Source organism: Streptomyces sp. NPDC015346 (assembly GCF_043078785.1).
Classification (GTDB): Bacteria; Actinomycetota; Actinomycetes; order Streptomycetales; family Streptomycetaceae; genus Streptomyces.
This window is the reverse complement of sequence record NZ_JBIBTW010000004.1, coordinates 1-56,123: the sequence shown is the minus strand read 5'-3', so window position 1 is coordinate 56,123 and position 56,123 is coordinate 1. Positions and strand designations below refer to the sequence as shown.

The following is a 56,123-nucleotide window of genomic DNA, read 5'->3' as shown; positions in this document are numbered from 1 at the left end:
CGGCCCGACTTCACCACGTCCGCGAATTCGGCCGATTTCCGCTCCAGCGAGGCCGCCAGATGGTCGAGGGCGGGGATCAGGTCGTGGAGGACGGCGGCGGTGGCGGCGATGTGGATGGAGGACGGGAAGACGTCGTTGGACGACTGCGAGGCGTTCACATGGTCGTTGGGGTGGACCTCCCGGCCGCCGGGGAGCCGCTCGGTGGCGAGGGTGGCGAGGACCTCGTTCATGTTCATGTTGGACGAGGTGCCGGAGCCGGTCTGGAAGACGTCGACCGGGAAGTGCTCGTCCCAGCGGCCGTCGGCGACCTCGGCGGCGGCGGCCACGACGGCGTCCGCGAGGTCCTGGTCGATGACGCCGAGGGAGGCGTTGACCTTGGCGGCTGCGGCCTTGATCCGGGCGAGGGCCTCGATGTGGCTGCGCTCCAGGCGCTGTCCGGACACGGGGAAGTTCAGCACCGCCCGCTGGGTCTGGGCGCGCCACTTGGCGTGGGCGGGGACCCGCACCTCTCCCATGGAGTCGTGCTCGATCCGGTAGCCGTGGTCGCCGTGGTCGCCGTGGTCGTCATTGGTGTCGCTCATGTCGCTCATGTCCCTCATCCTCGTCAACCTCCCGCAAAAGTTGAGCACTTGTCTTGTTCCGTGTATTCCCAAGGCGCGTACCGGCCAGTAAAAACCGTGGGTAACCCCACCTCCAGGAGGCGCAATGAGGCGCACCAGGCGCAGATTCCGCTGGACGATCGCGGCCACGGCCGCAGCCGCCGCGGCCTTGGGAACCATGACAGCCGCGGCACCCGCCGGTGCGGCTGACACCGCGACCGGCCCCCGTACGGCCGCATCCGTACCGCTCTCGCCCGAGCTGGAGGCCATCCGCGCCGCCGAGGCCACCAAGATCTACGGCGACCCGGCCGAGCGGCCGCTCGCCGAGCGAAAGACCGGCCTCATCTCGCTCGGCGACAGCGAGATCTCGGGCGAGGGCGTCGGCACCTACGAGCCGCCCACCAACGGTCCCACCAACTGGTGCCACCGCTCGCCCGAAGCCGCCATCCACCGCACCGGGATCCCCGCGGACCTCACGTTCAACGTGTCCTGTTCCGGCGCCTACAGCGGCAACATCAGGATCGGCGGCTCGAAGCAGTACGCCGATGAGCTCGTCCAGAGCGACAACCTCGCCATCAAGGCCCGCAACACCCGCATCAAGATGGTGCTGCTCGTCGCCGGAGCCAACGACGACCTGCAGTTCGGTCCCGTCATGACCGACTGCGTCACCCGTTACCTCACCCTCCAGGGCCCCTGCGAGCCGAAGTACGCCCCCGGCTGGCAGGCCCGCGTCGACGCGCTCGTCCCCAAGGTCGAGCAGACCGTGCGCGACCTGAAGACCGTGATGCGCGACGCCGGTTACGCCGACGGCGACTACAAGCTGGTCCTGATGGGCTACCCGAGCCCGATCGGCCCGGACTTCCACGACAACCCGAACTTCCCCGGCAAGCTCTCCTGCGGCGGACTCGGGTACGACTCCGACACCGTGTGGGGCCGTAACACCGCCGTCCCGGCCTTCGAACGCGGCATGCGCAAGGCCGCCGCCGGCACCGGCGCCGTGTACCTCGACAACTCGCGGCTCTTCCACGGCCACGAGGTCTGCATGGAGGACCCCTGGGCCCGCGGTCTCTACATCGACCTCTCCAAGCCCGGCACCCCGGACGAGAACTCCGTCCGGCAGTCCTTCCACCCCAACGCGCGCGGCCACGCCGCCTTCGCCTCCTGCCTCACCCAGATCTACGGCTCCGGCCTGCGGGAGGCCAGTTGCGCGGACGTCGACTCCTCCGGGAAGCCGACCCTCTTCCCGTACGCCTGGGACGACGTCTACAAGCCGCTGAAGAACGGCGCGACCGGCAACTGCGCGGACGTCGAGGCGTCCTCCTCGAAGAACGGCACCGGCGTGGTCGGCTGGGACTGCCACGGCGGGCGCAACCAGGGCTGGTGGTACGACTCCACGCGCCGGACCTTCCACACGGAGCTCACCCAGGACCGCTGCCTGGACGTCCCGGGCGCCCGCTACCAGGCGGGTACGGCGGTGATCGTCTGGAACTGCTCGGGCGCGGCGAACCAGCGGTTCGTCCGTGACGGGGCCACGATCCGGCCGGCGGCCGCGACGGGGCTCTGTCTGACGCAGGCGGCGGCGAAGGAGCCGCTGCGGCTCCAGAGCTGCGACGGCTCGGCGAACCAGCGGTTCGTCTAGCCGCACAGGCGTCGACCGTGGCCCCCGCCCGGTGCGGGGCGGGGGCCACGGTCGGCTCGGTTCGGCTGAGCTCTGTTCTGCTCGCCCCGGCTCAGAGCGCCTTGACGCTGTCGCGGGCCAGTTCGTACGCCGGGAGCATCTCCCGGTGCTCCTGCGTGTCGAGCCCGCCGAGGTGGACGATCACGGTCCCCTTCGGGGTGGAGACGGCGAACGCCCGCTCCTCCTTGGACTCCTCCATGATCTCGTTGTAGACCGTGTACGTCACCTCGGTGGCGGGGAGCGCCCCCGCCTTCGTGTCTTTGTAGACGACCTTCGAGGTGTCCTTCTCGGCCTTCACGAACCCTTCGAGCGCCGTACGGGCCGCGCCCTCACCCGCGCTCCAGACCCGCAGATAGCCGATGTTCCCGGCCGGCTTCGCGTCGATCTCGCAGACCATCGTCGCCGGGCCCTGCTTGCCGAGCGCGGCGAAGACCTCGTCGTCGGTGGCCCGGACGGCCTTCGGCTTCCACTGCGCGGCGAGGTCGAAGGAGACCGGCAGCACGCAGGCGGTCCCGGGTCCGCCGAGGGAGGCCTTCGGAGCCGCGGTCGGCCTCGGGGCGGAGTCCTCGGCCACCCGCAGCGGCTCCGGATCGGCGGCGCAGCCGACCAGCGGCACGGCCGCCGCGAGCGCGGCGAGGGCCGGCGCGAGGGTCCGTACCCGTATGTGATGTCTCATGCGCGTCAGCGTATCCAGGGCCACCTGGCTCCCCCTCCGGTGCGTCGCCCGAAGGGACCGGTCGTCGAGCGGGGCGCGGGCGGCCGTCGGACAATGAAGAAGCTCCGGAGGGGTTACCGAGGGGGGGAGTTCCACGCCATTCCCACGTCAGTCCCACGCCCAGGAGGCAGGACATGCCCCGCAGTCTCAGGAGAACCGGCGCGCTCGGCGCCTGTGTGGCCGCAGCCGTCGCTCTCAGCGGCCCCTTTCCCGCTTCGGCCGCCCCCGCGGCACCGGCGGCCCCCGCCGCTCCCGCCGCGGAGACCGTCTTCACCCTCTTCGCCAAAGAGGTTCCGTCCGGCGAGAGCGGTCAGACCGACCAGCCACCCGAGGTCGGGGACGACTTCAGCTTCGCCGGCGACCTCTACCGCGCCAAGGGCGGGGAGAAGGCCGGCCGCGACGGTGTGACCTGCACGGTCGTGCGCGCCGGGACGGCGGGCGGTGACCTGCTCTGCGTGGGCACCTTCGTCCTGACCGGCGAGCCCGCCGGACAGCTGACGGGCCAGGCGCTGATGGCGTTCACCCCGACGGGCCAGCAGCCGGCCGCGTTCGACATCGCCATCACCGGCGGGACGGGCGACTTCAAGGACGCGCGCGGCTTCATCCGCTCGACCCCCGACGGGGACCACGAGCGCCTGGAGTTCCGCATCACCAACTGAACGCGGGTCGGAGGGGCCCCGGACCGGGGCCCCTCCGATGTGCGCGCGGTGTCGTCGTGCGCGCGGAACGGGGTCAGCCGAGGGGGGTCAGCCGAGGCCGGGACCGCGGACCGGGATGTGGGTGAAGGTGGGCTCGGGGGCCGGGTTCTGGAAGAAGTCGTTGCCCTTGTCGTCCACGACGATGAACGCCGGGAAGTCCTCGACCTCGATCTTCCAGACCGCCTCCATGCCGAGCTCCTCGTACTCGACGACCTCGACCTTCTTGATGCAGTCCTGCGCCAGACGCGCCGCCGGGCCGCCGATGGAGCCCAGGTAGAAGCCGCCGTGGCTGCCGCAGGCGTCCGTGACCTGCTTGGAGCGGTTGCCCTTGGCCAGCATGACCTTGGAGCCGCCCGCGGCCTGGAACTGCTCGACGTACGAGTCCATGCGGCCGGCCGTCGTCGGACCGAAGGAACCGGAGGCGTACCCCTCGGGGGTCTTCGCCGGACCGGCGTAGTACACCGGGTGGTCCTTCAGGTACTGCGGCATCTCCTCGCCCGCGTCCAGCCGCTCCTTGATCTTGGCGTGCGCGATGTCCCGGGCCACGACCAGCGGACCGGTCAGCGAGAGACGCGTCTTGACCGGGTACTTCGTCAGCTCGGCGAGGATCTCGTCCATCGGCTGGTTCAGGTCGATCGTGACGACGTCGCCGTCCGTGGAGAGGTGCTCGTCCGTGGTCTCCGGCAGGAAGCGCGCCGGGTCGGTCTCCAGCTGCTCCAGGAAGACGCCCTCGGCGGTGATCTTCGCGACGGCCTGACGGTCCGCCGAGCAGGACACGGCGATGGCGACGGGCAGCGAGGCGCCGTGGCGGGGCAGGCGCACGACGCGGACGTCGTGGCAGAAGTACTTGCCGCCGAACTGCGCGCCGATGCCGATCTTCTGCGTCAGCTCGAAGACCTTCTCCTCCAGCTCCTTGTCCCGGAAGCCGTGGCCGAGCTCGGAGCCCTCGGCCGGCAGCTCGTCGAGGTAGTGCGCGGAGGCGTACTTCGCGGTCTTCAGCGCGAACTCGGCCGACGTGCCGCCGACGACGATCGCCAGGTGGTACGGCGGGCAGGCGGCCGTGCCGAGCGAGCGGATCTTCTCCTCCAGGAACTTCATCATGCTCGCCTCGTTGAGCACGGCCTTCGTCTCCTGGTAGAGGAAGGACTTGTTGGCCGAGCCGCCGCCCTTGGCCATGAAGAGGAACTTGTACGCGCCGCCGTCGGTCGCGTACAGCTCGATCTGCGCGGGCAGGTTCGAGCCGGTGTTCTTCTCCTCCCACATGGTCAGCGGGGCCATCTGCGAGTACCGCAGGTTCAGCTTGGTGTACGCGTCGTAGATGCCGTGCGACAGGGCCTTCTCGTCCTCACCTTCGGTGAGGACGTGCTGTCCGCGCTTGCCCATGACGATCGCGGTGCCGGTGTCCTGGCACATGGGCAGGACGCCCGCGGCGGCGATGTTCGCGTTCTTGAGCAGGTCGAGCGCGACGAACTTGTCGTTGCTCGACGCCTCGGGGTCGTCGATGATCCGGCGCAGCTGGGCCAGGTGCGCCGGGCGCAGGTAGTGCTGGATGTCGTGGATCGCCTCGGCGGCGAGCCGGCGCAGCGCCTCCGGCTCGACCTTGAGGAACGTACGGCCGTCGGCCTCGAAGGTGGAGACACCCTCTGCGGTCACCAGGCGGTAGGGCGTGGTGTCCTCTCCCAGGGGGAGCAGATCGGAGTACGCAAACTCTGGCATTTCGGCCATTCCTCACTCGGCAGACAGCGGCACGGCCTCCATTGGCAGCGCGTCCACCAGCGTAAGACGCCGCACCGGCGGGGTTCCTGTGAGGTAAGGCTCACTTGCGACCGGTTTCTGGACGATCGGGCGAGTGGTTTTCCGGGGAATCGCGCGGCCGGTCGGTTCGGTCGCGCCCCCTAGTCGCGATCTATCGCGTTTCGCTACGCTGAGGTCGTGGACCTCGAAAAGCAGCCCCAGAAGCCGGTCGCCCCCGCCGAGCCCGCTCCCGTCGCGCCCGCCGGGCCGGCCCCCGCGCCCGGCGCGCCGGGCGACTCCCTGCGGGCCTCGGACGCCGACCGGGACCGGATCGCGGACATCCTCAGGGACGCCCTGGCCGAGGGGCGGATCGACGCGGAGGAGCACTCGGAGCGGATCGACGCGGTCTACCGCGCCAAGACGGTGGGCGAGCTGGAGCCGATCGTCCGGGACCTCCCGGCCGGCACCCGGCCGCGCCAGGCGCCCGACCCGGCCTACGCGTACGGCCCCGAGGACACCTCCGGCCCGGCCGACAACCTGGTCGCCGTCTTCTCCAGCACCACCCGAAAGGGCCGCTGGCGCGTGAGCCGCAGGACCAACGCCTTCTCCCTCTTCGGCAACATCGAGATCGACCTCACCGAGGCCCTCTTCGCCCAGCGGCTCACCACCATCAACGCCACCTCGATCTTCGGCAACGTCGAGGTGCGGGTCCCGGAGAACATCAGCCTGCGCGGCAACGGCACGGGGATCTTCGGCAACTTCGAGGTCGTGGCGATGGAGGCCGCCGACCCGCAGGCTCCGCTGGTCGTGATCAACGGCTACTCCGTCTTCGGCAACGTCGAGGCCAGGCCCAAGCGCGGGAAGTGGATCACCGACCTCCAGAACCAGCTGCGCAAGCACCTCGGCCACTGACCGGTTCGACGGGGCGCGGGGGCGCTGTGAAACCCGTGTCGCGGGGGTGACCGGAATCCGCCGCTGAGGCTCCGCACTCCGGTAACTCGACGGCACGCAGTGCATAGGCGCGCGCACAGCGGGTAGGGCTGGTGCATCGTCTCTCGCTCGCGAAGCCGTCGTCAGGAGTAGACCGTGCTGCAACTGCCGCATCAGCCCCGCCAGGTCGCCGCCGTCCCTCCTCAGCGTGCCCCCGCACGGGACGACGAGGGCGGCCCCTGGCACTCGGAGGCGGTGTGCCGCCGGGACGAGGCCGGGCTGTTCTTCGCCCCCTCCAAGGAGCCGACCGCCGCCCGGCTCTCCCGTGAGGAAGCCGCGAAACGGGTCTGCGCCCGGTGCCCCGTGATGGTCGAGTGCCGGGAGCACGCGCTGCTCCAGCCGGAGCCGTACGGAGTGTGGGGCGGGCTCACCGCGGCCGAGCGCCGTGTCGTGCTCGCCCGCCGCCGGCGGCGCGAGGTGGAGCTCAAGAAGGCGTCGACCACGGACCGGATCGCCGCGGCGGGCTGAGCCCGCGGCCCGGACCGACGGCTACCCTCCACCCGTACGGGAAGGGGCGCCCCCACCGCACATGGGGGCGCCCCTCTTCGTGGACCGGTGCGGTCGTGGACCCGCTCCGTGCGGGCCCTTCGTGCGCCGGCTACTTCGCCCGGTCGAAGTCGATCTTGCTGTAGGCGCGCAGCTTCGAGAGCCGGTGCGTCGAGTCGATCTGGCGGATCGTGCCGGACTTCGAGCGCATCACCAGCGACGAGGTGGTCGCGGTCTCCGAGCGGTAGCGAACGCCGCGCAGCAGCTCGCCGTCCGTGATGCCGGTGGCGACGAAGAAGACGTTCTCCCCGCTGACCAGGTCGTTCGTGGACAGCACCCGGTCCAGATCGTGGCCCGCGTCGAGCGCCTTCTGGCGCTCCGCGTCGTCCTTCGGCCACAGCTTGCCCTGGATGACACCGCCCAGGCACTTGATGGCACAGGCCGAGATGATGCCCTCGGGCGTCCCGCCGATGCCGAGGAGCAGGTCGACGCCGGTCCCCTCGCGCACGGCCATGATCGAGCCGGCCACGTCGCCGTCCGAGATGAACTTGATCCGGGCGCCCGTCTCGCGGATCTCCTTGACGATCCCCTCGTGGCGGGGGCGGTCCAGGATGACGACCGTGACGTCCTCGGGCGACATGTTCTTGGCCTTGGCGACCCGGCGGATGTTGACCGAGACGGGGGCGTTGATGTCGACGAAGTCGGCGGCCTCGGGGCCGGTGACCAGCTTGTCCATGTAGAAGACCGCGGACGGGTCGAACATGGTGCCGCGGTCGGCGGCGGCCAGGACGGCGATCGCGTTCGGCATGCCCTTGGCGTTGAGCGTGGTGCCGTCGATCGGGTCCACGGCGATGTCCACCTCGGCGCCGGTGCCGTCGCCGATCCGCTCCCCGTTGTAGAGCATGGGGGCTTCGTCCTTCTCGCCCTCGCCGATGACGACGACGCCGTTCATCGAGACGGTGGAGACGAGGGTTCGCATGGCGTTGACCGCCGCGCCGTCCGCGCCGATCTTGTCCCCGCGGCCGACCCAGCGGCCGGCGGCCATGGCGGCGGCCTCGGTGACGCGCACCAGTTCCAGGGCGAGGTTGCGGTCGGGGGCCTCGGGGGAGACCTCGAGCTCGGACGGCAAGTGATGCTCGGTCATCGGAGCGCACCTTTCTGTACGGCGACGGCCGGAAGTGAAGAGGGTGCTGCGACTCTATCGGCACGTCGACAAATTGAGCAGAGGGGCCCACGTATGAGCACATCACCATGATGCGACCATGGTGTGCGTGGCAGGTATGCGAGGCAGGCAGACGGTACGCGGGATGTTCCAGTCCCTGGCGGCGATCATGGTCGCCGCGGGCGTGATGTATCTCTTCATCCCGCACGACGAGGACGCGGACCCGGTGAAGGTCAAGGACTACCGGATCGAGCTCCTGACGGCCCAGCGGGCGGCGCCGTACCCGGTGCTGGCCCCCGAGGGGCTCGGCGAGGGCTGGAAGGCGACGGTGGTCTCGTACAAGCGCGAGAACGCCAACGCCTGGCACCTGGGCTTCCTCTCCCCGGACACGCAGTACGTGGCGATCCACCAGTCGACGGCGGAGCCCAAGGAGTACGTCCCCGACGTCACGCAGCAGGCCGAGAACTCCGGGAAGACCCAGACGGTCGCGGGCCAGGTCTGGCAGCGCTGGGAGGGCCCGAAGTACGACGCCCTGGTGCGCACCGAGGGCGGGGCGACGACCGTGGTGACGGGGACGGCCTCGTTCGAGCGGCTGGCGGAGATGGCCGCCTCGCTGAAGGCGCGGAAGGCGACCTGACGCGACCTGATGCGACGCGCAGGGCAGTGCGGAGCGGATACGGGAAGGCCCCCGGCACCAGAGGTGCGCGGGGGTCTTGTCGCGTCGCGGCTCGGACGAGTCGCGGCTCAGACGGTGGTGACGACCTCGTCGTAGGCCAGGCGCGGGGAGCGGGGGAACCAGGCGTCCTCGCCGGGCTTGCCGATGTTGACGACCATGAGCGGGGTGTGGTCGTCGTCCAGGAACTCCTTCTGGAGGCCGGCGAAGTCGAGGCCGGTCATCGGACCGGCGGCGAGGCCGGCGGCGCGGACGCCGATGATGAAGTAGGCGGCCTGGAGGGCGGCGTTCACCAGGGCGGAGCCCTCGCGGACCGGACGCTCGGCGAAGAACATGTCCTTGGCCTGCGGGAAGTGCGGGAGCAGCGCCGGGAGCTCCTCGTGGAACTCGTTGTCGGCGGAGAGGATCGCCACCAGCGGGGCGGCGGCGGTCTTCGGCCGGTTGCCCTCGGCCATGTGCTTGACCAGGCGCTCGCGCGCCTCGGCGGAGCGGACCAGCGTGATCCGCAGCGGCGTCTGGTTGAAGGCGGTGGGGCCGAACTTCACCAGGTCGTAGATCGCCTGCACCTGCTCGTCGGTCACCGGCTCGTCGGTGAACGTGTTGGCGGTGCGGGCCTCACGGAAGAGGAGGTCCTGGGCGGCGGGGTCAAGGGCGAGGGACATGCTGTCGTACCTTCCGGACTGCACAAGGGGGTCAAGCGATGCCCTCACCGTACGGCGGCGATTGGTTAATTTTCAACTAAACTATGCGGATAGTGATCCGCTTCACAGGTCGCGAGAGGGTGCGCGCGCTACTCGCTCTCGTCCGCCGCCGACTCGGTCTCGGCCGTCGAGAGCGCGGCGTCGAGCCGGGCCCGGGCGCCTTCCAGCCAACGCCGGCACACCTTGGCCAGCTCCTCCCCGCGCTCCCAGAGCGCGAGCGACTCCTCCAGCGTCGTACCGCCCGTCTCCAGGCGTCGAACGACCTCGATCAGTTCGTCGCGTGCCTGCTCGTACCCGAGCGCCTCTTCCGTGGTGGCTGCCATGGAAACCACCCTATGCGCCGGGTCCGACAACGCGCCGCACCGTGAACTCGCCCGCCGCGACCCGGGCCCGCAGCTCCTCGTCGACCGCGACCTCGTCCGGAGAACGCACCACCGACCCGTCCGCCCGCTGCAGCACGGCGTACCCGCGCTCCATCGTCGCGGCAGGCGACAGCGCCCGCACCCGCGCCCGGGTGTGCGACAGCTCCGAGTCGGCCCGGTCGAGCAGGTGTCCCAGGGTCCGGCGGCTGCGCGCCAGGAGCGCGTCGATCTCCTCCTCGCGCAGCTCCACCATCCGCTGCGGATGCTCCATGACCGGGCGCGCGAGCGCGTGCGCGAGCCCCCGCTCCTCCCGGTCGATCAGCCCCCGCACGGTCCGCAGCGCCCGGTCCCGCAGGGCCTGCACCCGGTCCAGCTCCTCCCCGACGTCCGGTACGACCTTCTTGGCGGCGTCCGTCGGCGTGGAGGCCCGCAGGTCGGCGACCAGGTCCAGGAGGGGAGCGTCGGGTTCGTGGCCGATCGCGGAGACCACCGGCGTACGGCAGTCGGCGACCGCGCGGATCAGCTGCTCGTCCGAGAACGGCAGCAGGTCCTCCACGCTGCCGCCGCCCCGGGCCACGATGATCACGTCCACCCCGTCGTGCGCGTCCAGCTCCTTCACGGCCTGGACGACCTGCGGCACCGCCTTCACGCCCTGCACGGCGACGTTGCGCACCTCGAACCGGACGGCGGGCCAGCGGCGCCGCGCGTTCTCCAGGACGTCCCGCTCGGCGGCGGAGGCGCGGCCGACGACGAGGCCGACGAGCTGGGGCAGGAAGGGCAGCGGCTTCTTCCGGTCGAGCGCGAAGAGCCCTTCGGCGCCGAGGCTCCGCTTCAGCTGTTCCAGGCGGGCGAGCAGCTCGCCGATGCCGACCGGCTTGATCTCCACCGCGCGCAGGGACAACTGCCCGCGCGGGGCGTACCACTCGGGCTTGGCGTGCACGACGACCCGGGCGCCCTCGGAGACGATGTCGGCGACGGCGTCGAAGACCTGGCGGTAGCAGGTGACGCCGATGGAGATGTCGTACGAGGGGTCCCGCAGCGTCAGGAACACGACCCCGGCACCGGGCCGCCGCGACAACTGCGTGATCTGCCCCTCGACCCACACGGCCCCGAGCCGGTCGATCCACCCCCCGATCAGCCGGGAGACCTCACCGACGGGCAGCGGCGCTTCAGCGGACGTAGTCAGAGCCATGCGCCGAGCGTAGTGGCCCTCTCCGACAACGGAGGGCGCCCGACCCCGTCCACCAGGGCGCCCGACCCCGTCCACCAGGGCGCCCGGCCATGTCCGCCAGGGCGCCGGGCCCCCGCCAACTCCTGTCCCCGTCCCCAGCCCTACACCCGCCTGGTCGTGCCCTGCACCGCGAGGACCACCAGGCCCACGCCCAGCCACACCACGCCCACCACCTGTGCCGACGTCGCCGCCTCGACGATCACCGCCACCAGGATCGCCGCCCCCACCACCGGCAGCACCACATGGCGCAACCAGTGCGGCTGCCCCTCCATCCGCCGTACCGCGAACCACCCCACCACGCTCGCGTGCAGCATCACGAACGCCGTCAGCGCCCCGATGTCGACCACCGACACCAGGTGGTCGAGGCCGTCGTCCCGCTGCGCCGCCCATACCGCCGCCACCATCGTCAGCGCGGCCGCGAGCAGCAGCGCGAGCCGCGGAACACCCGAGTCCGTACGCGCCAGCAGACGCGGCAGCCGCCGCTCCCTGGCCATGGCGAAGAGCAGCCGGCCCGCGGCCGCCTGCCCCGCCAGCGCGGCGAAGGCCGCGCCGATCGCCTTCGACGCCGCCACCAGATCGTGCAGCCAGGTCCCCACCGACGCGTCCACCGCGTCGTAGAACGCCGAACCCTGCTTCGCGGGCTCGGCCGCGAGCTCCGCCGACGACAACGGCTCCAGGAGCGCCACCAGATACGTCTGGGCCACGAACAGCACCCCCGCGAGCGCCAGACAGAACAGCACCGCCCGCGCCACCTTCTGGGAACCCCCGGTGACCTCCTCCGCGAAGGAGGCGATCGCGTCGAAGCCGAGGTAGGAGAGCACGGCCACCGACACCGCGCCCACCACGGCCGCCGTCGAGAACGAGGCGTCACCGGTCAGCGGCGACCACCAGTCGCGCCGCGCCCCGTCGCGTACGAGAACGACCACCGCCGAGACCACGAAGACCAGCAGCACCGCGATCTCCATCGCGAGCACCGCGAAGCCGACCCGCGCAGCCGCCCGTACGCCCCACAGATTGAGCAGGGTGGTGATCACCACCGCGATCCCCGTCCACACCCACCGGTCCACCCCGGGGACCAGCGCCTCCATCGCGATGCCCGAGAAGAGGTACGCGACGGCCGGGATGAGCATGTAGTCGAGCATCGCCATCCAGCCGGCGATGAACCCGGGCCCCTCGCCGAGCCCCTTGCGGGCGTAGGTGAAGACGGAGCCCGCCAGCGGGGCGACCCGCACCATCTGCGCGTAGCTGTACGCGGTGAACGCCATGGCGACCGTGGCGACGACGTACACCAGCGCCACCGCGCCGCCCGACTTCGCGTCGAGGGTGCCGAAGACGCCGACCGGGGCCATGGGGGCGATGAAGAGCAGCCCGTACACCACAAGGTCGCGGAAGCCGAGATTCCGTCGCAGTCCGGTGTGCTGCGCCACCTGTGCTTCGTCCGCCATGCGCACCAGTCTCGGCCACGCCGTCGATCATCCGGATGACCGACGCGGCCGTGGGCCGGGCCCGCCACGGGGCGGCCTTACGATGGGACGCATGACTGCTACGCCCGCGTCGACGCCCGCGACCCACCGTCCGAAGCGTGTCCTGCTCGCCGCTCCCCGTGGCTACTGCGCGGGCGTGGACCGTGCCGTGATCGCCGTGGAGAAGGCGCTGGAGCAGTACGGCGCGCCGATCTACGTCCGCCACGAGATCGTGCACAACAAGTACGTCGTCCAGACCCTGGAGCGGAAGGGCGCCATCTTCGTCGACCAGGCGACCGAGGTGCCGCCGGGCAACATCGTGATGTTCTCCGCGCACGGCGTGGCCCCCACCGTCCACGAGGAGGCCCGGCAGGGCCGTCTCGCGACCATCGACGCGACCTGCCCGCTGGTCACCAAGGTGCACAAGGAAGCCGTCCGGTACGCCGAGGCGGACTTCGACATCCTGCTGATCGGCCACGAGGGCCACGAAGAGGTCATCGGCACCTCCGGCGAGGCCCCCGACCACATCCAGCTCGTCGACGGCCCGGAGGACGTGGCCAAGGTCGAGGTCCGCGACCCCTCCAAGGTCGTCTGGCTCTCCCAGACGACGCTCTCGGTCGACGAGACCATGGAGACGGTGGACGCGCTGCAGGAGAAGTTCCCGCAGCTCATCTCGCCGCCGTCCAGCGACATCTGTTACGCCACCCAGAACCGCCAGCTGGCCATCAAGGAGCTCGCCGGCCAGGCCGAGCTGGTGATCGTCGTCGGCTCGAAGAACTCCTCGAACTCGATCCGCATGGTCGAGGTCGCCAAGCAGGCCGGCGTGCCGGCCGCGTACCTCGTCGACTTCGCGAGCGAGATCGACGAGGCCTGGCTGGAGGGCGTCACGACCGTCGGCCTCTCCTCGGGCGCCTCGGTCCCGGACGTCCTGGTCGAAGAGGTCCTCGCCTGGCTCGCCGAGCGCGGCTACGGAGACGTGGAGATCGTGAAGACCGCCGACGAGTCGCTGACGTTCTCGCTCCCCAAGGAGCTCCGCAACAAGGACCTGCGCGCGGAGGCGGCGGCTCTCCTGGAGGAGTGATCGCGAGTGATCGCGCCGGGGCGGCGTTTCCCCCTACCGTTGGGTCCATGAACGTCTTCGGAGTGGACATCGGCGGTTCGGGGATCAAGGGCGCTCCCGTGGATCTGGAGCGAGGCGATCTGACCGAGCCGCGCCACAAAGTACTGACCCCCCAGCCCGCCACACCTGACGATGTGGCGGGCTGCGTCGCGGAGGTGGTGGAGAACTTCGGCTGGTCGGGACCTGTCGGGGTGACCTTCCCCGGTGTGGTCACCGGCTCGACGATCCGTACGGCGGCCAACGTCGACAAGGCCTGGATCGGCGTCGACGCGGGCAAGCTGCTCGGCGACCGGCTCGGCGGCCTGCCGGTGACGGTCCTGAACGACGCGGACGCGGCCGGGGTCGCCGAGATGACCTTCGGCGCGGGCCGGGGCCGTAAGGGCACGGTGATCCTGCTGACGCTGGGTACGGGCATCGGCTCGGCGCTCTTCGTCGACGGCCGGCTGGTGCCCAACACGGAGCTGGGGCATCTGGAGCTGAGGGGGCACGACGCGGAGAAGCGGGCCTCGACGAAGGCGAAGGAGGACGAGGACCTCAGCTGGGAGCACTGGGCGACGCGGCGGGTGCAGAGGTACCTGGCCCATGTCGAGATGCTGTTCTCGCCGGAGCTGTTCATCATCGGCGGGGGAGTGAGCCGCAAGGCGGACAGGTTCCTGCCGCTGATCGAGGGGATCAGGGCGGAGATCGTCCCGGCGGAGCTGCAGAACAACGCGGGCATCGTGGGCGCTGCGATGGCGGCGGCGGGACGGTAGCAGGGGTCTCGCCGGTCGGGTCAGGGGTCTCGCTGGTCGGGTCAGGGGGCGGGGCGGCGGGCCGGGTGGCCGCGGAGGGCCGCCGCCGCGGCGGCGGCCCGCTGGCGGCGCCCCATGTCCCGCACCTTGCGGACGCTGGTGATCAGACCGGCGACGAGCGTGCCGCCGTAGAGCCAGCCGGCGTGGACGGCGAGGGCGGTGACGACCGCCATCGCCTGCCCGCCGAAGCCCCCCGTACCGCCCGAGATCGGCACCACGCCCACGGCGAAGGCGATCGGGACGCTGATCGGGGCGGTGACGAGGTCGGCGGTGCGGACCCAGAGCGCGGTCAGGGCGCTGACCGGCAGGAACAGCAGGCCGTAGACGATGGGCGACCCGTCGAGGAGCAGCCAGTCCAGGAAGCCGAGCATCAGCATGGCGGCGGAGGCGAACAGTCCCGCGCCGAGGCCGGTCAGCCGCGGGTTGGGCAGCCGCCGCAGGGCGAGGACGACGGGCGGCGCGGGCCGGCCGGCGGGCACGGCCCGCTCGACCCGGCCGCGACCGGGCCGCCCGGTGCGGGCGGCGACGCGATAGACGGAGGCGCCCTCGACGAGCGCGCCGGGCGGCGTGAGAGGGGTTTGCGGCCGCCGACGGCCTTGCGGCTGACTTGTCCTGTGCTGCTCCACCCCACCAACGTAGGTCGGGAAGGGGCCGGGCAGCGGCACAGGACACGCCCTTTGGGTGACGTTGCCGCCCGGTTCGGCCGAAGACCGCCGTCCGGCGCCCGTCGTCGGCCGGTTCACGCCGCCCGTAAACTGGGGAATCGGCCCACCATCCACACCGCCTCCACACCGCTAGGGAAGTCGCCAACGTGTCGCTCACGATCGGAATCGTCGGTCTGCCGAATGTCGGCAAGTCGACCCTGTTCAACGCCCTGACCAAGAACGACGTGCTGGCGGCCAACTACCCGTTCGCCACGATCGAGCCCAACGTCGGCGTCGTCGGTGTCCCCGACGCCCGCCTGACCAAGCTGGCCGAGATCTTCAACTCGCAGCGGATCCTCCCGGCGACGGTCGACTTCGTGGACATCGCGGGCATCGTCCGCGGCGCGAGCGAGGGCGAGGGCCTGGGCAACAAGTTCCTGGCGAACATCCGCGAGTCGGATGCGATCTGCCAGGTCATCCGCGCCTTCAAGGACGAGAACGTCGTCCACGTCGACGGCAAGGTCTCGCCGAAGGACGACATCGAGACGATCAACACCGAGCTGATCCTCGCCGACCTGCAGACGATCGAGAAGGTCCTGCCGCGCCTGGCGAAGGAGGCCCGGATCAAGAAGGACGTGGGCCCGAAGGTGGCGGCGGTCGAGGCGGCCAAGGAGATCCTGGAGCGGGGCGACACCCTCTTCTCGCAGGGCTACCTCCAGGGCTCCGAGAAGGCCGAGCTCCTGCACGACCTGCACCTGCTGACGACGAAGCCGTTCCTCTACGTCTTCAACGTGGACGAGGACGAGCTGACCGACGACTCCTTCAAGGACGAGCAGCGCGCGCTGGTCGCCCCGGCCGAGGCGATCTTCCTCAACGCCAAGCTGGAGCAGGACCTGGCGGAGCTCGACGAGGAGGACGCCATGGAGCTCCTCCAGTCCGTCGGCGCCGAGGAGCCGGGCCTGGCGACCCTCGCCCGCGTCGGCTTCGACACCCTGGGCCTGCAGACCTACCTCACGGCCGGCCCCAAGGAGTCCCGCGCCTGGACGATCAAGAAGGGCGCGACGGCCCCTGAGGCGGCCGGCGTGATCCACACCGACTTCCAGAAGGGCTTCATCAAGGCGGAGGTCATCTCCTTCGCCGACCTGGTGGAAACGGGCTCCGTCGCCGAGGCCCGCGCGGCGGGCAAGGCGCGCATGGAGGGCAAGGAGTACGTGATGCAGGACGGCGATGTGGTGGAGTTCCGCTTCAACGTCTAATACGTCCGGCGAAAGGCCGTCTGACCTGCGGCGGAGCGGGTTGGGCGGCCTTTGTGGTCCGCACAGAGTCCGCAGCGTGCTGACTTCGGTCAGCGCGCGGGGGAGCGGCTACGCCGCTTCGCCGACCTGCGGCCGGGCGTCGGCGGACTGGTCCGCGTACGCCTTGTCGACGGCGGCCCGGGTCCGCTCCTCGGAGTCGGGCCACAGGTGGGTGTAGATGTTCAGCGTCATGGCCGCGTTGGTGTGGCCGAGGCGCTCGGAGACCGTCTTCACGGACTCGCCGTGCTTGATCAGCAGGCTGGCGTAGTGGTGCCGGAGGGCGTGGGGTCCGGTGCCCTTCGCTATGCCGGCCTTCGCGCAGGCGGGCCGCCAGGACCCGTCCATGAAGTGCGTGTAGACCACGGGTCCGCCTTGCGGCGCCGTGAAGATCCAGCCCTCGGGCCCATCGGCGGGGAAGTCCCGCAGGTGGGCCTTCACCGCATCCACCGCCATGCGGGGGAGCGGGACCGTGCGGTGCGAACGAGCGGTCTTGGGCGGGCAGACGTACACGCCGTGCTTGGCGGTCTGCTGGATCTGCTGCTCAACCGAGACGGTCGCGTGCAGCAGGTCAACGTGCCGGAGCTGGAGGCCGAACAACTCGCCGGGACGGAGCCCGGTGGCCGCGCCGAGCAGCACGAGGCCCTTGTAGCGGGCGGGCATCTCCTCGGACAGTGTCCGCACCTGCTCGACGGCCAGCGGCACGATCTTCTTCCGGGGCACCGAGGGCAGCTTCGCCTCGGCGCAAGGGTTGTGAGGGATCATGCGGTCACGGACGGCCGCCCGGAAGACGGCGTTGACCGTGTTGAAGACCGTCCGTGAGGTGCTGGCGGCCAGCCCGTGCGTGGTGGTCAGGCTGGTGACCCAGCTCTGTACGTCGCCGGGCTTGATCGCGCCGAGTGCCCGCTTCTCCCAAGCCGGGTAGACGTAGCAGCGCAGGTGCTGGGCCACCGCCTTGGCCGTGGAAGGCCGGTGCGGCTGGATGGCCCGCCATTCCTCCGCGTAGTCCTTGAAGGGCTTCTTCGCCGACCGCGGGTCGACGTACTGACCGGTGACCAGGCTGGCCGTGACCTCGTCGATCCACCGTTGGGCGTCGATCTTGCGGTCGAAGTGGCGGGCGTGCTCCTTGCCGTCGAGGTCGCGGTAGCGAGCACGCCATTTGCCGTTGGGGCGCTTCTGGATGTTGGCCAAGTGGCCTCTCCTTCTTGTCGCTTGTCAGTAGTGGCCGCCGTCCTCGATGTCGCTGCTGAGCGTGCGAGCGTCGCGCTCGTCGCCCATGAGACGGAGGCACTGCTCGTGGATCGCCCGCGAGCTGTCGGGATGGGCCTTGATGTGGTCGGCGATGGCGACCACGGCGTGATGGAGGCGGTCGCGCGCGTCTCGGGCCTCGTAGAACGCCTCGACGGCCTCTTGGGCGAGCCGTCGACTGTCGATGTCGAGCCCCTCCAGGGGCGGTGACATCAGCTCTTCGAGAGGAAGCTCGAAGACGCGGGAGAAGGCGAGGGCCTCGTCGAGGTTGATGCGCCGGCGGGGGGTGCCGTTCTCGATGCGCCAGACCGCTGTCTGGTTCATCTTGATGCCGGCTCTGGTCACCCGCTCCGCCAGCTCGGTCGTGCTCCACCCTCTGACCTCGCGCTCTAGGGCGACGCGTGCGGCCACGTTCCCCTCGCTGTACAGCAGTGGCACTTCGCCACCCTCGGGCTTGTCGCCTGCCATCGAACCTCCATCATCACCATCGCTATCCCAATTGAAACATGAGCTTCCCGATTTGGGTAACCGCCGGTCCTGGGGTACAGCTTTATGCAGATCGAATCGCCGCCTAGCCGAATGGGAATGCATGCGATACCTGACCACCACCGAGGTCGCCGAGCGCTACCGCACGGCCGAGAGCACCGTCCGCTACTGGCGCCACATCCAGAAGGGGCCGCGCGGCATCAAGATCGGCAAGCGGGTGCTGTACCCCGAGGCGGAGCTGCTGCGCTACGAGCGCACGCTGATCGACGGCCAGGAGGAATGGGGCTTGGCCTCGTGAGCCACCGACAGGCCCAGACACAGCAACGGCCCCCGGCGCGCCAACGCCGAGGGCCGGAGATTCCCCTGCACGTCGCCCATCCCTGAACGAACGAACCGGTGAGAGGCGGGACCTTGCCCATCCCGTCCCTCACCTGAGAGGAACGTCTATGGAGGACCCTACGTCCCCCGCCGCCCCGAACGCATCCGAGGTTGTCTGGCCCACCCCCGCGGTCCCCGGCCAGGGCATTCCCTGGCGCAACGGGGACCGAACGGAGTCACGGTCCCCAGCTTCGACGGGTGTTCCGGTCGGGGACCGAAACTCCGCCAGCGTGGAACATGCGCAGGTCAGCGCCTTGAGGACCGGTCCCATCGAACCGGAAGCCGGGGACCGGACAGAGAGTTCCGGTCCGCCGGTCCCCGAACCCGGTCCCCGCATACCGGGCGAGCACGGCGCACCCCGAGCCGATGGTGAGAGCCACGGTCCCCGCGCATCTGCGGGGACCGTTGCCCCCGACGGCGGATCGGGGACCGGGGACCGCGCCGGTACGAGCGGCGAGACGGCCAAGGAAGGAGCCGCGCTGCTGGATGACCTACGTGTGGCGATCGGCCGGTACGTGGTGCTGCCGAGCGAGGAGGCACTGACCGCGGTCACCTTGTGGGTGGCGGCCTCCCACATCCAGCCCGCCCTCCAGCACGCACCGCGCCTGGCGGTGGTGGGGCCGACCAAGGGGTGCGGCAAGTCCCGTGTCCTGGACGTGCTCCACGAGACCGTGTCCCGGCCGATGATGACCGTGAACACCTCGCCGGCGGTGGTCTTCCGGATCATCGGCGAGGACCCGCCGACACTACTGGTGGACGAGGCCGACACCATCTTCGGCCCCAAGGCCGGCGACAAGGAGGACCTCCGGGGCCTGCTGAACGCCGGACACCAGCGCAACCGCCCCGCCTGGCGGATATCCGGCCCGGAGCACAAGCCCACCGCGTTCCCCACCTTCGCCATGGCCGCGCTGGCAGGCATCGGCGACCTGCCGGACACGATCATGGACCGCGCCGTCGTGCTCCGCATGCAGAAGCGCAAGCCCGGCGAGAAGGTCGCCCCCTTCCGCTCCCGGCACTCCGTCCCGGAACTGAACGCGCTGCGCGACCGACTGGCGGCATGGCTGACCCCACTGCGCGGGACAGCGCACCGACTGGTGCCACCGATGCCGGTCGAAGACCGGGCCGCCGACACCTGGGAGCCCCTGGTCATCGTCGCCGACCTGGCCGGCGGCCACTGGCCCGCCCAGGCCCGTGCCGCCTGCCTGGCAATGACCCGGAACGAAGTGGTCCAGGACGAGCAGACGACGCTGAAGACCCGGTTGCTCCGGGATATCCGACGCGTCTTCGAGCAGCAGGGCGACCGGGAGGCGCTGCGCAGCCACGACCTGCTCGCCGCCCTCCTCCAGGACGCCGAAGCACCGTGGGCCGAGTACGGAACGAAGGGCCTGAACGCCTACCACCTGGCCAACCTGCTGCGCGACTTCGGCATCAGCCCGGCCAACCACCGCTTCGAGAACGGCAGGCAGGCCAAGGCGTACGCCCGCAACCAGTTCCTCGACGCCTGGGCCCGCTACTGCCCCGACGCTGCCCAACCGGCCCCCGCAGCACTGGAGTCCGTGCCCGCACGCCGAGTCCCGGGCAAGCCGCCCGCCCCTCCGTCCGGGGCGCTGCCCATCGGTCCGCCTGGCGGACCTGCCGGCCCCAGGCCCACTCGCTGACACCAGCTCCGTATCAGTCCGTCGCATCCGTCCCCGCGCAGGTCAGCGCGGGGACGGAGTTCCTCTCCAATACGGATCACTCCGTACCTGCGACCGTCTCCGTACCTGTCTTGACCAGCTACGGGACGGATGCAACGGACGTGACGAAGCCCCACCGCACACGACCACCGGAGCACCACCATGCCCGACACGAGCACCGACACCTCCCCCACCCGCCGCTGCAAGGGATTCTTCGGCCTGGCCCGCCGATCAGCAGCAAGCTGGAGCGAACGAGCCTCTAACGAGGCTTCGTCCGAGCTTGCCCCCGCCCCAAGGGTGGCGGAGGAGGAAGCCGAGCGCCAGGGGGCGCCCGAGCCAGAGGAGGGTGTAGCCGACTCCGTCGCCCCTCCCACTCAGCCGCCGGCCGATGTCCAACCGCCCGTCGAGCAGCCCTCCTGGCGGGATCTCGATGCCCCGGTCCTGCCCACGCTGATGAACCGCAAGCGCACCGTGGAGAAGCGCGACCAGGAGAAGACCATCCGCTTCACGCGGACTGCGGTTGGTGTGATCAGCGCCGCCGCTCACCAGCGCGGTCAGAAGTTCGCCGGATTCGTCGGGGACGCCGCCTTGGCCGTTGCCCTCGGCAAGGCGGGGCTGGTCGGCAGCCCGGAGGACGACCCGGTCCGCCCGCTGATCGAGGCCGTCGAAGCACAGACGGTCGCGCTGAACCGCATCGGCGGCAACCTCAACCAGATCACCGCAGCCATCCACCGAGGAACGGTGCCCGAGCGCGCCGAGGCGGTGCTGGACCGCGTCGAGCAAGCCGCCGAGAGCAGCTACCGGCTGATCGACCAGCTCCTGGCGGAGGGCACCGCGCATGGTTCCTGACGTCTCGACCGGCTCCGACACCCGCGGACTGATCGTCTACCTCTTCGGCCCCGGCCGCCGCGACGAACACACCGACCCTCATATCGTCGCCGCCTGGGACATGGTCGGCGCCCCCGACCCCGGCCGCGACCCGGCAGCCACCTACACCCAGCTCGCCAAGCGCCTCGACACCCACGTCGACCTGCGCACCCGCGAACTGGGCGGCAAGAAACCACCTCAGCACGTCTGGCACTGCCCGGTCCGCACCGCACCCGGCGACCGCTACCTCACCGACGCCGAGTGGGCCGAGGTCGCCCGCCGCATCGTTCACGCCACAGGCATCGCCCCCGAAGGCGACGAGAAGGCATGCCGGTGGATCGCGGTACGCCATGCCGACGACCACATCCACCTCATGGCCACCACCGTCCGCGCCGACGGCCGCCGCCCCAGCACCCACCACGACGGACAGCGCGCCCAAGCCGAATGCCGCAAGATCGAGGCCAAGTTCGGCCTGCGCCGCCTGAAGTCCGGCGACCTCACCGCACCCCGCACCCCCACCGGCGCCGAACGCGCCAAGGCCGAGCGCCAGGGCCAGACCGTCACGGCACGCCACTGGCTGCGCGAGCAGGCGTACGCGGTCGCCGCCGCCGTACACAACGAAGCCGACTACTTCACCGTCCTGCAGTCCCTCGGCATCAAGGTCAAAACCCGCCTCGGCCCCGAGACCGGCGACGTCATCGGCTACAGCCTTGCCGCCCCCGGCGACACCAATGCGGCCGGCGAACCCGTCTGGTACGGCGGCTCCAAACTCGCCCCCGACCTCTCCATTAACCGCCTACGCGAACGCCTCCCCGACCAGGACATGGCCGACCACCCCCGATATGTGGCGGACCCCGCCGACCGATGGCGCCACACCACCACCGCCATCCACGCGGCGCACACCGTCCTCGACTCCGGTGACGATGCCGCCGCCCAGGGCCACCTGGCCGCCTTCGGCGACGCCCTGTACAACATCGCCAGCGCCACGACCGGCCCACACCGGGTGGAACTACGGGCGGCGGCGATGGCGTTCAATCGCGCCCGCCGCTCCGCCACCCGCGCCGACCACCAGGGCGCCACCGCCCTACGCAAGGCCGCCAAGGAACTCGCCTACGCCTCCAACGAGCCGGGCGGGCTCGCCATCGCCCTGCTCTTCGCCACCGTGCACCTGGCCCGCGCCGCCGCCAAGTGGCACGAGCAGCGCGGCCACGCACAGCAGTCCGCTGCGGCCGAAGAAGCCTTCCGCCACCTCCAGGCGGGCTACCAGCAGGCCGCCACACCCGTCCTGGCGGACTTGGCCCGCCGAGCACCGCGAGCCGCAACCGCCCGCCGCTTCGAACAGGATCTTCGTGCAGCTCTCCCCGACTACGCCGACCGGATCCTCGCCGACCTCACTTGGACTGCCCTGACCACAACCCTCGCCCAAGCCGAGACCGCCGGCCACAACCCCCGACGCCTCCTGGCCGAGGTGGGCACCCAGCGGGAACTCGACAGCGCGGAACGCCCCGCCGAGGTCCTCAACTGGCGCATCACCGCTCAGCGGAACAGGCGGACGCAAGCGGCTCGCAGCCGAAGCACCACCAGCGGCACCTCGGCCATGTCCGCCACGCCACACCCTCCGGCCACACCAGTGGCCACGAAGCCCGAAGAACGCAGTCGACACCGCTGACGCCACGGCCCGATGTCCCCGCCACACATCATGGCGGGGACATCCGGGCGATTAAACGGCCGGCTGCTTGCCAGCCACAAAGCTGCTCACGTTGATTCCCCACGCGCTCCGGTGGACAGGTGTGTCGCTCCGGTCGGCCTCGCACTCAGGTGAGGCCGACCGGCGAATCACGCTTCAGGAGCAGTTCCACTCCTCGCTGGGCAGCGCGTGCCACAGGTCGAGCCAGGCGTGGAGCAGGAAGAGGGGGCGGGTCAGGACGACGTCACCGGCCCGCTGGGAGCGGATCGCCAGGCAGAGGTCGGCGAAGACCGGATCACCAGCGACGCTGTACGCCAGGCTGCCGGGCCGTGTTGTGCGGTGGACCAGCCAGTCCTCCACCTGGGAAGGTGCGCAGCCGGTCAGCGGGGCCGCGTCCAATCTCACCTGGGGGCCGGTGAGAGCGTCTGCGGCGACGCACCCCAGGCGGTTGTCATGGAAGAGGGCCCTGATCCCGCTCTCAGTGAAGTCGGCGTAGTTGAGCTGCTGGTCTTCGCCGTGGTGGGAGTAGGACGAGACAGCCGGTCCTTCGCCGAGGACGCGGGTGATCTCCTCCAAGGTCATCCCGAAGTGCAGGGGGCCGACTCCCACGTACGGCGTGAACGTCCACTCGGCACGCTCCTCCTCCCGGGCGATCCGCCACGGGCCGCAGTACCCCGCCTCGCTCCCCGGGGCGACCACCGGCGGCTCGGGTGCAGATTCTTGCGAGGAGGCCGATCTGGGCGTGGTCCGGTCCTCACGCCGACGGCCGAGTCGTTCCGGAGCCGCGGTGTCCTCGGGCTGCTCTTCCAGCCAGCGGATCGCCTGCTCCTGCTCCTGCTCCTGGCCGCCGAACGGGTCCTCCGCCAACTCGCCTGCCCGGCCCAGGGCCGCGCGGCGCTCATCCTCCGCAGTGACGAGGCCGATGACATCCTTCCCCCAGGCAGCCAGCCGTTCCCGGGCGATCCACCGGTAGTACGAGTCCGCGCTCACGGCAAGGACCTCGCGAACGGCGGGCGCGTACCGGGGTACGGACGAGGCGAGGGCGGGGTCGGCCAGGAGCAGGGCGGTGGCCGCGAGCGCGGCCTCCCTCACCAGTGGATCGTCGTCGTCGCAGAAATCCGCGATGCGGTCGTGGAGTATCGGCCTTGCCGCACGAGCGGCAGCCAGATCCTGCGCCGCGCCGACGCCGTCCTCGACGTCCAGGCGGGCGATGTCGGCAAACGAAGCCAGCCAGTTCAGCAGTTCGGCGCGAAGCGACCGCCGACCGGCCCTGCGCTCCCACCGGCCTTCGGCGAGGGTGCGCGGATCGTCGAGAAGACGGGCGAGGACCAAGGCCGCCGGAGCGGTCGCCGGAAACACCTGCTCCCGATTGAGGAGCAGCCGATACAGATCCCCCACCGCCCGCACCCGACGGGCCGGGTCGGTGGCGAGCACAGCGCCGAGGATGTCCGGTGTGTCAGGCACACCGTGCTGGCCAGTACAGACGTGCGGCAGCCCCTCCCAGGCGGTGCCGGCGAGCTCTGCCTGTGCTCTGGGTGGCAGAGAGCCGGCGGGAGCATCAGGAAGGTCTGGGGGCATCTCGTTGATCACGGCCGCAGTGTTCCAGCCGACTCCGACATCAGCGCCGCCGATACATGCCACAAACCGCAGGCGGCTCACGCTCGAGCAATACTCTGATGCCCTCGCTGCTCGTGGCAGCGAGGCCATCAGTCGTCAGGCGGCGCGGGCTGTGGGTAACTGCGCGACCCACCTCGTGACCTCGGTCAGGTGCTCGGGCTGTAGACCGAGGTGCGGGTCGGGCTGAATGAGGAGGGTCGCCGTTCCCTTCGCAGTGCGCTCCACCGCCCATTCGTGGTCGAGGTCGGTGAAGTCGTCGTCGATCCAGACGGCGGGGGCGTCGCCCAGCCAGGCGTCGACGTGGTCACGCTTCCACAGGTAGCCGTTGGGGTGGCTGGTGGTGATCTGGGGACGCGGCAGGTCGATGTACGGCAAGGCCGGGAGGTCGAGAAGCGGCCCGATGAGGGTGGCGGCGTCCTGCCGCCAGCTGGTGCACCAGACGGGGATAACCAGGCCGGTGCGGATCACGTCCATGAGCAGGCGGCCGTGGTCGGGGTGGAGCCAGACGGTGACCGGGTTGTCGGCGCTGCGGCCGGCGGGGACGACGTCGTGGCGGGCGTGGGTGGCCGGGGTCGAACCGTCCGCGTTGGGGAAGGGGATGAGGACGCCGTCGATGTCGAGGAGCAGGTAGGGCGGGCGCATCGGTCCTCCATGGGCGGGGTGAACGTGGCTGTCAGAGTTTGCGGGCGCGGATCAGCAGGGTGGTGGGCCAGTGACCCATGCGGGGGTCGTGGAACTCCTGGGCGGAGGTGAGCCAGAACCCGGCCTGGTTGAGGTGCTTCTCCCACCGGTCGGTGCCGAACTCCCATCGGGCGATGGGGAGCCGGGTGCGGTCGGGGAGGGTGACGAAGTCGCGGCGGGGCCGGTCGTCGCCGGAAGGGCTGCGGCCACCGCGCTGCGGGTGCGGAACGGAGAAGGCGAGCACCCGGCCGGGCGTGAGGCGCTGGGCGATGGCCGGGAGCAGGAGCTCGGGGGCGACGAGGCCGACGGCGCCGAAGACGGAGTAGATAGCGTCGAACTGCTCGTACTCGTCGGAGGCGTGCAGGTAGTGCAGGGCGTGGCCGGCGACGAAGGTGAGGTTGTTCAGCCGTCCGTAGTGGGAGCGGGCGCGGCGGACCTGGAGGCCGACCAGGTCGACACCGGTGACGTGGGCACCGTGGCGGGTGGCGAGGTGGGCGGCGTTGTGACCGGGGCCGCAGCCGAGTTCCAGGAGTCGCTTGCCGCGCAGGTCGGGGCCGAGGATCTCGGCCCCGGGCCCTTGGCCGGGTCGGGTGGTCCACTCCATCCGGGCAGGCACGGCCAGAGGTTCGGCGAGTCCGGCGGCGGTGCGCTGCAGTGCGTGGGCGTGCCACGGGGATGCCTGGGCGAGCAAGTCAGATCTCCAGGAGGTGGAGGACGTCGGTGAGGTGGCGGCGGACGGCCTTGATGTAGGCGGGGTCGGTGGCCGGGTCGTTGATCCAGCGGATGGACTGCTCCATGAACCACTCGACGGCCCACATGCGGTGCCAACCCAGGGCCCAGTTCTCCGCGGTGAGTCCGCCTCGCGGGGCGAGGGCGTCGGGGGTGCCGCCGGCGGTGACGTACTGCTCCAGGAAGACGCGCAGGCGTACGGGATGCGGGGGCTCGATGGTGCCATGCCAGCTGGCGAGATCGAGCAGGCCGGGGCCGGTGAAGGCGCGGGCGAAGTCGAGCAGCCGCCAGCCGCGCTCGCCGATGTGGAGGCTGGTGGGGTGGAACTCGGAGTGCACCCAGCCGAACGGTTCCAGAGTCGCTCCGGCCGAGCGGGCTTCGGCGGCCTTGGCGATACGGTCGAGCGCGTCCTCGACGTCGTCGGTGTCCTGCCACCGGTCGGCCTTGCGCAGCCGTTCGAGGTGCTCCAGCGCCCTGGCCGGGAGCGTCTGCAGCCGGTCCTGGTCGAGGACGGGCAAGGGCGGAGCCGTACGGGTGCCGTGCAGGACCACCGCCGCGGCGACGCCGTCGAGGTCGTCGGCCTCGCGGACGGACGGCCCGAGGTCCTCCATGAGCATGCCGAGCCAGCCGTCCAGGACGGCGGAGGCGTGGACCTGGGGGACGGGGACGCCGAGCGTGTGGGCCAGGCGGAGGGCCTGGTCCTCGCTGTCGAACGGCTTCTTGGCGTACTTGAAGATGGCCGTGGTGCCGTCGGGGAAGGTGACGCGCTCGACGCCGGACATGGACCACACGCGCACCTCCTCCCGCGCGGCGGTGGTCTGGCTGGCCATGGTGAGCAGGTTGTCGAGGAGTTCGGCGCTGGGGTTCACGGTCACGTGGGGGCTCCAGTGGGGTGAGGCGTCAGGGGCGGGCGAGAGGTGCCGGCCCGCCCCAGAGCCTGATCGGGTGGGTTACGCGGCGGGGTTCACGCGGTGGGCGTAGACCCGCTCGATCCAGCCCGCCTTGAACGCGGCGAGGTCGTCACGGAAGGCGGCCATCGAGGCACCGTAGGGCGCGACGACGCCGCCGGTCTGGTCCGGCACGGACTGGCAGCCGTGCACGAGCCGTCCGCCCAGGGCGGCGTGGGCCTTGATGGACTCGATGCGACGGTGCTCGTTGAACCAGCCGCCGTGGTAGACCTCGTCGAGCATCCCGCCCATCTCGTCGTCCAGGTCGAAGACGACGGAGGTGGCGGCGGGGAAGAACCAGCACGGGCCGACGTTGGAGATGTGCCCGTCCAGCTCGACCTTGTTGAGCGCCATGAGCGTGGCGGCCTCGCGGAGCATCCGCAGATGGCCGGCGGTGATCTGCGGGAGTCCGAGGCCGGCGAGGTGCTCGTCGCGGAAGAGGTACGCGTACACCTCGTACGCGGTGGACAGCACCCGAGCCGCGTCCGAGGTGGACTCGGCGTGGGCCTTGATGAAGTCCAGCGAGAGCTGCTCGACCGCGCTCTCGGTCGTCTCGTCCGCACCGAGGAGCTGGGCCTTGACCAGCTCCCAGTCGGCGACGAGCCACGTGTTCGACTCGAAGCGGAAGAAGTACTCGGTCGGGTCGAGGGTGATGCGCCGGCCGTCGACCTGGATGCCGGGCAGGCGGCTCCAGCGCGGGTCGAACGCCTCGGGCAGCTCGACCGTGATGGCCGTGGTGTCGATGGTGGTCATTGTGTCTCCGTCTCTGATCGGCCGGGTCCGGGCATAGGAATGCCCGAGCCCGGCGTGGGCGTACGGAACTTCGGGGTGCCGCCCGGACCAAGGGGGAGCCTGGATCACGGTCGCGCCGTTCCGGGCGGCTGCTGATAAGTGAACCGGCGGTCACGCTCAGTGGGTACGGTGGAAGGCAGTTGAAGCGGTATACGCGGTTTACAGCTCCAGGACGGAGGCGTTCGTGGCGGCGCAGAGAGAACCCAACTCCCGTCTGCGCGAAGTCATCGCGGTGGTCGGCTGCACCTTCGAGGCCCTCGCCAGAGACGTGCGGCGCATCGCCGCCGAGAACGGCGAGATCCTCCAGACCAACAAGTCGGCCATCTCGCACTGGGCGAACGGCACCCGCGCCCCGTCGGGCCGGGTAGGTCAGTACCTGGCCGAGGCGCTGTCCCGCCGAGCGGGGCGCACCATCACCCAGACCGAGATCGGCCTCCGCGCTGGCGAGGCCGAACGGCAGGCCGAATCCGACCCCGTCCTCGCGGTCACCGACCTGGGCCGGGCCGACGTCGAGCGCCGCCGCTTCCTCGCCATCGCGGCCTTCACCACCGCCGGCGTCGCCATGCCGCTCGGATACGACCACGAAGCCACTGCCCGCACGCTCCGCGCCCGCACCGGCACGTCCATGGTCGGGGCGGAGGATGTGGACGTCGTACGGCAGATCACTGCGGCCTTCAGCGCGGCCGACGAGCGCCTCGGCGGCGGGCACGGCTTGACCACCGTCACCGCGTACCTCGCCGACACCGCAGCCCCCATGCTGCGCGGACGCTTCCCCAGCGAAGGCTTACGCCGGGCCGCCTTCGGCGCCGTCGCCGAACTCGCCTACCTCGCAGGGTGGAAGCACCACGACCTCGGCGAGGAAGGAGCCGCCCAGCGCTACTACCAGGTCGGCTACAAGCTCGCCTGTGAAGCCGACCCCCACGGCCACGCAGCCTGGATGATGCGCGCCCTCGCCCACCAGGCCCTGAGCCTCAAGCAGCCCCACCACTGCGTCGACCTCGTCGAAGGCGCCCTGAAGCGCGGCCTCGGCCACGTCGACGGCCAGACCGAGGCCCTTCTCCACATCACCCACGCCCGCGCCTACGCAGCCACGAACGAGAACCCGTCGGCCGCACGCGCCCTGCTCGCCGCCGAGGACGCCCTCCTACGGGACGACGGCCCTCAGCCCAGCTACTCCCGTGTGAGCGGCCCCGCCGCGGGCACCGTGGCCAGCCACACCGCCCGCACCCTGACTGACCTCGCCGACCACATCGGCACCGAACAGCAGCACCGAGACGCCCTCACCCGCTGGGACCCGGAGAAGTACAAGCGCGTCCACGCCCTCACCCACGCAGACCTCGGCGACAGCCTCGCCGCCCAGGCACGCGCCGACGAGGCCGTTGCCGCCTGGACCCAGGCCCTGGTCCTCATGGAGGGCATGACCTCCGACCGCACCCGCAAGGCGATCACCTCGATCCGCTCCACTCTCGCGGTCTACCAGAGGCGCAAAGTGCCCGGTGCCGCTGATCTCGCTCGCCGCGCCCGCGAGGCCCTCGCCTAACATGCCCAACAACCCGCCCGACGAAGGGAACACCGTGGCCCAGCAGACCGACGACCAGCCGAAGGCCCTCAAGCCGGCGCTCGAATCGATGACCCTGCTGGTCGCCGCGGTCATCGTCCACGACAAGGCCACCAACCGCGTAGTCCTCCTCCAGCGCAGCGAGAACGCCAAGTTCGCCCAGGGAATGTGGGACCTCCCCGTCGGCAAGAGCGAGCCCGGCGAGCCCATCACCGAAACCGCGGTCCGCGAGCTCTACGAGGAGACTGGCCTCACGGTGAAGCCCGAGTCCCTCAAGGTCGCCCACATCATCCACGGCGCTTGGGGCGTCGAGGCCCCCAACGGCTTCCTCACGGTCGTCTTCGCCGCCCACGAATGGACCGGCGAACCCGAGAACCGCGAACCCCGCAAGCACTCCCAGGTCCGCTGGGTCGACGCCAACGCCATCCCCGAGGCGTTCGTGGATACCACGGCCAGCGCCCTCCACCATTACCTGAATGACGGCTCGGAGGTCTCGCTGGACGGCTGGTCGGCAGCGTGAGCATCACGCTGCTCCACCTCATACCCAAGGACCCGCACTTTTCGCCTGCGCCCGCTGCGAGCGAGGCTGCGCAAGCCCGGCTACGACAACTGGTTCCTGAGGCGTTGGGCGGTTACGACGTCTGGCACATCCCCGGCACAGCCTTCATTGATCCCGGGGAGAACTGGTGTGGTGTCCGGTGCCCCGTATGCGGCTCCGACATCGAAGACTGGTGGGGCGACGCGATGGACACGGCAACGCTTCCAGACGGCTATTTCGACGCGCTTGCCGTGACGATGTCCTGTTGCTCTGCCCAGACGGACTTGAACGCCCTCGACTACGTCGAGGCTGCGGGTTTCGCCAGGTACAGCCTCGTCACCACAGACCCAGAATGCGAGCTGCCACTACCGCCAGCCACCGTCCAGGCGCTGGAGGACCTCCTGGGCACGGACCTGCGACAGGTCATCGCCCGGTACTGACGTCAAGCGCTGGCTTCGCTAGGCGGGGCCGCTCGGAAACAGAAGCTCGTACGGCAGGTGATCGTCGTCAGGTACGCACGGCACGTAGTCCGGGGCCGTGCGTGCGGCCACAGCCAGCAGGCGAGCGGCAGCCTCCTCCTCGGAGAGGGAGGCAAGCCCGAGGGCGTGCAGAAGGCGGTCGCGCTCGGCGTCGAAGTCTGGGTGGTCGGCCCGAAGGCCCGAGCCGAGCTCGCTGATCGCGAAGCCCTTCGCCAGGTCGCGCCAGAAGGGCAGGACCACGATGAGGGCGATGGCCTCGACGAGGTCGGCGCCGATCAGTGTCGCCTGGCCCTCCGAGTCGGCGTACAGGACGGGCCTCTCCTCGGCCCCGGCTTCCCCGCACAGGAAGTAGGTGCCGCCAGCGCCGCAGCCGGCTATCGGGTGCAGGGGAAGCCCGGCGGGAAGGGCAAGGTCCTCAATGGGGTCCCGGCGCTCGATGTCGAAATCGCCAGGCCAGGCGAGCGCGGCAGCAAGGGAAGGCTCCTGCTCGATCCGAAGGAGTAGATCGTCTGGTGCGGTCATGGGCGGAACGTAACAGCTCCCTCGGACGTCTGGTGCGGCTGGCCTGCTGATCGACGCTAAGCGGTACTGTCAGTAGGGCGTGGCACAGTTCGGCCATGAGCTACGACCTGGCGGTGTGGGAAGGCAGCAAGCCCGCTGACGATGTGATCGCGGGCGAGGTCCTCACCCAGCTGTACGACCGCTACATCGACACGGAGGAAGAGTTTCCACCGTCACCGCGTATCGCGGAGTACGTTGCTGGGCTCTTGGCGCGATGGGTGGATCTCACGGAGGACGAGGAGGACACCTCCCCTTGGTCGACGGGGCCGTTGATCGGCGAGGCGGCCGGGCCGTTCATCTACTTCCCAATGCGGTACAGCATGGCCGAGGAAGCGTCGGCCTACGCTGCGGACCTCGCGGCATCGATGGGGCTTGTCTGCTTCGATCCGCAGCTTCGGCTGCTGAGGCCGTGACTGCTTCCGCCCGTATGCGTGTGTAGCGCCCCGGGAAGGCAGCCAGTAACCCGCTCACTCGTGCTGGCGGGCGGGACAGCACGGTATGGAATTCTGCCGTCCTCAATACCGTGCTAGAGGTTGCGAAGCACAGTGCGCAAAGCGGCAGGAAGGCTGTCTCGTTGGAGTCCGCTCTTCTCGTGCTGGCGTGCTCGCCGGCCTGTCTCGTGGCGCACCTCGACGCCGTAGCGCCCACGTGCGTCCTGTACCGCGCAGACCGAGACTGCCTTCGCCGTGTTGGTGGCGCCCCCTTCAAAGCATTGGTCGTGACCGTCGTGGGGTGTGACGCGGCGCCAAGGTCTGTGAGGGCGTACACATTGAGCGAGTTGGTTTGCGAGAGCTTGCGCGCTGCTGGGACGAGCAACTGGATCGAGAGAGAGTCCTCGCTCGACGACGCTGCCGAGGCCCTGGGAGACATGCGGGGCGACATCGCGCAGTTTGTCGAACTGGCCGTGGAGAATTCGCTCCCTGCGGGCGCTTCGTCCCAGGGTTATCGGCCCGTTCGGGTACTGCCCGGACAGGAGGTAGAACATGGTGGCAGCCAGCGAGTAGACGTCTGAGGCCACCGAGCATTTGCCTGTACTCAGTACCTCCGGAGCTACGGTGGCGTATGTTCCGTTCGCGGCGGTATAGCCGTCGGCATCCATCCGCGCGGCAAAACCAAGATCTCCCAGCAGGACGTTGTTGCCGGTGTCGACGAACGCGTTGCCTGGTTTGACGTCGCGATGCAGTAGGCCGGCGGCGTGGACGCGCTCAAGTCCGTGCCCGAGCTGCTGGCCCCAGCGCACCGCCTTGGCGATGTCGATGCCGAACGGTACTGAAGCTGTTTCAAGATCGCCGTCCATGACGGGCATCGTGATGTAGCGGATGTCGGTCCCGCTGGCGATGTCGGCGTTGTAGACGGGGAGGAGGTACTGGCTCTGCAGCTCCTTGAGCGCCTGGGCTTCGTCCCACGTGGCTGGCTGACCTGACTGCGGTTCGAAGAGCTTGAGCGCCACCTCTGCGCGCAGATGCTCGTCCTCGACCCGATAGACCTGGCCACCAGCCCCGCCCCCGAGGTGTTCCAGCACCTTGTAGCGATCACTGATGCGGTTCCCGACCTGGTGGTTACCGACCTGGGCGATGACCGTTCCCGACATGCCTGTCACTCTATAGTGCTGTGCATGGAGGTACTTGGGATCAGTGTGGGCTTTCCAGCGGCAGGGCGAGGCCCTGTAGTTACCTGCGTTGTCCTGGGAGGATCGCAGGACGAGCCCCAGATTCAGGAGGCTTGTGAGCTTCGAACGGCGGCGTTGGAGGTCATCGACCAGGTTGAAGACCTGGGGCGCATGCTCAGTAGCAAGCTCTCGGCCTTGAATCCCAACGCCGTGGTGATCTGCGTTGCGGACGTTAGTCCCGCCGGGAACCGCAAGGCGGCACCCCGACATCGCCTCATGATCGAGGGTGCTCTCGGATACGTGTGTCGCGATCACAAGATCCAGCAGGTTGTGTACCGCAACGGCAAGGAAGTCGGCGAGGCGCTTGGCCTGAGCAAGGCGGAGGCACTGGCACGCGGTAAGACGCTGGACTCTAAGCGATCGGTGGCCGCTGCTGCGGCCCTTACGGGTTTGCCCGCTGCATCTACTACAGACCCGAATCTGTCGTAGACAAAGAGCGGGTCGGCGGTCGTTCTCCGAGGACGTCCAATACATCTACGCCGCAGTCTGCGGCCTGCGCTGCAACCGCGGTCAGTTGATGGAGGACGACTGCGTGGATACGCCGTGCTCCGCGGCTGCGGGCGTGGCGGGCGGCCTGCGCCACCGTAGTGCCGCTGGCAAGGTTGACGTCCACGATCAGTACGTTCTGTGAGGCTGCGGCTGCCTGCGAGGACAAGCTGACCAAGTCGCTGCATGACGACAGGAGCGCGCCGACCAAGCGCTCGGCAACGGGGCTGGCGGCAAGGACCGCTTGGGCGCCGCACTGGCGAGCGACAGCGATCACTTGCTCGGTGGCGTCGCGTAGTGCACCCGGATCGGTGAGGCGCTCGATGTTGCTGTGAGCCGTGTCCACGGCGTCCAACAGATCGCTCATCGGTACACCCCCATAGGATCGCTGGCTTTCGGTATGTGCAGTCTTGATGGGCAACGGCGGCGTGCCAATACCGACGCTGATTCCGTTACCAACGACACTGCCTTCGGCTGCTGCGCGCGGCAAGCCGAACGGCTACCCATCACCCGTCCTGAGGTGTAACACGTCTCCAGGGAGAGTGGTACCGATTGCCGATCAAGCACGTGAGCGCAGCAGCATCCAGAAGACATCCAAGGGCAGCTACTCCAGGGGGTGGCACTCGTAGAAGGGCTCGGGCGCCATGAAGCTCAGGCCGTTCTCGTCGAGCGCGTTGAAGACGGTGACCCGGCCGTGTGGGAAGACGAACCCGATGGCCACCATCCCTTGCGCCGCATCGTGGCGCCAACGCAGGTCGAACCCAGGCCAACGGACGGACCCGGTGATGGTCTCGCAGGACAGGAGAGGCTCCCCTGCCGCGGTGTGCGGTGAAGGGGAGCCTCGGCGAGCTGACCGTCTACCGGATCAGACCCCGTTCTCGTCGTCCTCGTTCCATGGGCGGGGTTCGGCGGGCCGGTGCGGGCTGTGCGACGGGTCCCAGAAGTGGGGAGGCGGAGTGTCGTCCTCGCTCGTCTCCCACCGATCCTGGTCCCGGTCACCGGCGTTCGCGCTGCCCTCCGCCGTCCTCGGTGTGAACGTGCTCGCACCGGGGGCCACGTCCGGGTCGGTGAACGGCGGGCCTTCGGGGGCCGGGGAGCGGGGCGGCCAGGGGCCGGTAGTGTTCCCCTCGCTCGAAGGCTCGTCCTCCGGGCCATCGCCGGGAGCCAGGCCAAAGGCCCGCCTGATCTCGGCGGCGGCCTCGTCCAGCCCCTCCGTTTTCAAGAACCTCATTACGCGGTGCGCGAGCACCGTGTACCCGTCCATGTCCGGCTTCAGGCCCGCCTCCGTCAGCAACAGGCGCAGTCGATCCGAGACCCCTACTTCCTCCTCGCGGTCGAAAACCCCTCCTCCGTGGTCGTCCCCGTCCCACAGCGGGCCCCCGACGGTCGCTTCGCTCCGTGCGCTCACGGGTGGGACGAGCAGGTGGCGGAAGAGCTCGGGCACTTCCTCGTCGTTGGCCGCCGCCGCGACCTGTGAGAGCGGGCCGATCATGTCGACCGCCTTCTCGATTTCGTTCTCGTGGCGGGCGAGCCACCACACCACCGCGCTGCCCGCGCTCTTGAGCACGTCGTCACCGAGGTAGCGCCGCTTGTTGCGCTCGTGCTGACGCTCGTACTCCCAGATCTCCTCGTCCTTGCGAAGGTCGTTCAGCTTCTGCAGGCGTTCGCGGTCGGCGGGGGCGAGGGTCAGCGTCACATCGGCCGCCATGGCCTTCACCCGTCCGCTCAGGTCGGGGAGCAGGATGCCCAGCTGCCCCTCCAAGAGGTACCGTGCGAAGCTTGCCCGGCCGGGTTCCTCGTGACGGACGACCTCCAGGGCCCGGCTGACGACCGAGGAAACGGCGAGGGCTGAGGAGGCACTGTCTGCCTGGCCGGCGTGGTCGGGGACCGGCCTCCACCACACGGTGGCGGAGAAGAGGAAGTCGTAGCCGTTCGTCGCGCTCGACAGCGCCGCGTCGACCACCCGTGCCTCCTGGTACGGCTGCTCCGTCGGCGCCGCGGGCGGCTCGGGCTCCCCGGGCTCGTACGGGTCGGCGGACGTGTGGCCACCGCTGAGGACCGTCATCACGAGCAGCAGGGAACCGGAGGCCGTGACCATGGACATAAAGCCCCACAACCATGCCGACCAGTCCAGAAAGTGTCCGAGCACAGCCGGTGCGAGGCCGCAGAGAGCGACGAACAGCAGGCTGGGAAAACGGTGTTTCATCGTTCCTCTTCCGTGATCCGTGGTTCGGCGCCCGCACGCTCCTTACTCTCCGGGCGGGCGTACTGCGCTTGGTCGATGTGCCGCCAGAAGAGGGCGGCGACGGCCGCCCGGGACGGGTGGCGCGCAGACCGTGCCCAGCCGCAGGCGATGACGTAGAGGCGGTGGAGGGCGGCCGTGCGGCCGTGCGTCGCCCTGACCATCACGTCCAGCGCCATCTCTTGCGTGCGGTCGTCCGCCACGGCGTCCAGCCAGCTGCTCACCAGCGGGTTCCAGAGTTCCGTCGGCGGTTGCGAGAACACCGTCTTCCAGCCCAGGAACAGGTCCGGCCAGCGGGGTGGGTCCGGCGCTCGGTCGCTCCTCAACAGCTCTGCGAGCAGGTGGAGATGGGAATGTGCCCCGGGTTGTTCCTGACGTGCCCGGTCCCGCAGGCGGTCGATCAGCAGTCGGTAGAGCCGACGGTCACGGCCGGCGAGGTCGAGAAGCGCTTCCCGGGCCCCGTGCGCTGCCCCCTCCTCCGTACGGCGAGGTGGTGGAGGCGCACCACTGCTTGATCTGGGTGCGTCGCGCCGAGGCTCTGGTGACAGGCGGTTGTCAAGACACGGGCCAGGCCGTCAGACAAGGAGCCGGACCTCGTGACGCACTCGTACATCCGCCTGCGGAACCACCCCCCGAACTCCTCGTGGCGGAGACCGAGTTCGAGAGCTGTCGCGGCTCGCGGATCGCTGGACGCCCTGGCCGCGTCGTTCGCCCAGCGCACCACGAGGCCGAAGAGGTCGTCGGGCCGCCGGACGGCCAGAGACCGCTCGCCGAAGCGGACGACGACGTCCACCTGGTCGTCGGTGGTCAGGCCGTCCAGCTCGGCGGCAGAGCCGATCCAGTCCCTGAGGCCGTTGCGTACCCCGGGGAAGTTCGCCCAGAAGTACGTCCGCACCGCGTCGGCGTAGGCCAGCCGCTCGAAGCGGAGCCGTCCGTCCGGGGCCCGTTCGATCCCGAGCGCTTTCAACCGCTCCCCGAAGTCCGTCTGCGCGAACTCGGAGGTCACCTCCTCCTTGTGCCCCACTTCCTTCAATAGGCGTTGCCATGCCTCGTAAACGGTGTCTGCGCGAGATCCTTCGAACACTGCCGCCGCGAGCAGCAAGGCCCGCTCGGGCGCGGTGCGGACCGCGACCATCTGCTGACCCACCTCACCGGCACGGTCGGTCACCGCGTGCATCGCCTGGTCGAGCCATCCCGCGAAGTCGGATCCGAACCGGCCACTGTCGCGAGCGGCCTTCACCAGCCTCGCGAGCCGCGCCAGTTCCCGCATGGGGGAGCGGTCACACAGGTGCTGGAGGCCGGCGCTCCTCAGATCCGCAGGGTGGAAGGCCATCCGGTCCATGCGGAGGTGCCGGGTGACGACAGCGACGCCCCGGGGGCGCTCCAGCTTCACCCTGTGCGGTTCGAAGTCCGGCGCATGGGCGTACTCCATGACCGACGGCAGGACGACGACCATGTGGGCCCCCGCCTCCTGGACCTTCGACCGGTGCACGGCCAGACGGCGCTGGGCCCTGGTGTACTCCTCTTCGTCGGTGATCCCGGAGAGGTCGAGAAGGAAACGGTCCCCCTCGCCGGGGGTGAGTGGCTTGTCGTTCCTGTTCTCGTCCTTGGCTGTGGCGGGAAGCTCCTCGACCCGAACCCTCTCCTCGTCGGTGTTCCTGTCATCCCCGAACCCGTGCAGCAGCATGATTGCCGCGGCACGGCGGCCGCTGCCGGGCGGTCCCTCCAGCAGCACCACCGATCCTGGTTTCTCCAAGTGGTCGGCGGCGATGCGGTAGCCCCTAGGGGGAACGAACCGGTCGGCCAGGCGCACCCGGTCCTCGAGGGCGATCCGGAGGGACTCGACCCCTTTGCGGGTCATCCAGTCCGTGGCAGCGCCGTAGAAGACGTACTGATGCCCCTCGCCGTTGTTCACCGGGCCGTGCGGATCGCTGACGGTGACGCGGTCCTGCTCGGTCATCGCCCGTCGTCCCAGCGTCGGCGCTCGCGCTCGAAGCGCTGGTGGACCGTACCGCTGTTGTCGCCGGCGGTGAACTGGACCCCGGTGTTGTCGCCCTCGAAGTGAGGCGCGTTGTACTGGTGGCCCCGGCCGGTGTTCACGGGCCCCTGCGGCTCGTTGACGAAGGTGCCGGACAGGTCTCCGTTGAGGTTTCCGATGCCGCCGCGCACGCGCTGTTCGACGTCACGCGTCCGCATCCTGATGTGCCCGGTGTCCCGGGCCGACTTCTCGTGTGACTTCGCCTCCGTCCGCTCCCTTGCCGCACGGCCGTCGCGGTCCACCCTGCTCAGCTCGGGCAGCAGCCGGGCGAGGGTGTCTCCGAGCGTCGTCAGGTCCGATTCGGCGTTGCGGTGGTCGAACCGCCTGTACTGGAAGTCCGCCAGCTCCAGCAGATCGTCCGGAAGGACGGTGCGGTCGATCCGCGTGGCCTTTCCGACGAGCACGGGGATCACCAGGATCCCGCGGTCGAGCGCGGTCTGGATCTCGCGACGGGTCCAGTCCTGTTCGGCTTCGAGCGCGGGGCGGCCGTCGGTCCCCCGTACCTCCGCCCAGCGCGGGCCGATCACGGCGAGGAGCGCCTCGCACTCCTCCACCGCCCTGACCAGTTCCGCCGGGAAACGGCGTCCGGGATCAATCGAGTTGCTGGCGAAGAAGATCCGCTCGTCGCCGAACCTCCGGGTGAGCTCCCGGGCGATCATGGTCGCGGCGGATTCCTCGTCGCCTGTGCGGTAGTTGACGAAGACGTCGGGCATGAAGGTTCCCTTCGTGAGAGAAAGACGAGTGAACGGGCACAGGGCTGTGGACCGGGGTTTCGGTTCACCCGAGCCATGGGGTCCCGACCGTGTGACGGCATGGCGCGTCCACGGGAGGGCATGCGAATGGAGGGGCACCGCCTGTGCGTCACTGGCTGCGGGCAGCCCGGAGAAGCCGGGGGGCGCGATGCGACGCGTCGGGCGGGAATCAGAGAGGCCCGCGGGGATCATGGGATCCGGAGGGCCGGAGGGGGCGGTAGTGGGGCGAGCCGGGCGGCTCGAGTCCGTGTCGGTCGTGGAGCGGCTGTCAGTCGTGCGCGGGAGCGAGTACGCGCGCCAGCGCGGGTTGTAGATCACGCACGGCGCGGCTGCTCCGAAACCGGGACAGTTCCCGTGAGAGGCGTCGGACGTCGCTGTTCACCGTCGCCGAGGGCACGGCCGGCATCACTCCCAGGAGCTCCCCGGCGATCGCGCACGCGTGCTCGACCTCCCCGGAGGCGGCATGTGCCAGGGACCTGCGGAAGCCGTACCGGGCGCGGGTACGCAGCGCGTGCGGCGGGAGGCGGCGGTACTCTCGGTCGAGTACCTCGGCAGCAGTCTTGGGGCGCCCGAGGTCGTGCAGACACCAGCCGGTCGACATCGCCGCCGGATCGCTCACGTGTGAGGTGCCGATCACGGGCTCGGCGCCGTTGAGGGCGTCATCGTCGGCGAGCAGTTCCCGCGCCCTATCGAGGCTGCGGAGGCAGTCGACTTCGTTGCCGACGAGCGCGTGCCCTTGGGCCTCTCGTTGGGCCGCGAGTCCCCTGATGCGCGGTGGGAGTTCGCTGCTCTGGGCGCGGCGGGCCAGGGCTACGGTGCCAGCGGCGTCCCCGCCGTACATTGTGACCAGGGCGCGCCGCACCAGTGCGTAGGAACCGAGGTACGGGTCACCCCCGGCGCGCGCCAATTCGACGGCCTCGCCCGTCCAGCCGAGTGCCGCGTCGCTGTCCCCGGCCTCCTGGGCCATCCAGCCGGTGAACTCCGCGAACCGTGAGGCGAGCAGGAACGCAGGGGCCCGGGAGGCGGACCGGGCGTCGGAGGCGAGCCCGGCGACCATGCGGGTCTGCGTCTCCAACAGGGGGAGCAAGATCTTGGGAGCGGTGGACTGGCCGAGCTTCCGCAGCTGGTCGAATTGCATGCGGTAGGAGCCCAGGAGGGGGTCGTCGGCGTAGGACAACGCCTGACCGCCGAGTTTCAGGCCGAGGTCGATCAGCACTCCCGTGCCCGCCGAGAGGACTGCCCGACGCCCGACTAGCCAGCGGCAGGGACCGGCGGGGGAGGCGGCGGAGCCCGAGTCCGAGTCCGCTTCGGGGCGGACGACCAGGCGCTGCAGTTCGCCGTCCGCGCCGAGAAAGGCGTCACACCGCCGGGCCAGTTCGGGGGACGCGGAACGCTCTCCGCGCTCGACCTTGCTGAGGTGCCCCTTGTCGTAGTTGAGCGCCACGGAGAACTCGGTAAGAGTTAGCCCCGCTTCCACTCGTAAACGGCGAAGTTCCGGGCCAAAACGTAAAGTCGTGCTCATCATCAACCTCCCCTTGAACAGTGACCGCGAGAGCCGTCCGCCCTCACGGGAGCCGTCATCAGACGACCACCGGTCGACGCGAAACCCGATGGTGAACACTTGCTGTAACGGTGTCGTTTCGCTTCGCGTCCGAAACTGAGTCTGGCACGACCCTCGTTTGGAGAATCGGGGTTCGACGGTGTTGCCCGTTGCCTCTTTCGTTCTTCGTTGTTCCCTGCCCGTTCCTCGGGGCGACCGGGATTGACCATGATCGGAACAAAGTGTTCGAGAGCGACAGGCCCATGGGCGGGGTCCCGTCCTTCGCGAAGTCACAGCGCTCGACTACGTAGCCGCAGCTGGTCTCCGCGGGTGCCGGAACGGCATCGGTCACTTATCCGGGTACAGGTCGGTACGGTCGATCCAGGTGGGGACGACGAAGGTGTTGTCGCCGACGGGGGCTTCGGAGGCTTCCAGCAGGGACCAGGTGCGGGACTTTTCGACCAGGTGCTCCCAGGGCGCACTCCAGTCGAGTTCCCAGTCCAGGCCGGGGTCGGAGACGCCGTACGTGCGGCCGGCGTCCACCTGCCAGAACTGGGACTAGAGGATCACCTGGGCGTGGTCGGCCAGGTCGTTGATGATCTCGGTGAAGCGGGCCGAGGGCCAGACGGAGCGTTGTCCGCAGCGGTGGCTCGTAGGTGAGCAGTAAGCGGTGGGGCGACGGGGGTGCGTGCGCCGAGTTCGGTCAGGGCCCAGCGGATGCCTTCCGGCTCGCTCCAGTCCGGTGGCGTCGCCCGTTCCAGGCAGGCGCGATAGGCGCTGCGCACGGGCTCGACCGCGTCGTCGATCTTCAGGCTGGCCAGGGCCATCGCCGCCCATTCCCGGACGGTGGAGTCGTCGCTGTGCAGGAGGGCGATCAGCGCGGGGCCGCAGCGGGGGTCCGCCACCTCTTCGAAGACCTCGATGGCGGTCAGGTGACCGAAGCCGCCGAGGGAGGACAGTCCGTCGATGATGGCGGGGATGGCGGCAGAGCCGATGCCGATCAGTTCCGCGCGGGCGTCGTACGACGGGCCGGACGAGTCGTCGAGCTGCTGGAAGAGTCTCTCGATGTGAGTGGTCATGGGTGATCGCGCCGCCAGAAGGTGGGCAGCCACCAGCAGAGCACCGAGCGGTCCTCGGGCCACGGGACGCGGTCCTCGGCTGACCAGTCCTCGAAGGAGTCGCGTGTCAGGTCGATGGGGCGCCAGGCGGGGTCGAGCGGCTCGTCCTCGGCCGGTGGGCGGACGTACCGGCGGCCGTGCTCGTCGCAGGCGCCGAAGTCCTGGTAGTTGCGCTGGGCCTCGATCAGGGAGACCTTGTTTGCCCCGCCGGCCATGGTCGGCCAGCGGAACTGGACCCGTCGTCCTCCCAGAAGCAGACGGGGCAGATCTCGTACGAGCCGGGCATCGCGTCCAGCACGCGGTGCCCGCAGCAGGGACAGGGGTAGGAGTCGCTCACCTGCGCAGTCTCCTTGCAGGCCGTGCCGGTGTGCCAGGGATTTCGCTGCCTCGGAGCCCCCGCCCAGTCCGCAGCCAGTCCGCAGGACACTCGTAAACGGCTGTCGGGAGCCAACGCGCGTCAACGGCGAAACCCCAGGTCAGGGGCACATGGGAGGCTCCGCCGCAGGTCAGGATCGGCCCGCAGGCATTCCGCTTCAACGTGTGAGCGGATGACATAACACCACGTCGCTGACGTGGCAAACATGCGGTTCAGAAGGGGCCAGGCTCGTGGGAGCCCGGCCCCTTCATCGATCCCGTGCTGGATCGGTGCTGGATTTTCTGACCCGCTGTCAGGAGTGCTCAGGTGTCGTAGACGGTCGAGCGATGCCCGACGTGTACGACCCACACCACCAACTCGCCGTTGTCGATCGTGTAGGTCACGCGGTGATCGCCTACCCGCAGGCGGCGCCGGTCGGGCTGGGAGACGAGGGCCGTGGTGTTGAACCCCAGAGGGTCGCTCTCCAGCTCGGTCAGCTTGGCAAGAATGCGGAGGGCCATGTCTCGCGGGCCCTTGCGGAGTTCGGCCTGCGCCTCGGGCCGGAAGATGGTGCGGTACTCACTCACTGCGCGCCAGCGTCTCCCTCATGATGTCTTCGATCGGGATGCCGGGTGCCGGGTTGGCCATGCGCTCGTCGATGATCCGGTTGATCTCGCGCTCTTCCCATTCCTGGTACTTGCGCAGGACCTCGATGGACACCACGGCGGCGACCTGCTTGCCGCGCCGGGTGATGACGGTAGGTACGTCGTCCCGGTCAGCCCGCTCCACGACCTCGGCCAGGTGCGCCCGGACATCGCGGATGGACTCTACGGGCAGTGGCTGTGTCATGCGCCCAAGGGTACCGTGTGTCTCATGTGTACACAATGGCTCATTGTCGTTCGGGCGTACTGGATGAGCCGTGACCGTGCTGGATCTGTGCTGGATCCGATCTCCAAGAGGCACGTTTCCGCAGGGGGCAGCGTTGGGGTGGACGTTCCGCTTCAACGCTATGCCGCCGGGACCGGGCTTGCCGGTTGCAGGGGGCGGGTCGGCGGTTTCTGCGCGCGGGGGAGGACGCTTTCGAGGAGGTCGGCGATGATGCGGACGCCGTTGCGGGTGAGCAGGGACTCGGCGTGGAATTGGATCGAGGCGAAGTGCGGGCCCCTCAGGGCGTGTACCTCGCCTGTTCGTGGGTCGCGGCTGACCCGGACGGGGCCGTGTGTGGCGTGGTCGAGGCGGTCGGTGTCGCTGTGGGCGGCGAAGGAGTTGTAGAAGCCGACGCTCTCGCGGACTCCGAAGAGGTCGATGGAGCGCTGCACTCCCTGGTTCGGCACCTCCCTGCGGGTGACGGCGAGGCCCAGTTCGAGGCTGAGGACCTGGTGGCTCAGGCAGACGGCCAGGAAGGGGCGCCGTTCCGCGAGGAGGGTGCGGGCCGCCGCTCTGAGGTGGTGCAGTTTGGGGCTGTCGGTGTCGGCCGGATCCCCGGGGCCGGGGCCGAGGATGACCAGGTCGTGGCCGTCGAAGCCGTACGGCTCGTCGAAGCGCCGGACCGTCACCGTCAGGCCCATGGAGCGGAGCTGGTGTTCCAGCATCGAGGTGAAGGTGTCCTCGGCGTCGACGATCAGCACCCGGCGGCCGGCCAGCGCCGGGCCCGGTCGCGCGGCCGCGGCGTCTTCGGCCCGCCAGAAGCCGGCGATGGTCTCGTTACGCTGTTCCAGCGCGGCGCGGACCCGGGGATGCGCGCCCAGCGCCGGGGACGGGCCGTCCTCCAGGGCGGCGCGCAGGCCGGCCACCTTCGCCCAGGTCTCGGCGACCTCGGACGCCGGGTCGGAGTGGCGGACCAGGGTGGCGCCGACGCCGATCTCCAGCCGGCCCTTCCGGTCGATGTCAGCGGTACGGATGAGAATGGCCGAGTCGAGGGTGCGCCGGCGCCGGCTGTCCCGGCCGATCAGCGCGATGACACCGCTGTAGTAACCCCGCCCCCGCGACTCGTACCTGTCGATGACCCGGCAGGCGTTCTCCAGCGGGCTGCCGGTGACGGTCGGGGCGAACAGTGTCTCGCGGAGGATCTCGCGCGGATCGCGGGAACTGCGGCCCTCGATGAAATAGCCGGTGTGCGCCAGGCGGGCCATCTCCTTGAGGTACGGGCCGACGACCTTGACGTCGGAGTCGCACACCCGCGTCATCATCTTCAGCTCTTCGTCGACGACCATGTACAGCTCGTCGGTCTCCTTGCGGTCGGCGAGGAAGTCCAGCACCTCCGGCAGGTTCGGTCCGGACGCCGGATAGCGGTACGTGCCGCTGATCGGGTTCATCGTGGCGACGCCGTCACACAGGCTGACGTGCCGCTCGGGGGACGCGCCGACGAACGTACGGTCGCCGGTGTGCACGATGAACGTCCAGTACGCCCCCGATTCGCGCTCCATCAGCCGGCGGAAGAAGGACAGCGCGGCGGCCAGGCCGTAGCCGGTGATCTCCGCGGTGAACGACCGCTTGATGACGAAGTTGGCGCCCTCGCCGCGGCCGATCTCGTCGCGCACCACGCTGCGCACCATGTCCGCGTACGTCGCGTCGTCGATGTCGAACCGCTCGTCCGTCAGCGCGATGGCGACCTCGGGGATGCGGTCCAGCGCCTCGGCGACCGGCACCGTGTCCTGGCCGACGACCGTCATGGCGATCAGCGGGCAGCCGTCGTCCACGCAGGTGAAGCCGCGTTCGGCGAGCTGGCGGTACGGGATCAGCGCCAGGACGTCGTGCCGCGGCCGGCCGGAGTGCGCGGCGTGTTCGGCTTCCTCGGCTTCCTCGGCGTCCGAGGGGAGCGGGAGATCCGCGAGAGTGGCCGGGGTCGACACCTCGCCCACCAGGACTTCCAGCATCCCGAGGCCGGTCGTCTCCGGCCGGTGCAGCAGGGCGAAGGCGGGCGGTCGTGCGCCCAGCACCGAGTCGAGCGGGCCCGGGGCCATGGGAGTCTCCTTCTCTTGCCGTTTCTCTTTCCGGGCGTCGTTCACAGGGCGGTCACTTCGCGTTCGGCGGTCAGTTGGCCCAGGAGCCCTCGGGTCAGGCCGACCACCGCGCAGCGCTGCGCCGCGTACTCGATGGCCATCCGGTGGTGCTCCGGCGAGAAGTCGGCCACCCCGTCGGCCACCACGAACGTCTGGATGTCATGGGTGAACGCCTCGATGGCGGTCGCCAGGACGCCGACGTGCGCGTACACGCCGCAGAGGATCAGCTGGTCACGGCCCTCCGACCGCATCCGGCTCAGCAGGTCCGATCGGAAGAACGCGCTGTAACGCCACTTCGTGAAGAGCCAGTTGTGCGGTGCGGGGGCCAGCCGCCCGACGACGTGCCGGTCCGCCGGGTCGACCCGCATTCCCGGTCCCCAGAAGTCCTTGAGCAGGCCGCGTTGTTCGTCGGTCATTCCGCCGGGCTGCGTGGTGTAGCCGACCGGAACGCCCAGCTCCTCACAGCGTCCGCGCAGCGCCGCGATGTTGTCGACGAGCTCGTCGCGCAGCGACCTCGCGCCGGCGAGCGGGCGCAGGAAGTACTCCTGCATGTCGTGGACGAGCAGCACCGCACGGGCCGGGTCGGGGGCCCACCGCGCGGTGTTGGCGGGCAGGTCGTCCGGTGTGGGGAGGGGGTAGGGGGCGATGGCGGGGATCCCTGGCATGTGTACCTCTGTCTGGTTCGCAGGCGGCAGGCGGCAGGCGGCAGGCGGCAGGCGGCAGGTGGCGGGCGGCAGGTGGCGGGTGGTGGGCGGCAGCCGCCTAGGCGCCGAGGGTGGCTCCGCCGTCCACGGTGAGGGTGTGCATGGTGATGTGCGACGCCCGGTCGGAGAGCAGGAAGACGACGGCGTCGGCGACGTCCGACGGCGTGGCCACCTTCTCCAGCGGGATGCCCAGCCGGTAGGCGGCGAGCGAACCCTCGACCGTCTTGCGCGGGCCGCTCTCGTCGTGCCACATCGACCTGAGCATGGGGGTGTCGGTCGAACCGGGCGCCACGACGTTGCAGCGGATGCCGTACTTCGCGACCTCGACGCCCAGGCACTTGGTGAACATCGTCGCCGCCGCCTTGGACGCCGCGTAGGCGGCCATCTCCATCCGGGGCGTGCCGGCGGCGTTGGACGCCACGGTGACGACGGCGCCGCGGGAGCGGCCGGTCATCCTGCGTACCACCGCCTGGGACACGAGGAAGACGCCCGCCGTGTTGACGCCGAACGTCGTGCTCCAGTCCTCCTCGGTCAGTTCGTCCACGGCGCCCAGGCGCAGTACGCCGGCCGCGTTGACCAGGAAGTCCAGCGGGCCCAAGCGCTGCTCCACCGCGTCCACGACGGACTCGACCTCCGCGCCCGAGCTGACGTCGGCCACGAAGGGGACGACCCGCAGGCCGTCGGCGGCCTGCTTCTCCGTCGTCTCGCGCAACCGCTCGGGGTCCCGGTCCACGGCCGCGACCGTCACGCCCTGTCCGGCGAGCAGGCCGGCCACCGCGGCACCGATCCCGCCGGCCGCGCCGGTCACCAGTGCTGTCTTGCCTTCCATGAATTCCATGCGGCGGGTCTCCTCACCGTCGTCGACGCCTGGACTCTTCGCGGCCGTGGCCGGTGTCAGCCGAGCCAGGACGACACCACCGTCATCGCCTGCTCCGGGTTGAGCCGCGGGTCGCAGAAGCTGGTGTACTTCTCGGCGACGCCGCCGACGAAGGACTCGTTCGTCACGCATTCGGTGACGTGGTCGGGGGTGGTCTCCAGGTGCAGCCCGCCCGCGACACCCCCCGCCGTGCGGACGGCGGTCTGGAACTGCTGGACCTCCCGCACGATCGCTTCCACGAACCGGGTCTTGAGGCCGGCCGGGGTGGTGACCGTGTTGCCGTGCATGGGGTCGGTCAGCCAGATGACGGGATGCCCCGCGTCGCGTACCGCCGCCACCAGGGCGGGGAGCGCCTCGGCGACCACACCGGCGCCCATCCGGGCGATGAGGGTGAGCCGGCCGGGCTCCCGGCCGGGATCGATCCGTTCGCAGAGCGCGACCAGTTCACCGGGGGTCATGCGGGGGCCGACCTTGCAGGCCACCGGGTTGACGATGCCCGCGAGCAGGGCGACATGGGCGCCGTCGACCTGCCGGGTCCGTTCGCCGATCCACGGCCAGTGGGTGGAGGCGAGCAGCAGCCGGCCCGTCGCGTCCCGGCGGAGCATCGGGAGCTCGTAGTCGAGCAGCAGCGCCTCGTGGCTGGTCCAGACGTCGGGGTCCAGGCGCGCCGCCTCGGCGTCGATGTCCCGCGGGCCCGCGGCGGCGCCCGGCCAGCCGAGGTGCCGCATCGTCGCCGCGGCGGCCTGGTAGCCGTCCAGGATCCGCGTCGGATCCGGTCTTCGGACCGCCGCGTCGGGCTCGGGCCCGTTGACCATGTGCCCCCGGAAGACGGGCAGTTCGACGCCCCTCAGCGACTCGGTGGCGCTCGACCGGGGCTTGGCGTACTGGCCGGCGATGCGCCCGACCCGTACGACCGGCCGGTGCGTGACCATCTTCAGGGTCCCGGCCAGTACGTCGAGGAGTCCGGCCTTCCTGGCGACATAGCCGGGTGTGCACTCCGCCGGGTCCTCGGCGCAGTCGCCGGCCAGCACCAGGTGCGCGGTTCCCTCGGCCACCCGGGCCAGCGCCGCCCTGAGCCGGTGCACGTCGTCGGCGCGGACCAGCGGTGTCCGGTCCGCGAGCTCCGCGCGGACCGTCGCGAGGCGCGGGTCGTCGTCCCAGTCGGGCTGCTGAAGCGCCGTACGGGATCGGATGTCCAGCAGATCGTTGTCCACTGCCCTGTTCACTACCCCCTCCTCAGGAAGCCTGGTCGGCCCGGTCCGGCCGCGTACGGGCGGCGGCGGACAGGACGGCGACGGTGTGTGCGGCCGAGGCGAGGGTGACGTGGCGGTGCCACCCGCTGTACGAGCGGCCGACGTAGTCCCGGATGCCGACCTGCGAACTGACCTCGTCGAAGGACCGCTCGACCCGCTGCGAGAGGCTGCTCAACTGCGGTACGGACATTGCCCGATCCCTGGGCAGGTCGGTCAGCCACAGCTCGGGCGGGCGGCGCCGGTCCGTGTCCCCGACGCCGACAAGGAGCAGCCGGCCGCCGGTACGCGACCCGGGGACGCCCACCTGTACGGCGGTGACGAGGCTGGTGCGGAGCATCGGCCGCGGGTCGTGCTCCCGCCACTGGACGGGGCGCCGCATGTTGCGCGCCGCGCGCATGATGTCGGCCGCGGGCAGCAGGTGCGCGCCGTGGCCGGTGAGGCCGGGGTCCGTGACGGTGAGCGGCAGCTCGCCGGTGATCTTGACGAGGGAGGGGATCCCCTCGGCGCTCAGGCCGTTGATGGTGTCGAGCGGGTCGGCCTCGCCGATGTCGACCACCACCGGCCGGGACGGCAGCCCCCAGCCGGCCAGCATCTCCCGGCAGGCGTTGAGCACACAGTCGCTGAGCGTCTCGGGTTCGATCTCACAGGGGATCGACGCCTGGTTGCGGCGGAGCCCGTCCTTGATCCAGGTCTGCGGGAGGTGCAGCTGCCAGTTGAGCGGTGCGCTCACCTGGTCGGAGACCGCCCACACCCCGATCGCCCGCTGGGCGTTGAGGGCCTGGCCCTCGTCGGGGGAGAAGTACCGGCTGACGCCCACCGAGTGCTGCCCGACCTTGGGGATGGTCATCGGGCGGGCCACCCACGCCAGCGGGGGAGCGTGCCGGATCACGTACTGCGACATCGCCTGACGCACCGGCATCCAGTCCCAGGTGGAGCTGCAGATGAAGTGGTGCAGGCTCTGGCCGGTGCCGCTGCCGCCGATCAGCGCCGCCATGTTCCGTATCGACTTGCGGCCCCTGGTCGACAGCAGCCCCTGGATGTACTCCACACCCCTGCGGCGCTGGTCGCTGCGGCGCAGCGACCGGAACAGCGGGTCGCAGAGGTCGTTCAGCACCGCTTCGGGGTCACTCGAGGCCGTCGGCGGATTCCATTCGGGCCGGCGGGCGGGGGCCTTGACCCGGGCCGCGGGCGGACGCGCTGTCCTCAGTGTCGGCAAGTCAGCTGTCAACGGCTGGCTGACAGTGCTCATGTGACTCCTCCGGTCAAGTGCCCAGCGATCTTGTGCTGCCGTTCCACATTAGGAATTTCGCCTTGCCCAGTTGAATGACAATCCGATGGCAAGGTTCAGCGGTTGGGCATGAGGGTGCGCATGACTACTTCGTGCCCAAGGGCCTTTTCACGTTGACCGGGAGGTGACTCGAAGACGACAGTCGAGAGGACGGTGATCAAGGCGAAGCCGGCCCGTGGCATCGCCCCCGGGTGGGCGTCGAACCTATGCTTGGGAAGCGGAGCGAAATGGGGCTCAATAAGAAGGTGCTCCTTGCGGAGCCTCGCAGTTTTTGCGCGGGAGTCCGCCGGGCCATATCCATCATCGAGTTGGCGCTGGAGAAATACGGCGCCCCCATATATGTGCGCAAGGAGATCGTGCACAACCACTATGTGGTGCGGCTCCTGGAGCAGCGCGGCGCGATATTCGTGGACTCGGAGGAGGACGTACCCGAGTCCGCGATCTGTGTGTTCTCCGCCCACGGTGTCTCCCCGCAGGTCCGGCAGAACGCGCAACTGCGCAGCCTCGACGTGATCGACGCGACCTGCCCGCTGGTGTCCAAGGTGCACCAGGCGGCCAAGCGCTACGCCCGGGAGGACCGGACGCTGATCCTGGTCGGCCACGAGGGGCACGAGGAGGTCGAGGGCACCTACGGGCACGCGCCGGACCAGACCGTGATCGTCGAGACGGTCGAGGACGCCGAGCGGCTCGATCTGCCGTCCGACGCCCCGGTGGCGTACCTGACCCAGACGACGCTCTCGGTGGACGAGACGAAGGACATCCTCGCGGTCCTCGAGCGGCGGTTCAGCGACCTGCGCGGCCCCGGCACCGACGACATCTGCTACGCGAGCCAGAACCGGCAGGACGCCGTCAAGGCGGTCGTCCCGCGCAGCGATCTGGTGCTGGTGGTCGGCTCGCGCAATTCGAGCAACTCGATTCGGATGGTCGAGGTCGCGGAGCGTCTCGGGACGCCGTCCTACCTCGTGCCCGATGTCGGCGAATTCGACGAGAAGTGGCTCGAAGGGGTGGAGACGATCGGGGTGAGCGCGGGGGCCAGCGCGCCCGAGATTCTCGTCGAACAGCTCCTGGAGAAGTTGGCGGAGTTCGGTTACGACGACATCGAACTCGAACAGGTGGCACAGGAAAGCATCGTTTTCCATCCCCCGGTTCGGCTCGCCGATCCGGCAACGGCCGGCTGACAGAAGTCACGTGGCAAGGCCAAGCACCAAGGCCACGTAGCAAGGCCGAGCACCAAGGCCAAAACCAAGGCCAAGGACCAAGGCCAAGGACCAAGGACCACGAGAAGCGAGGGAAGGTCGAGATGGTGATTTCCACGGTCTCCACTGCACGGCGGACCCGGTCCGAAGTGATCGAGCGGGTCGAGCGGCGGCTCAGCGAGTTCCTGGACGCCGAACGCGAGCGCTGGCTCCGAGTGAACCGCCGGGGCGCCGTCCCGGTCGAAGCGGTGACCAGCCTGGTCGCCGCCGGCGGTAAACGGCTGCGGCCCGCCTTCTGCGCGGCCGGCTTCCTGGCCGCCGGCGGCGATCCGGCCGACCCGCTGCTTGTGGACGCCGCGGCCGGGGTCGAGCTGATCCACACCGGGGCGCTCATCCACGACGACGTGCTGGACGCGTCCGAACTGCGGCGCGGCACCCCGGCCGTGCACACCCTGCACGCGGCGGGCCACGCCGAGCAGGACTGGCTCGGCGAGCCGCGCCGGTACGGCGAGGGGGTGGCGATCATCTCCGGCGTACTGGCCAACGTGTACGCCGACCGCCTCACCCGCGACCTGCCGCCGGCGGCGCGGGACATCTGGAGCGAGATGCTCACGGAGATCCAGATCGGTCAGTACCTGGATGTCTCCGTGGCCGCCGAGGGGGTGGTCGACCCCGATCTGTCCCGCTGGATCGCCATCTGCAAGTCGGGCCGCTACAGCATCCACCGCCCGCTGCTGCTCGGCGCCGCGATCGCCGGCAGGCAGGACCTCGCCCCGGTCTTCGAGGAGTTCGGCGAGGCGCTGGGCGAGGCGTTCCAGCTGCGCGACGACCTCATCGGGACGTTCGGCGACAGTACGGCCGCAGGCAAGCCGGTCGGACTGGACCTGGAGCAGCACAAGATGACGCTGCTGCTCGCCGACGCGGCGGAGCGCGACGAGAGCGTCGCCAAGCTGATCTCGGCGCGGGAGTGGGACACCGCCGAGATCCTCGACCGGCTCGGCGAGGGCAAGGAGCGGATCGAGAAGCACATCTCCCTTCTCGTCGAGCGCGCCTGCGGTGCGATCGACCGGGCGGGACTGGACGAGGAGTGGCGCCGGGAGCTGACCGAGATGGCCGCCGAAGTCGCCTACCGGAACCGCTGAGGGAGACCGAGCGAATGTCACTGTTGGAGACCGTCCGAGGCCCCGACCGGCTGCGCGAACTGACCACCGCCGAACTGGAGGTGCTGGCCGGTGAGATCCGCGCGTTCCTGATCGACCGGGTGTCCGGCAGCGGCGGTCACCTCGGCCCCAACCTCGGCGTGGTGGAGCTGACGATCGCGCTGCACAGCGTGTTCCACTCGCCCGAGGACCGGCTGCTGTGGGACACCGGGCACCAGTCGTACGTCCACAAGATCCTGACCGGCCGCGCCGACGGCTTCGACCGGCTGCGCAAGGCGGGCGGGCTGTCCGGCTACCCGAATCCCGCGGAGTCCGAGCACGACCTGGTGGAGAACTCGCACGCGTCCACCGCGCTGTCGTACGCCGACGGGCTGGCCCGCGCCGACGCCCACCTGGGCACCACGGACCGGGCGGTGGTCGCGGTCATCGGCGACGGCGCCATGACCGGCGGCATGGCCTGGGAGGCGCTGAACAACATCGCCGGCGGGCCTGACCGGCCGCTGGTCATCGTGCTCAACGACAACGGGCGCTCCTACGCGCCCACCGTGGGCGGCTTCGCCGAGCACCTCGGCGACCTGCGGAAGGGCAAGCCGGGACCCGGCCTGTTCGGGGAGCTCGGGCTTGCCTACCTCGGCCCGGTCGACGGGCACGACGTGGCCGCCCTGCAGGAGGCCCTGCGCGAGGCCCGCGACCTGAACGGTCCGGTGGTCGTCCATGTGGTGACCGAGAAGGGCCGCGGTTTCGTCCACACCGAGAACAACGCGCTGGACCTCGGGCATGCGATCAAGCCCATGGACCCGGTCACCGGCCTGCCACTCGGCCAGTCGTCCGGTCCTTCGTTCACCTCGGTGTTCGGCCGGGAGATCGTCAGGATCGCCGAGGAGCGGCCCGATGTCGTCGCCGTCACCGCGGCCATGCTGGAACCGACCGGGCTCCTGCCGATGCAGCGGCGCTTTCCCGACCGGGTCATCGATGTCGGCATCGCGGAGCAGCACGCCGTCACGATGGCCGCCGGGCTCTCCCTCGGCGGGGTGCACCCCGTCGTGGCGATCTACGCGACCTTCGTCAACCGGGCCTTCGACCAGCTGCTGATGGACGTGGCCCTGCACCGCCGCGCGGTCACCTTCGTACTGGACCGCTCGGGGGTCACCGGCGACGACGGGCCGAGCCACAACGGCATGTGGGACATGTCGGTGCTGCAGGTGGTGCCGGGGCTGCGGATCGCCGCGCCCCGGGACGGCACCCGGCTGGCCGAACTCCTGGAGGAGGCCGTCGGCTGGGAGGAGGGCCCGACGCTCGTCCGGTTCCCCAAGGGGCCGACGGGCGAGGACCTGCCGACCAAGGCGACCTTCGCGGGCATCGACGTCCTGCACAGGGCCGGGCCGCTGGACGTCCTCATCGTCTCGGTCGGGGCGCTCGCGGGGATGGCCCTGCGGGTCGCCGAGGTGGTCTGGGCGCAGGGCGTCGGGGCGACCGTGGTGGATCCGCGCTGGGTGACGCCGGTCAATCCGACGCTGGCCGACATGGCCCGCCGGCACCGCCTGGTGATCACGGTCGAGGACAACAGCCGCACCTGCGGGGTGGGTTCGACCATCGCGCAGTTCCTCCGCGACTCCGGGGTGCGGACACCGCTGCGGGAGTTCGGCATCCCGCGCCGGTTCCTGGACCACGGCAGCCGTGCCGATGTGCTGTCGGGGTGCGGGCTGACCGCGCAGGACATCGCGCGGACGGTGGTGGAGGAGATCAGCGGTCCGGAGGCGCACCCGAGGCGGGAGGAGCCGATGGACGGTCTGGACGACGAGGTGGCGCGGTTGCTGGAGCAGGCGAGTCGAGGGGAGACACGGTGACGACCGTAGGACTGGGCATACCGAAGATCAGGAACGACGAGGGGCCGCCCCCGGTCGCCGAGCGGCGGAAGTCGCGGCAGATCATGGTGGGTTCGGTGCCGGTGGGCGGCGGCGCCCCGGTGTCGGTGCAGTCGATGACGACGACGGTGACGGCGGACGTCAACGCCACGCTCCAGCAGATCGCCGAGCTGACGGCCTCCGGCTGCCAGATCGTGCGGGTGGCCTGCCCGACGCAGGACGACGCCGACGCGCTCGCGGTCATCGCGAAGAAGTCGCAGATCCCGGTGATCGCGGACATCCACTTCCAACCGAAGTACGTGTTCGCGGCGATCGACGCCGGCTGCGCCGCGGTCCGGGTGAACCCGGGCAACATCAAGAAGTTCGACGACCAGGTCGGCGCGATCGCGAAGGAGGCGTCGAACGCGGGGATCCCGATCCGTATCGGTGTCAACGCCGGCTCGCTCGACGCCCGCCTGCTGAAGAAGTACGGAAGGGTCACCCCGGAGGCGCTGGTCGAGTCGGCGCTGTGGGAGTGCTCGCTGTTCGAGGAGCACGGGTTCCAGGACATCAAGATCTCGGTCAAGCACAACGACCCCGTGGTGATGATCGCGGCGTACCGGCAGCTGGCGGCCCGGTGCGACTACCCGCTGCACCTCGGTGTGACCGAGGCCGGGCCGCAGTTCCAGGGCACGATCAAGTCGGCGGTGGCCTTCGGCGCGCTGCTCGCGGAGGGCATCGGAGACACCATCCGGGTGTCGCTGTCCGCTCCGCCGGTCGAGGAGATCAAGGTCGGCAACCAGATCCTGGAATCCCTGAACCTGCGGGAGCGCGGCCTGGACATCGTCTCCTGCCCGTCCTGCGGGCGGGCCCAGGTGGATGTGCACACGCTGGCGGAGAAGGTGGCGGCGGCGCTGGAGGGCTTCCCCGTGCCGCTGCGGGTGGCCGTGATGGGGTGTGTCGTCAACGGCCCCGGCGAGGCCCGCGAGGCCGACCTCGGCGTTGCTTCCGGCAACGGGAAGGGCCAGATCTTCGTGAAGGGTGAGGTCATCAAGACCGTTCCCGAGTCGAAGATCGTGGAGACCCTCGTGGAGGAGGCGATGCGCATCGCCGAGGAGCGGGAGGTTCCCGTCGACGGTGCTCCGGGCGCCGTGGTGCTGACCCCGGACTCCGCGGGCTGAGACGCCCGCGTCGCGGGGAGTGTGTGGTGCGATGGCCCGTCCGTTCATACGGTCGGGCCATCTCCGCGTCCAGGTGACATTGTGCGGGGTTGTTTTCAGCCAGATTCTGTTTTGTCAGCGGCTTTCCTGAGAGGCTCATTTACAGGGGAGCGGACTGACGCCCGCACCGCGAAAATGGCGGATGCGACCCTCTCGGCGGTCGAGGTACCGTGGGGCCGGTACCGAGAGGGGGAGTACAAGATCAACACGAACGGGGGCCATGTCTGGGCGAGTTGTAGTCGTGTTGTCCGAATGATCCAGATATCGCTTTCGGTAAATGTGCGGTGGGGCATGTCTCGCTCAACAGCCATCGGGAGGGATCGTTCATGCAATCAATACGACAGGACAACCCTGGACTTGTGGGCCGTAGATCCGAATTCATCGAACTCCGTAATCGACTCGTCAGTCCGGAGACCAGATTCGTCACGGTCACCGGCTCCGTCGGTGTCGGAAAGAGCCGGCTGGCCGCGGCCGTGTTCGAAGAACTCGCCGGCGAGTTCACGCACGGCGGGTTCCTTGTCGACCTGAGCGCCGTCCACTCCGAGCGGGAGCTGGGGGACACGCTCGCCGCTCTCTTCGAGCTCGGTGGCACCGACGGCCCCGAGCCGACGGTCGAACGTCTGGCCGATCACTTGCGTGACCGGCATTTCCTGCTGGTGCTGGACGGCTGCGACCAACTGCGCGGTGTACTGGGGCCTTTCATCGGCCACCTCGTGAAGGAATGCGCCGGCCTCTCCGCACTGGTCACCGGGCAGGAACGGCTCGGCGTGTACGGCGAGGACCTGCTCCGGCTCGATCCGCTGCCCGTCCCGATGCCGGGGGGCCACACGGATCTGGCGGCGCTGGAGGAGGTCCCGTCGGTCCGGCTGTTCGTTCAGCGCACCCGCATGGTCAGGCCGAACTTCGTACTGACCGAGGCGAACCAGGAAGCGGTCTCCAGGCTGTGCGTCCGCACGGACGGACTGCCCATGGCCATCGAATTCGCCGCGGCACGAATGAAACTTCTGTCGCCGCACAAGCTGCTGGCCGAACTGGAAGAGGGCCTGGACAGCCTGTCCGGCGCCGACTTCGACACGCTCTCCCAGAATCGCGGAATGCGTGACGCGATCGAGCGGAGTCTGAGCGTTCTCGGCGAGGGCGAACGCGCCTTCCTCGCGCGCCTCGCGCTGTTCCACGGGGAATTCGACTTCGCGGCGGCCGACGGTGTCTCGACCACCGACTCCGCCGAAACGCAGCGACTCCTGGAAATCCTTTTGGACAAAAGCCTGCTGAGCACCAGCGAATGCCCGGACGGCGACATGCTCATCGCCATGCTCGGCCTGACCCGGCAGTACCTGCGGGAAGAACTGGGTGAAGACAGGAAAGAATACGAGAACGCCTACGCGGCCCATGCCGCCTTCTATCTCACCTTGGCGGAGCGAGCCGAACTCGAGCTGCTCGGAGCGGACCAGGGCCGGTGGCTCGAGAGGATCGACCACTGGCTGCCCGGCATCACCGGCGTCCTCCGCTTCCTGAGGGAAGCGGGGGACGGAGCCGGAGTCGTCCGTATCGTCTCCGCGCTGCGTCTGTACTGGCAGGCGCGCGGCATGGTCCGCGACGGAATCCGATGGCTGAGCGAGAGCGTCGACAGCGAGGGGCTGACGCTCGACGTCGCGGCCAAGGGAGAGCGTGCACTGGGTGAACTCCTGCTGTGCACCGGCGAATGGTCGTCGGCCGACAGCATGCTGGCGCGGGCCCGGAGCAAGTACGAGGAACTGGGCGATTCCGCGGGCATCGCCGGCTGCATGCGGCGCGCCGGCCTGGTGGCCTTCCACCGCGGCGACCTGGTGGAGGCCGAGCGTCAGCTGGAGGAGTGCGTCGCCGTCTCCTGGATCGACTGCGCCGCCGAACACGCGGAGGCGCTGCGCAATCTCGCCGAGTGCCGCCGGGTCTCCGGCGACGCGCATGGCGCCGGACGGGCCGCCGAGGACGCTCTGGAGATATTCCGGCGCAGCGGGGACACCCGCAACATCGCCCTGAGTACGTACGTGTGGGCCGACGCCACCCTCGACCTGGGCGACCAGACGGGTGCCATCGAGCTCTACCAGTCCGCCCTGGGGATGGTGAACGAGCTCGACCACGTGCTCGCGAGCGTCATCGGCCTGGAGAGGTTCGCGATCCTGCTGACCCGCTGCTGCGGCCGGTCGACCGAAGCCTGGCGACGGGCCGCGCACGCCCTGGGCGCCGCCGCCGCACTCCGGGCGGCCACCCGGTGCGTCGCTCCGGCCGCCACCAAGATGGAGGTCGACAGCGTGATGGCCGAGACGCGGGTGCGACTCGGCGACGAGGGGGCCGAGACGCTGGCCGGCGCCGGCGCGCGACTGCCGGCGAACGAGGCCGTCGCGGCGATCCTGGCGCCGATGGAGTGCACGAAGTACGCGTCCGACTGGGACGGGACCGACCATCCGCTGACCCGCCGGGAGTACGAGGTCGCCGAGCTGGTGGCCGGTGGCCTGACCAACCGGGAGATAGCCCGCCGGCTCGGCATCGCGGAGTGGACGGCCGTGAACCACCTCCGCAAGATCATGCGCAAGCTGGCCTGCTCCTCACGTGTCCAGGTCGCCAGCTGGGTGACCAAGAGGGCGGCCGACAACACCGTGACGGCCTCCGCCAACTAGGCCGGGGGACGTGGACCGAAAGAGTGGGGCGCCCCCCCCGGGGGGGGGGGGCCCCCCCGGGTCACGGCGACCAGCCCCCCGGCCCGAGCCGCACGGGAGCCCCGGGAAGGCCACCCAGCACACCCCCCTGGCGCGGACG

Annotated in this window: 55 protein-coding genes and 1 pseudogene (1 of these 56 running past the window's edge); 22 read left to right on the top strand and 34 right to left on the bottom strand. The window is 70.0% G+C overall.

Features of this window, described 5'->3' with window-relative positions; all coding sequences use genetic code 11:
• Positions 1-581, bottom strand: the start of a protein-coding gene (locus ACF06X_RS15260) for a class II fumarate hydratase (RefSeq protein ID WP_392288411.1). 847 nt of this gene lie to the left of the window's left edge; only the first 581 of its 1,428 coding nucleotides appear in the window; it begins with the start codon at positions 579-581; the stop codon falls past the left edge of the window.
• Between the two features lie 124 nt (positions 582-705).
• Between ACF06X_RS15260 and ACF06X_RS15255 the strand changes: the two genes are divergently transcribed.
• Positions 706-2,238, top strand: coding sequence for a ricin-type beta-trefoil lectin domain protein (locus ACF06X_RS15255; protein ID WP_392287757.1), 1,533 nt, complete (start codon positions 706-708; stop codon positions 2,236-2,238).
• A gap of 91 nt (positions 2,239-2,329) precedes the next feature.
• Here the strand turns inward: ACF06X_RS15255 and ACF06X_RS15250 are convergent, their stop codons facing one another.
• Positions 2,330-2,953: a lipoprotein gene (locus ACF06X_RS15250; RefSeq protein ID WP_392287756.1), complete on the bottom strand. Its 624-nt coding sequence runs from the start codon at positions 2,951-2,953 to the stop codon at positions 2,330-2,332.
• Positions 2,954-3,126: 173 nt separating this feature from the next.
• On the opposite strand from ACF06X_RS15250, the gene ACF06X_RS15245 reads away from it, so the two are divergent.
• A complete protein-coding gene (locus tag ACF06X_RS15245; RefSeq protein WP_392287755.1) occupies positions 3,127-3,651 on the top strand; it encodes a hypothetical protein in 525 nt (174 codons plus the stop codon).
• A gap of 87 nt (positions 3,652-3,738) precedes the next feature.
• Here ACF06X_RS15245 and ACF06X_RS15240 read toward each other — a convergent pair whose 3' ends face one another.
• On the bottom strand, positions 3,739-5,406 hold the full coding sequence (locus ACF06X_RS15240; RefSeq protein ID WP_392287754.1) for a fumarate hydratase: 1,668 nt from the start codon (positions 5,404-5,406) through the stop codon (positions 3,739-3,741).
• Positions 5,407-5,622: 216 nt separating this feature from the next.
• On the opposite strand from ACF06X_RS15240, the gene ACF06X_RS15235 reads away from it, so the two are divergent.
• Together ACF06X_RS15235 and ACF06X_RS15230 are read left to right on the top strand one after the other, a co-directional pair.
• Positions 5,623-6,336 (top strand): DUF1707 domain-containing protein, encoded by a 714-nt coding sequence (locus ACF06X_RS15235; protein WP_392287753.1) that lies wholly within the window; start codon positions 5,623-5,625, stop codon positions 6,334-6,336.
• Between the two features lie 174 nt (positions 6,337-6,510).
• Positions 6,511-6,882 (top strand): WhiB family transcriptional regulator, encoded by a 372-nt coding sequence (locus ACF06X_RS15230; protein WP_392287752.1) that lies wholly within the window; start codon positions 6,511-6,513, stop codon positions 6,880-6,882.
• A gap of 130 nt (positions 6,883-7,012) precedes the next feature.
• On the opposite strand, the gene glpX is transcribed toward ACF06X_RS15230, so the two are convergent.
• On the bottom strand, positions 7,013-8,044 hold the full coding sequence (glpX, locus tag ACF06X_RS15225; protein WP_158989935.1) for a class II fructose-bisphosphatase: 1,032 nt from the start codon (positions 8,042-8,044) through the stop codon (positions 7,013-7,015).
• A 127-nt stretch (positions 8,045-8,171) separates the two neighbouring features.
• Here glpX and ACF06X_RS15220 point away from each other — a divergent pair, with 127 nt between their 5' ends.
• The gene (locus ACF06X_RS15220; protein ID WP_392287751.1) at positions 8,172-8,699 is read left to right on the top strand and encodes a DUF4245 domain-containing protein; all 528 of its coding nucleotides are present in this window, start codon (positions 8,172-8,174) and stop codon (positions 8,697-8,699) included.
• A gap of 107 nt (positions 8,700-8,806) precedes the next feature.
• Here ACF06X_RS15220 and ACF06X_RS15215 read toward each other — a convergent pair whose 3' ends face one another.
• From ACF06X_RS15215 to ACF06X_RS15200, 4 genes are all read right to left on the bottom strand, one after another.
• Positions 8,807-9,397 carry a malonic semialdehyde reductase gene (locus tag ACF06X_RS15215; protein WP_392287750.1) on the bottom strand — a complete coding sequence of 197 codons (591 nt, stop codon included), beginning with the start codon at positions 9,395-9,397 and terminating at the stop codon, positions 8,807-8,809.
• Between the two features lie 128 nt (positions 9,398-9,525).
• On the bottom strand, positions 9,526-9,759 hold the full coding sequence (locus ACF06X_RS15210; protein ID WP_392287749.1) for an exodeoxyribonuclease VII small subunit: 234 nt from the start codon (positions 9,757-9,759) through the stop codon (positions 9,526-9,528).
• Positions 9,760-9,769: 10 nt separating this feature from the next.
• The gene (gene xseA, locus ACF06X_RS15205; RefSeq protein WP_392287748.1) at positions 9,770-10,990 is read right to left on the bottom strand and encodes an exodeoxyribonuclease VII large subunit; all 1,221 of its coding nucleotides are present in this window, start codon (positions 10,988-10,990) and stop codon (positions 9,770-9,772) included.
• Positions 10,991-11,130: 140 nt separating this feature from the next.
• A complete protein-coding gene (locus ACF06X_RS15200) occupies positions 11,131-12,474 on the bottom strand; it encodes an APC family permease (protein WP_392287747.1) in 1,344 nt (447 codons plus the stop codon).
• 82 nt (positions 12,475-12,556) lie between these two features.
• Here ACF06X_RS15200 and ACF06X_RS15195 point away from each other — a divergent pair, with 82 nt between their 5' ends.
• A complete protein-coding gene (locus ACF06X_RS15195; RefSeq protein ID WP_392287746.1) occupies positions 12,557-13,573 on the top strand; it encodes a 4-hydroxy-3-methylbut-2-enyl diphosphate reductase in 1,017 nt (338 codons plus the stop codon).
• 47 nt (positions 13,574-13,620) lie between these two features.
• Entirely contained in the window at positions 13,621-14,364 is a 744-nt protein-coding gene (ppgK, locus tag ACF06X_RS15190; protein ID WP_392287745.1) for a polyphosphate--glucose phosphotransferase, read from the top strand.
• A 41-nt stretch (positions 14,365-14,405) separates the two neighbouring features.
• Here ppgK and ACF06X_RS15185 read toward each other — a convergent pair whose 3' ends face one another.
• Positions 14,406-15,029 (bottom strand): DUF6542 domain-containing protein, encoded by a 624-nt coding sequence (locus ACF06X_RS15185; RefSeq protein WP_392287744.1) that lies wholly within the window; start codon positions 15,027-15,029, stop codon positions 14,406-14,408.
• A gap of 185 nt (positions 15,030-15,214) precedes the next feature.
• Here ACF06X_RS15185 and ychF point away from each other — a divergent pair, with 185 nt between their 5' ends.
• Positions 15,215-16,303, top strand: coding sequence for a redox-regulated ATPase YchF (ychF, locus tag ACF06X_RS15180; RefSeq protein ID WP_392287743.1), 1,089 nt, complete (start codon positions 15,215-15,217; stop codon positions 16,301-16,303).
• Between the two features lie 108 nt (positions 16,304-16,411).
• On the opposite strand, the gene ACF06X_RS15175 is transcribed toward ychF, so the two are convergent.
• Entirely contained in the window at positions 16,412-17,530 is a 1,119-nt protein-coding gene (locus tag ACF06X_RS15175; protein WP_392287742.1) for a tyrosine-type recombinase/integrase, read from the bottom strand.
• 24 nt (positions 17,531-17,554) lie between these two features.
• The gene (locus ACF06X_RS15170; RefSeq protein WP_392287741.1) at positions 17,555-18,055 is read right to left on the bottom strand and encodes a helix-turn-helix transcriptional regulator; all 501 of its coding nucleotides are present in this window, start codon (positions 18,053-18,055) and stop codon (positions 17,555-17,557) included.
• A 121-nt stretch (positions 18,056-18,176) separates the two neighbouring features.
• Between ACF06X_RS15170 and ACF06X_RS15165 the strand changes: the two genes are divergently transcribed.
• The 4 genes from ACF06X_RS15165 to ACF06X_RS15150 all read left to right on the top strand — a co-directional run bounded on the left by ACF06X_RS15165 (position 18,177) and on the right by ACF06X_RS15150 (position 22,663).
• Entirely contained in the window at positions 18,177-18,371 is a 195-nt protein-coding gene (locus ACF06X_RS15165; protein ID WP_043473837.1) for an AlpA family transcriptional regulator, read from the top strand.
• Between the two features lie 577 nt (positions 18,372-18,948).
• On the top strand, positions 18,949-20,109 hold the full coding sequence (locus tag ACF06X_RS15160; RefSeq protein WP_392287740.1) for a DUF3631 domain-containing protein: 1,161 nt from the start codon (positions 18,949-18,951) through the stop codon (positions 20,107-20,109).
• A 315-nt stretch (positions 20,110-20,424) separates the two neighbouring features.
• The gene (locus tag ACF06X_RS15155) at positions 20,425-20,976 is read left to right on the top strand and encodes a hypothetical protein (protein WP_392288410.1); all 552 of its coding nucleotides are present in this window, start codon (positions 20,425-20,427) and stop codon (positions 20,974-20,976) included.
• Positions 20,966-22,663 (top strand): relaxase/mobilization nuclease domain-containing protein, encoded by a 1,698-nt coding sequence (locus ACF06X_RS15150; protein ID WP_392287739.1) that lies wholly within the window; start codon positions 20,966-20,968, stop codon positions 22,661-22,663. Before ACF06X_RS15155 ends, ACF06X_RS15150 begins: the two co-directional genes overlap by 11 nt.
• Positions 22,664-22,837: 174 nt before the next feature.
• On the opposite strand, the gene ACF06X_RS15145 is transcribed toward ACF06X_RS15150, so the two are convergent.
• From ACF06X_RS15145 to ACF06X_RS15125, 5 genes are all read right to left on the bottom strand, one after another.
• A complete protein-coding gene (locus tag ACF06X_RS15145; RefSeq protein WP_392287738.1) occupies positions 22,838-24,145 on the bottom strand; it encodes a hypothetical protein in 1,308 nt (435 codons plus the stop codon).
• A gap of 249 nt (positions 24,146-24,394) precedes the next feature.
• Positions 24,395-24,940: an HAD domain-containing protein gene (locus ACF06X_RS15140; protein ID WP_392287737.1), complete on the bottom strand. Its 546-nt coding sequence runs from the start codon at positions 24,938-24,940 to the stop codon at positions 24,395-24,397.
• A gap of 31 nt (positions 24,941-24,971) precedes the next feature.
• On the bottom strand, positions 24,972-25,670 hold the full coding sequence (locus ACF06X_RS15135) for a class I SAM-dependent methyltransferase (protein ID WP_392287736.1): 699 nt from the start codon (positions 25,668-25,670) through the stop codon (positions 24,972-24,974).
• 1 nt (position 25,671) lies between these two features.
• The gene (locus ACF06X_RS15130) at positions 25,672-26,583 is read right to left on the bottom strand and encodes a phosphotransferase family protein (RefSeq protein WP_392287735.1); all 912 of its coding nucleotides are present in this window, start codon (positions 26,581-26,583) and stop codon (positions 25,672-25,674) included.
• Positions 26,584-26,658: 75 nt separating this feature from the next.
• Complete coding sequence (locus ACF06X_RS15125; RefSeq protein WP_392287734.1) at positions 26,659-27,408, bottom strand: hypothetical protein; 750 nt, start codon at positions 27,406-27,408, stop codon at positions 26,659-26,661.
• Between the two features lie 223 nt (positions 27,409-27,631).
• Between ACF06X_RS15125 and ACF06X_RS15120 the strand changes: the two genes are divergently transcribed.
• Genes ACF06X_RS15120 through ACF06X_RS15110 form a run of 3 tightly spaced genes read left to right on the top strand, consistent with a single transcriptional unit; the run spans position 27,632 to position 29,983 of the window.
• Complete coding sequence (locus ACF06X_RS15120) at positions 27,632-28,987, top strand: tetratricopeptide repeat protein (protein WP_392287733.1); 1,356 nt, start codon at positions 27,632-27,634, stop codon at positions 28,985-28,987.
• A gap of 1 nt (position 28,988) precedes the next feature.
• A complete protein-coding gene (locus tag ACF06X_RS15115) occupies positions 28,989-29,525 on the top strand; it encodes an NUDIX domain-containing protein (RefSeq protein WP_055418056.1) in 537 nt (178 codons plus the stop codon).
• On the top strand, positions 29,522-29,983 hold the full coding sequence (locus ACF06X_RS15110; RefSeq protein WP_358795806.1) for a hypothetical protein: 462 nt from the start codon (positions 29,522-29,524) through the stop codon (positions 29,981-29,983). Before ACF06X_RS15115 ends, ACF06X_RS15110 begins: the two co-directional genes overlap by 4 nt.
• 18 nt (positions 29,984-30,001) lie before the next feature.
• Here ACF06X_RS15110 and ACF06X_RS15105 read toward each other — a convergent pair whose 3' ends face one another.
• Positions 30,002-30,544: a hypothetical protein gene (locus tag ACF06X_RS15105; protein WP_358795807.1), complete on the bottom strand. Its 543-nt coding sequence runs from the start codon at positions 30,542-30,544 to the stop codon at positions 30,002-30,004.
• 95 nt (positions 30,545-30,639) lie between these two features.
• On the opposite strand from ACF06X_RS15105, the gene ACF06X_RS15100 reads away from it, so the two are divergent.
• On the top strand, positions 30,640-30,996 hold the full coding sequence (locus ACF06X_RS15100; RefSeq protein WP_358795808.1) for a hypothetical protein: 357 nt from the start codon (positions 30,640-30,642) through the stop codon (positions 30,994-30,996).
• A 113-nt stretch (positions 30,997-31,109) separates the two neighbouring features.
• On the opposite strand, the gene ACF06X_RS15095 is transcribed toward ACF06X_RS15100, so the two are convergent.
• Complete coding sequence (locus ACF06X_RS15095; RefSeq protein ID WP_318197186.1) at positions 31,110-32,174, bottom strand: serine/threonine-protein kinase; 1,065 nt, start codon at positions 32,172-32,174, stop codon at positions 31,110-31,112.
• A gap of 24 nt (positions 32,175-32,198) precedes the next feature.
• Between ACF06X_RS15095 and ACF06X_RS15090 the strand changes: the two genes are divergently transcribed.
• Entirely contained in the window at positions 32,199-32,681 is a 483-nt protein-coding gene (locus tag ACF06X_RS15090; protein ID WP_392287732.1) for a hypothetical protein, read from the top strand.
• On the opposite strand, the gene ACF06X_RS15085 is transcribed toward ACF06X_RS15090, so the two are convergent.
• From ACF06X_RS15085 to ACF06X_RS15010, 16 genes and pseudogenes are all read right to left on the bottom strand, one after another.
• The gene (locus tag ACF06X_RS15085; protein ID WP_392287731.1) at positions 32,659-33,105 is read right to left on the bottom strand and encodes a phosphoribosyltransferase; all 447 of its coding nucleotides are present in this window, start codon (positions 33,103-33,105) and stop codon (positions 32,659-32,661) included. The two genes, ACF06X_RS15090 and ACF06X_RS15085, sit on opposite strands and share 23 nt — an antisense overlap.
• A 498-nt stretch (positions 33,106-33,603) precedes the next feature.
• On the bottom strand, positions 33,604-34,842 hold the full coding sequence (locus ACF06X_RS15080; RefSeq protein WP_392287730.1) for a hypothetical protein: 1,239 nt from the start codon (positions 34,840-34,842) through the stop codon (positions 33,604-33,606).
• A gap of 98 nt (positions 34,843-34,940) precedes the next feature.
• Positions 34,941-35,204 carry a hypothetical protein gene (locus ACF06X_RS15075; RefSeq protein ID WP_392287729.1) on the bottom strand — a complete coding sequence of 88 codons (264 nt, stop codon included), beginning with the start codon at positions 35,202-35,204 and terminating at the stop codon, positions 34,941-34,943.
• 176 nt (positions 35,205-35,380) lie between these two features.
• Positions 35,381-36,940, bottom strand: coding sequence for a hypothetical protein (locus tag ACF06X_RS15070; RefSeq protein WP_392287728.1), 1,560 nt, complete (start codon positions 36,938-36,940; stop codon positions 35,381-35,383).
• The gene (locus ACF06X_RS15065; protein ID WP_055418048.1) at positions 36,937-37,731 is read right to left on the bottom strand and encodes a toll/interleukin-1 receptor domain-containing protein; all 795 of its coding nucleotides are present in this window, start codon (positions 37,729-37,731) and stop codon (positions 36,937-36,939) included. The genes ACF06X_RS15070 and ACF06X_RS15065 overlap by 4 nt, the downstream gene beginning before the upstream one ends.
• A 307-nt stretch (positions 37,732-38,038) precedes the next feature.
• Complete coding sequence (locus ACF06X_RS15060) at positions 38,039-39,292, bottom strand: helix-turn-helix transcriptional regulator (RefSeq protein WP_358796006.1); 1,254 nt, start codon at positions 39,290-39,292, stop codon at positions 38,039-38,041.
• A gap of 366 nt (positions 39,293-39,658) precedes the next feature.
• Entirely contained in the window at positions 39,659-39,853 is a 195-nt protein-coding gene (locus tag ACF06X_RS15055; protein ID WP_392287727.1) for a hypothetical protein, read from the bottom strand.
• A gap of 23 nt (positions 39,854-39,876) precedes the next feature.
• On the bottom strand, positions 39,877-40,389 hold the full coding sequence (locus tag ACF06X_RS15050; RefSeq protein ID WP_392287726.1) for a HEAT repeat domain-containing protein: 513 nt from the start codon (positions 40,387-40,389) through the stop codon (positions 39,877-39,879).
• Positions 40,386-40,765, bottom strand: a pseudogene (locus tag ACF06X_RS15045) (CPCC family cysteine-rich protein). The gene ACF06X_RS15050 and the pseudogene ACF06X_RS15045 overlap by 4 nt, the downstream one beginning before the upstream one ends.
• 341 nt (positions 40,766-41,106) lie before the next feature.
• Positions 41,107-41,370, bottom strand: coding sequence for a type II toxin-antitoxin system RelE/ParE family toxin (locus ACF06X_RS15040; protein ID WP_392287725.1), 264 nt, complete (start codon positions 41,368-41,370; stop codon positions 41,107-41,109).
• Positions 41,363-41,632, bottom strand: a complete 270-nt coding sequence (locus tag ACF06X_RS15035) for a type II toxin-antitoxin system Phd/YefM family antitoxin (RefSeq protein ID WP_392287724.1) — start codon at positions 41,630-41,632, stop codon at positions 41,363-41,365. The genes ACF06X_RS15040 and ACF06X_RS15035 overlap by 8 nt, the downstream gene beginning before the upstream one ends.
• A gap of 158 nt (positions 41,633-41,790) precedes the next feature.
• Positions 41,791-43,746 (bottom strand): anthranilate synthase family protein, encoded by a 1,956-nt coding sequence (locus ACF06X_RS15030; RefSeq protein WP_392287723.1) that lies wholly within the window; start codon positions 43,744-43,746, stop codon positions 41,791-41,793.
• Positions 43,747-43,787: 41 nt separating this feature from the next.
• Positions 43,788-44,450 (bottom strand): isochorismatase family protein, encoded by a 663-nt coding sequence (locus ACF06X_RS15025; RefSeq protein WP_392287722.1) that lies wholly within the window; start codon positions 44,448-44,450, stop codon positions 43,788-43,790.
• 97 nt (positions 44,451-44,547) lie between these two features.
• Positions 44,548-45,318, bottom strand: coding sequence for a 2,3-dihydro-2,3-dihydroxybenzoate dehydrogenase (locus ACF06X_RS15020; RefSeq protein WP_392288409.1), 771 nt, complete (start codon positions 45,316-45,318; stop codon positions 44,548-44,550).
• A 65-nt stretch (positions 45,319-45,383) separates the two neighbouring features.
• Positions 45,384-46,580: a 3-deoxy-7-phosphoheptulonate synthase gene (locus tag ACF06X_RS15015; RefSeq protein ID WP_392288408.1), complete on the bottom strand. Its 1,197-nt coding sequence runs from the start codon at positions 46,578-46,580 to the stop codon at positions 45,384-45,386.
• Positions 46,581-46,602: 22 nt separating this feature from the next.
• Positions 46,603-47,733, bottom strand: coding sequence for an IS701 family transposase (locus ACF06X_RS15010; protein ID WP_392287721.1), 1,131 nt, complete (start codon positions 47,731-47,733; stop codon positions 46,603-46,605).
• Positions 47,734-48,134: 401 nt separating this feature from the next.
• On the opposite strand from ACF06X_RS15010, the gene ispH reads away from it, so the two are divergent.
• The 5 genes from ispH (at position 48,135) to ACF06X_RS14985 (ending at position 55,984) form a co-directional block, all read left to right on the top strand.
• Positions 48,135-49,085: a 4-hydroxy-3-methylbut-2-enyl diphosphate reductase gene (gene ispH / locus ACF06X_RS15005; RefSeq protein WP_392287720.1), complete on the top strand. Its 951-nt coding sequence runs from the start codon at positions 48,135-48,137 to the stop codon at positions 49,083-49,085.
• A 122-nt stretch (positions 49,086-49,207) separates the two neighbouring features.
• Entirely contained in the window at positions 49,208-50,245 is a 1,038-nt protein-coding gene (locus ACF06X_RS15000; RefSeq protein WP_392287719.1) for a polyprenyl synthetase family protein, read from the top strand.
• A gap of 14 nt (positions 50,246-50,259) precedes the next feature.
• Positions 50,260-52,110: a 1-deoxy-D-xylulose-5-phosphate synthase gene (locus tag ACF06X_RS14995; RefSeq protein WP_392287718.1), complete on the top strand. Its 1,851-nt coding sequence runs from the start codon at positions 50,260-50,262 to the stop codon at positions 52,108-52,110.
• Positions 52,107-53,288: a flavodoxin-dependent (E)-4-hydroxy-3-methylbut-2-enyl-diphosphate synthase gene (gene ispG / locus ACF06X_RS14990; protein WP_392287717.1), complete on the top strand. Its 1,182-nt coding sequence runs from the start codon at positions 52,107-52,109 to the stop codon at positions 53,286-53,288. Before ACF06X_RS14995 ends, ispG begins: the two co-directional genes overlap by 4 nt.
• A gap of 398 nt (positions 53,289-53,686) precedes the next feature.
• Positions 53,687-55,984, top strand: coding sequence for an ATP-binding protein (locus tag ACF06X_RS14985; RefSeq protein ID WP_392287716.1), 2,298 nt, complete (start codon positions 53,687-53,689; stop codon positions 55,982-55,984).
• The last annotated feature ends 139 nt before the right edge of the window (positions 55,985-56,123 follow it).

Bases quoted from the DNA above. Each gene is read 5' to 3' on its own strand.
- glpX (WP_158989935.1), bottom strand. From the start codon at position 8,044: ATGACCGAGCATCACTTGCCGTCCGAGCTCGAGGTCTCCCCCGAGGCC.
- ACF06X_RS15085 (WP_392287731.1), bottom strand. From the start codon at position 33,105: ATGAGCGATCTGTTGGACGCCGTGGACACGGCTCACAGCAACATCGAG.
- ppgK (WP_392287745.1), top strand. From the start codon at position 13,621: ATGAACGTCTTCGGAGTGGACATCGGCGGTTCGGGGATCAAGGGCGCT.
- ACF06X_RS15050 (WP_392287726.1), bottom strand. From the start codon at position 40,389: ATGACCACTCACATCGAGAGACTCTTCCAGCAGCTCGACGACTCGTCC.
- ACF06X_RS15090 (WP_392287732.1), top strand. From the start codon at position 32,199: ATGGAGGTACTTGGGATCAGTGTGGGCTTTCCAGCGGCAGGGCGAGGC.
- ACF06X_RS15170 (WP_392287741.1), bottom strand. From the start codon at position 18,055: ATGGCAGGCGACAAGCCCGAGGGTGGCGAAGTGCCACTGCTGTACAGC.
- ACF06X_RS15245 (WP_392287755.1), top strand. From the start codon at position 3,127: ATGCCCCGCAGTCTCAGGAGAACCGGCGCGCTCGGCGCCTGTGTGGCC.
- ACF06X_RS15115 (WP_055418056.1), top strand. From the start codon at position 28,989: ATGCCCAACAACCCGCCCGACGAAGGGAACACCGTGGCCCAGCAGACC.
- ACF06X_RS15100 (WP_358795808.1), top strand. From the start codon at position 30,640: ATGAGCTACGACCTGGCGGTGTGGGAAGGCAGCAAGCCCGCTGACGAT.
- ispH (WP_392287720.1), top strand. From the start codon at position 48,135: ATGGGGCTCAATAAGAAGGTGCTCCTTGCGGAGCCTCGCAGTTTTTGC.
- ACF06X_RS15200 (WP_392287747.1), bottom strand. From the start codon at position 12,474: ATGGCGGACGAAGCACAGGTGGCGCAGCACACCGGACTGCGACGGAAT.
- ACF06X_RS15030 (WP_392287723.1), bottom strand. From the start codon at position 43,746: ATGGCCCCGGGCCCGCTCGACTCGGTGCTGGGCGCACGACCGCCCGCC.
- ACF06X_RS15020 (WP_392288409.1), bottom strand. From the start codon at position 45,318: ATGGAAGGCAAGACAGCACTGGTGACCGGCGCGGCCGGCGGGATCGGT.
- ACF06X_RS15255 (WP_392287757.1), top strand. From the start codon at position 706: ATGAGGCGCACCAGGCGCAGATTCCGCTGGACGATCGCGGCCACGGCC.
- ACF06X_RS15095 (WP_318197186.1), bottom strand. From the start codon at position 32,174: ATGTCGGGAACGGTCATCGCCCAGGTCGGTAACCACCAGGTCGGGAAC.
- ACF06X_RS15140 (WP_392287737.1), bottom strand. From the start codon at position 24,940: ATGCGCCCGCCCTACCTGCTCCTCGACATCGACGGCGTCCTCATCCCC.
- ACF06X_RS15240 (WP_392287754.1), bottom strand. From the start codon at position 5,406: ATGCCAGAGTTTGCGTACTCCGATCTGCTCCCCCTGGGAGAGGACACC.
- ACF06X_RS15165 (WP_043473837.1), top strand. From the start codon at position 18,177: ATGCGATACCTGACCACCACCGAGGTCGCCGAGCGCTACCGCACGGCC.
- ACF06X_RS15000 (WP_392287719.1), top strand. From the start codon at position 49,208: ATGGTGATTTCCACGGTCTCCACTGCACGGCGGACCCGGTCCGAAGTG.
- xseA (WP_392287748.1), bottom strand. From the start codon at position 10,990: ATGGCTCTGACTACGTCCGCTGAAGCGCCGCTGCCCGTCGGTGAGGTC.
- ACF06X_RS15035 (WP_392287724.1), bottom strand. From the start codon at position 41,632: ATGACACAGCCACTGCCCGTAGAGTCCATCCGCGATGTCCGGGCGCAC.
- ACF06X_RS15070 (WP_392287728.1), bottom strand. From the start codon at position 36,940: ATGACCGAGCAGGACCGCGTCACCGTCAGCGATCCGCACGGCCCGGTG.
- ACF06X_RS15150 (WP_392287739.1), top strand. From the start codon at position 20,966: ATGGTTCCTGACGTCTCGACCGGCTCCGACACCCGCGGACTGATCGTC.
- ACF06X_RS15210 (WP_392287749.1), bottom strand. From the start codon at position 9,759: ATGGCAGCCACCACGGAAGAGGCGCTCGGGTACGAGCAGGCACGCGAC.
- ACF06X_RS15195 (WP_392287746.1), top strand. From the start codon at position 12,557: ATGGGACGCATGACTGCTACGCCCGCGTCGACGCCCGCGACCCACCGT.
- ACF06X_RS15105 (WP_358795807.1), bottom strand. From the start codon at position 30,544: ATGACCGCACCAGACGATCTACTCCTTCGGATCGAGCAGGAGCCTTCC.
- ACF06X_RS15065 (WP_055418048.1), bottom strand. From the start codon at position 37,731: ATGCCCGACGTCTTCGTCAACTACCGCACAGGCGACGAGGAATCCGCC.
- ACF06X_RS15125 (WP_392287734.1), bottom strand. From the start codon at position 27,408: ATGACCACCATCGACACCACGGCCATCACGGTCGAGCTGCCCGAGGCG.
- ACF06X_RS15250 (WP_392287756.1), bottom strand. From the start codon at position 2,953: ATGAGACATCACATACGGGTACGGACCCTCGCGCCGGCCCTCGCCGCG.
- ACF06X_RS15215 (WP_392287750.1), bottom strand. From the start codon at position 9,397: ATGTCCCTCGCCCTTGACCCCGCCGCCCAGGACCTCCTCTTCCGTGAG.
- ACF06X_RS14995 (WP_392287718.1), top strand. From the start codon at position 50,260: ATGTCACTGTTGGAGACCGTCCGAGGCCCCGACCGGCTGCGCGAACTG.
- ACF06X_RS15080 (WP_392287730.1), bottom strand. From the start codon at position 34,842: ATGTCCATGGTCACGGCCTCCGGTTCCCTGCTGCTCGTGATGACGGTC.
- ACF06X_RS15060 (WP_358796006.1), bottom strand. From the start codon at position 39,292: ATGAGCACGACTTTACGTTTTGGCCCGGAACTTCGCCGTTTACGAGTG.
- ACF06X_RS15025 (WP_392287722.1), bottom strand. From the start codon at position 44,450: ATGCCAGGGATCCCCGCCATCGCCCCCTACCCCCTCCCCACACCGGAC.